This window comes from Streptomyces hygroscopicus subsp. hygroscopicus, assembly GCF_001553455.1.
In the GTDB taxonomy this organism is placed as follows: domain Bacteria; phylum Actinomycetota; class Actinomycetes; order Streptomycetales; family Streptomycetaceae; genus Streptomyces; species Streptomyces hygroscopicus.
Map to the genome: position 1 here is coordinate 1 of NZ_BBOX01000156.1, position 57,671 is coordinate 57,671.

Here is a 57,671-nt window from a genome sequence, read left to right on the forward strand (position 1 = left end):
CCCGCCGATCCGACCGTAATGGCGCTGCGGCCCGGCGAAAGCCGCACATAAACAACTCGGAAGTGGGACCCGGGCCGCTTCCCGGAACCGCCCGCCGGCGGCCCCGGTACGCGGCCCCGGCCGCTACGCCTGCCAGTCGTCCAGTTCGCTCGCGAGCTGGTCCAGCTCGTCCTGGCTGACGTCGATCAGATCCATGTCGGACGGGGTGTGGCGGACGCCCTGCGGGGTGTCGGCGTGGCGGGCCAGCGCCTCCAGGGCCCGGATCCACGCCTCCGCGAGATCCCGCACCACGGCCTCCTCCAGCAGCGCCGAGGGCCACTGCCAGAGCACCGACAGCGCGGGGCCGTCCCCGCGGTCCTGGGTGGTCGCGGTGACCTCCAGGGCGTGGGCGACCGGCATGTCCGGGTCCTCGCCGCCGACGGCGCCCGCTTCGGGGGCGAGCGCCCAGTCGGCGGCCCCGGGCCCGCCCGAGGAGTCGAACCGGCCCAGGTAGTTGAACCCGATCTGCGGTTCGGCCAGGCCCCGCAGCGAGGGCGCGGTGTCCGGGTTGAGATGGCGCAGCAGTCCGTAGCCGACGCCGTTGTCGGGCACCTGGCGCACCTGCTCCTTGACCCGGGCCAGGACATCGCCGACGGCCGCCCCGCCGGTCCACACCTCGCCCCAGTCGATCCGCCCGGGGTCCAGGAACAGCGGGTACACGCTGGTGAACCAGCCGACCGTACGGGACAGTTCGGTGTGCTCGGCGATCTCCTCGCGGCCGTGTCCCTCCAGGGCCACCAGCAGCCCGCCGCCCGCCCCGCCGAAGCGCCGACGGCGCCAGTCGGCCACCGCCAGGGTCAGCCCGGTGAGCAGCACGTCGTTGACCGACGCGCGGTACAGCTCGGGCAGCCGGGTGAGCAGGGTGCGGGTGGTGTCCGCGGGCAGCGCCATGGTGATCGCGCGCTGGGTGCGGGTGAGGTCCCTGGCCGGGTCGGGGGTCAGTTCGGCCAGTGGCTCCGGGGCCCGGGAGAGGCGGCCCCGCCAGGCCGGGAGTTCGGCGATCCGCTCCGGCCGCCGGGCCTCCTCGGCCAGCGTCCGCGACCAGCGGCGCAGCGAGGTGCCGACCGGGTCGAGCGCGGGGGCGCGCCCGTCCCGTACCGCCTCCCAGGCCCGGACCAGGTCCGGCAGCAGGATCCGCCAGGAGACCGCGTCGACGACGAGGTGGTGCACCGAGAACCACAGCCTGCCGCGCTCCCCGGGCCCGGCGTCGAACCACACCAGCTGGACCATCGTGCCGTCCTCGGGGGAGAGCCGGCCGATCGCCGCCTCGCTGTGCTCGGCGAGGCGGGCGCGGCGCCCGGCGTCGTCCAGGCCGGTGAGGTCGACCCGCCGGATCAGGTCCGCCGCGCGGACCGCGCCGCGCGGCGCCACCTCCAGCGACCAGCCGCGGCCGTCCACGGCCGGCGCGGACGGTACGGCCGGGGCGGCCGGGGCGTCCGGGGCGTCCGGGGCGTCCGGGGCGTCCGGGGCGGCCGGGGCGGCCGGGTCCGCGCCCTCCCGGGCCGGGGACCCTCCGGCCACCTCCGACGACCACCCACCACCCTCCGCCGACGGCGCGGACGAGGCGGCCGAGGCGGACAGTGCGACCGGATCCGCGCCCTCCCGGGCCGGGGACCCTCCGGCCACCTCCGACGACCACCCACCACCCTCCGCGGACGGCGCGGACAAGGCCGACGGCGCGGACGAGGCGGACGAGGCAGCCGCAGCCGAGGCAGCCGGGGCCGCGCCCTCCCGGGCCAGGGGCTCTCCGGTCCGCTTCAGCCGGGCCCGCAGTGCGTCGTGGTGGTCCAGCAGCGTCTGCACGGCGGTGACCAGCCGGTCCAGGTCCAGCTCCGCGGGCGTCTGCACCAGCATCGACTGGTGGAACCGGTCGATGGGCCCGTTCCGCTCGGCGAGCCAGCGGAGGATCGGGGTCGCGGGGATCTCGCCGATCCCGGCGTCCGGGTCCTCCGCCTCGGCCTCGGGGACGGTGCCCGCGGCGGCCGCGAGGGCCGCGACCGTCTGGTGGCGGAAGACGTCCTTCGGGGTGAAGACCAGACCGGCGGCGCGCGCCCTGGCCACCAGCTGGATGGAGACGATGCTGTCGCCGCCCAGGGAGAAGAAGCTGTCGTCGACGCCGACCTCGTCGGCCCCGATCCCCAGCACCTCCGCGACCAGCCGGCGCAGGGTCTCCTCCCGGGCGCCGCTCGGCGCCCGGGAGGCGCCGCGCTGCTCCGGCGCGGGCAGCGCCGTGCGGTCGATCTTCCCGCTGGTGGTCAGCGGAAGCGTCGCGAGGGTGACGAACGCCGCCGGGACCATGTAGTCGGGCAGGCGCCGCGCCAGCCCGGCCCGCAGCTCGTCGATGTCGAGGTCCGCCCCCAGGGCGGGCACCACATAGGACGTCAGCAGCCGCACCCCGGGCCGGTCCTCGCGCACCACCGTGGTGGCGCGGTGCACACCGGGGTGGTCCGAGACGGCGGCGGTGATCTCGCCCAGCTCGATCCGCAGCCCCCGCAGCTTCACCTGGTCGTCGGTGCGCCCGACGAACTCCAGCTCGCCGTCGGCGCGCCGGCGCACCAGGTCGCCGGAGCGGTACATCCGCGATCCGGGCGGCCCGAACGGGTCGGCCACATAGGCCGCGGCGGTCAGCCCGGGGCGCCCCAGGTAGCCGCGGGCCAGCGAGGCGCCCGCGATGTGCAGCTCGCCCACGCAGCCCAGCGGTACCGGGCGCAGCCTCGCGTCCAGCACGTGCAGCCGCGAGTCGGCGACGGGCGCGCCGAGCGCCGGTACGGCGTCGTCGGTCAGCAGCCCGCTCATCGCCGCCACACAGGTGGTCTCGGTCGGGCCGTACACGTTGTGCAGCCGCACCGTGTGCCGCCACCGGCCGATCAGCTCGGGTCCGAAGGACTCACCGCCGACGACGATCTCCATGCCCTCGGGCAGCCCGCCCTCCGGCAGCGCCGCCAGCGAGGCGGGGGTGAGGAAGGCGTGGGTGACGCCGTACTCGGCGCACAGGTCGAGGTACGCCTGGCCGGACGCCGGCCGGTCGGCCGGGACCACCACTAGCGCGCCGCCCGTCAGCAGGCTCATGGCCAGCTCCAGGAACGCCGCGTCGAAGCTGACCGAGGCCAGCTGCGGCACCCGGGCCCCCGGGCCGACGCCCGCCCGCTCCACCAGCGTCGCGCACAGCCGCGCCACCCCGGCGTGGGTCACCGTCACGCCCTTGGGCCGGCCGGTCGAGCCGGAGGTGTAGATGACGTAGGCGGGGTGCTGGGGCGACAGGTTGCGCGGGAGCGCGGCCGCGTCCGCGGGTCCCGCCGCCTCCAGCGCGTCGTACAGCGCCGTGGGCACGGTGGTGCGCGGCAGCCGCCCGGCGACGGGGCCGGAGGTCAGCAGCAGGGCGGGCCCGGCGTCGTCCAGCATGTACCCGATGCGGTCGCCCGGCAGCTCCGGGTTGACCGGCAGGTACGCCGCCCCCGCCCGCACCACCGCGAGCAGCGAGACGATCAGCTCGGGGGAGCGCGGCAGCGCCACCGCCACCAGCTTCTCCGGTCCCGCTCCCCGCGCGGCCAGCGACCGGGCGATCCGCTCGACCCGCGCGTCCAGTTCGGCGAAGGTCCAGGTCCGGTCCCCGGCCAGCAGGGCCGGTGCGTCCGGGGTCCGGGCCGCCCACCCGGCGAACAGCTCCGCCATGGTGGCGGCGGGCACCTCGCGGACCGCCGCGGCGTTCCACTCCTCGACGATCCGGTGGCGCTCCCCGGGCAGCAGCACGTCCAGCCGGTCCACCGGCGTGGACGGATCGGCGACGGCGGCGGCCAGCAGCCGCGCCAGCCGGTCCACCAGCATCCGGACGGTGTCCCGTGCGAAGAGGTCGGTGCTGTAGGTGAGCGCCCCCTCGATGCCCGCGGGCGCGCCGTCGTCGGTGTGGGTCTCGGACAGGGTGAAGGACAGGTCGAACTTGGCCACGTCGTGGCCCATCGGCTGCGGTCCCGTGGTCACCCCGGGGAGTTCGACCCTGCCCTCGGCGGTGTTCTGGAACGCCAGCATCACCTGGAACAGCGGGTGCCGGGAGGCCGAGCGCTCGGGGTTGATCAGCTCGACCAGCCGCTCGAACGGCAGGTCCTGGTGGGCGTACGCGGCCAGGTCGGTCTCCCGCACCCGCTCCAGCAGCTGGGCGAAGGTCGGGTCGCCGGAGACGTCGGTGCGCAGCACCAGGGTGTTGACGAAGAAGCCGACCAGGTCGTCCAGGGCGTCGTCGGTGCGGCCCGCGATCGCCGTGCCGAGCGGGATGTCGGTGCCCGCGCCGAGCCGGCTGAGAGTTGCGGCCAGACCGGCCTGGACGGCCATGAAGAGGCTGGCCCGGTGCTCCAGGGCCAGCTCCAGCAGCCCGCGGTGCACCTCGGCGTCGAAGCGGAAGGTGACCATATCGCCGCGGTAGCTGAGGGCGGGCGGGCGGCGGTGGTCGGCGGGCAGCGCCAGCTCCTCCGGGGCGCCGTCCAGCGCCGACCGCCAGAACGCGGCCTGCCGGGAGATCGTGCTGTCCGGGTCGTCCTCGCTGCCCAGCACCTCGTGCTGCCACAGCGTGTAGTCGGCGTAGCTCACCGGCAGCGGGGTGAACTCCGGGGCGCGGCCCGCGCTGCGGGCCGCGTAGGCGGTGGACAGGTCGCGGCCCAGCGGGGCCATGGACCAGCCGTCGCCCGCGATGTGATGGACCACCAGCGCCAGGACGTGCTCGGTCCGGCTCAGCGCGAACAGCCACCCGCGCACCGGGATCTCGGTGGCGATGTCGAACGCGTACCCGGCGGCCTCGGTGAGCGCCGCCGCCAGACCGTCCTCGGTGACCTCGGCCACCGTCAGCTCGGGCACCACGTCCAGCACCACCTGGCGGGGCCGGCCGTCCACTTCGGGGAAGACGGTGCGCAGGCTCTCGTGCCGGGTGACCACGTCGGCCAGCGCCGCGCGCATCGCCTCCCGGTCCAGCTCACCGGTCAGCCGCAGGGCCATCGGCAGGTTGTAGGTGGCGCTGGGCCCCTCGAACCGGCCCAGGAACCACAGCCGCCGCTGGGCGAAGGACAGCGGCACCTCCTCGGGCCGCTCCCGCGCGGTCACCGCGCGCCGGGCCCCGCCCGCCCCGCCGACCAGCCCGGCCAGCCCGGCGGGGGTCGGCGACTCGAACAGGTCGCGCACGCTCAGCTCCGCGCCCAGGGTGGTACGGATCCGGCTGGTCAGCCGGGTGGCGAGCAGCGAATGGCCGCCGAGGTCGAAGAAGTTGTCGTCCACCCCGGCCGCGGGCACCCCGAGCACCTCGGCGAACAGCGCGCACAGCGCGGCCTCCTGCGGGGTGGCCGGCTCCCGCCGCTCGGCGTCCTCCCGGACGGGCGCGGGCAGCGCGCGGCGGTCCAGCTTGCCGTTGGGCGTCAGCGGCAGCGCGTCCAGCGCGACGAAGGCGCTGGGCACCATGTAGTCGGGCAGGGTGGCGGCCAGGTGCTTGCGCAGTTCGGCCGGGGCCGGGGCGGTCCGGCCGGCCGCCGGGACCAGATAGCCGACCAGCTGCGGCGCCCCGGGCCGGTCCTGCCGGGCCAGGACGGCCACCGAGGCGAGGTCGGGGTGGGCGGCGAGCGCCGTCTCGATCTCGCCCAGCTCGATCCGGAAGCCGCGCACCTTGACCTGGTGGTCGGCCCGCCCGACGAAGTGCAGCTGTCCGTCCTTGCCCCAGCGCACCAGGTCACCGGTGCGGTACAGGCGGGAGCCGGCCGGGCCGAAGGGGTCGGCGACGAAGCGCTCCGCGGTGCGGTCCGGCCGCCTCAGATAGCCGCGGGCCAGCCCGGTGCCGGCCAGGTACAGCTCCCCGGTGACCCCCGGGGGCACCGGGCCGAGGGTGTCGTCCAGGACGTAGACCCGGTCGTTCCACACCGGGCGGCCGATGGGCGCGGTGGCGGGCCACTCCGCGGGGTCGGCGGGCAGGGTGGTGGCGGTGATCACATGGCTCTCGGTGGGGCCGTAGTGGTTGTGCAGCCGCAGCCCCGGCCGGCCGGCGCAGAAGGCGCGCAGCCGCGGGGTGAGCGCCAGCGCCTCGCCCGCCTGGGCGATCACCCGCAGCTCGGCGAGGGCGGCCCCGCTTTCGAGCGCGGCCTCCGCGACGGCGTCCACCACCAGGTTGGGGGCGTACAGCTCGTTGATCCGGTGCTCCTCCAGCCACCGGGTGAGGGCGGCGGCGTCGCGGCGCACCGCGTCGTCCGGCACCACCAGGGTCTTGCCGGTGAGCAGGGTGGCCAGGATCTCCTGGGCGGAGACGTCGAAGCTGATCGCGGTGAACTGCGCGACCCGCGTCCCGGCGCCGCCGCCGATCTCGCCGTGGTGCCAGGCGACCAGGTTGGCCATGGCGCCGGCGGGCATCACGACGCCCTTGGGGCGGCCGGTGGAGCCGGAGGTGTGGATGACGTAGACCGGGGCGGCCGGGTGGAGCGGGCGCGGCCGGTCGGCGTCGGTGGGGTCGGTGTCCCGCTGCGCGGCCAGCGCCTGGGCGGTCTCCGGCTCGTCGAGCGCCAGCACCGGGGCCCGGACGCCGTCCGGCAGCACACCGCCGCGGGTCAGCACCACCGCGGGGGCCGCGTCGGCGAGCATGAAGGAGACGCGCTCGGTCGGGTACGCGGGGTCGATGGGCAGGTACGCCGCCCCGGCCTTGACCACCGCGACCACCGCGACCAGCAGGTCCACCGAGCGCGGCAGCGCCACGCCGACGACGTCCTCGGGGCCGATGCCCCGGGCGAGCAGCAGCCGGGCCAGCCGGTTGGCGCGGGCGTTGAGTTCCGCGTACGACAGGGCGGTGTCCCCGTGCACCACGGCCGGGGTGTCCGGCAGCGCGTGGGCCTGCCGCTGGAACAGCTCCGGCAGGGCCGCGCCGTCGAGGGGGCGCGCGGTGTCGTTGTATTGGTTGAGCAGGCGGTGCCGCTCCATCAGGTCCAGCAGGTCCAGGGAGCCGATCGGGCGCCCCGGGTCCTCGGCCGCCGCGGCGAGCACCCGGACCAGCCGGTCGGCGAGGTCGCCCACCGTCTCCCGGTCGAACAGGTCGGTGCTGTACTCGATCCGTCCGTCGATCCCGTCCGGCGCGCCGTCGGCGGTGCGCCGCTCGACCAGCCCCACGAACAGGTCGAACTTGGCCATCTCGCCGAGGTGTTCGTAGGGCTCCACCCGCAGCCCGGGCAGGGCCAGTTCGGCCGGGCGGTTGTTCTGCACGGTGAACATCACCTGGAACAGCGGGTGCCGGGCCAGGGACCGCTCCGGGTTCAGCTCCTCCACCAGCCGTTCGAAGGGCACGTCCTGGTGGGCGTAGGCGGCCAGGTCCGTCTCGCGCACGCGCTGGACCAGCTCGCGGAAGCTGGGATCGCCGGAGGTGTCGGTGCGCAGCACCAGCGTGTTGAGGAAGAAGCCGACCAGCCCGTCCAGGGCGTCGTCGGCGCGGCCCGCGATGGGCGTGCCGATGGGGATGTCCGTACCGGCCCCGGACCGCGACAGCAGCACCGCCAGCCCCGCCTGGCCCACCATGAACAGGCTGGCCTGGGAGGTGCGCGCCACGGTCAGCAGCCGCTTGTGCAGCTCCTGGCCCAGCTCGAAGGTCACCGTGCCGCCCGCGTAGCCGGCCACCGCCGGGCGCGGCCGGTCCACCGGCAGGTTCAGCTCCTCCGGCATCCCCTCCAGCGTCTCCCGCCAGAAGGCCAGCTGCCGGGCGATCGGGCTGCCGGCGTCCGCCTCCTCGCCCAGCACCCGCTGCTGCCACAGCGCGTAGTCCGCGTAGCCCACCGGCAGCGGCTCGTACCGGGGCGCGGCGCCCTCCAGCCGGGCCGCGTAGGCGACCGAGAGGTCGTGGCCGAAGACGCCCAGCGACCAGCCGTCGCCGACGATGTGGTGCATCACCACCAGCAGCAGATGGCTGTGCGGGCCGGTGCGGAAGACCCGTACCCGCAGGGGGATCTCCTCGGCCAGCCGGAACCCGACCGCCGTCTCCTCGTTCAGCGCCTGCCGCAGCCGCTCGGGCGCGGCGTCGGGGAGGTCCACCACGGTCAGGTCGAGCCGGGCGTCGGCCGGGTCCAGCACCCGCTGGTAGGGGTCGCCGTCCAGGTCGGGGAAGACCGTGCGCAGGCTCTCGTGCCGGGCCACCACGTCGTGGAAGGCCAGGCGCAGCGCGGCCAGGTCCAGCTCCCCGGTCAGCCGTACGGTGAGCGGCACGTTGTAGACCGGCTGGGAGCCCTCGAAGCGGTCCAGGAACCACAGCCTGCGCTGGGCGAAGGACAGCGGTATCCGCTCGGGCCGCTCCCCCGCCTCCAGCGCGGGGCGGCCGGCGGCGGCCCGGTCCAGGCCGCGGGCGATGGCCGCCGGGGACGGGGTCTCGAACACCGCGCGCAGCGACAGCTCCACGCCGAAGATCGCCCGCGTCCTGGTGACCAGCCGGGTGGCCAGCAGCGAGTGGCCGCCCAGTTCGAAGAAGTCGTCGTCCACGCCGACCTCGGGCACCCCGAGCAGTTCGGCGAAGAGCGCGCACAGGATCTCCTCCTGCGGGGTGCGCGGGGCGCGCCCGCCGAGCCCGGCCGCGCTGTCGGGCTCCGGCAGCGCCTTGCGGTCCAGCTTGCCGTGCGGGGTGAGCGGCAGGGCGTCCAGGGCGACGAAGGCGCTGGGCACCATGTACTCGGGCAGCGAGGCGGCCACGTGCTCGCGCAGCGCGGCGGCGGGCGGCACCTGGGCCCCGGCCACCGGCACCAGATAGCCGACCAGCCGCTTGTCGCCCGGGGTGGGCTCGCGCACCACGACCACGGCGCGGTCGACGGTCTCGTGCGCGGCCAGGCGCGACGCGATCTCGCCGGGTTCGACCCGGAAGCCGCGGATCTTCACCTGGTCGTCGGCGCGGCCCGCGAACTCCAGTACGGCGCCCTCGCCGCCGTCCCGCCAGCGCACCAGGTCGCCCGTGCGGTACATCCGGCTCCCGCCCCGCGCGAACGGGTCGGCGACGAAGCGCTCGGCGGTGACCCCGGGCCGGCCCAGATAGCCGCGGGCCAGGCACGGTCCGGAGATGTACAGCTCACCGGTGACCCCGGGCGGCACGGGCCGCAGCGCGCCGTCGAGCACCCGCAGCCGCGCGGTGCCGATGGCGGTGCCGATCGGCGGCGGACCGGCGCCCTCCAGGGGGTCGCTCATCGAGGCGCAGACCGTGGTCTCGGTGGGCCCGTAGGCGTTGAACATCCGGCGGCCGGTGGACCACGCCCGGACCAGTTCGGGCGCCGCCGCCTCACCGGCCACCACCAGCACCCGCACCGTGGGCAGGTCGCCGGGGTCCAGCACGGCCAGCGCGGCGGGCGGGATCGTGGCATGGGTGACCCGGTGCTCGGCGGCCAGGTCGGCCAGGGCGCGGCCGGGCCGCAGCCGCTCGGCCGGGGCCAGCACCAGCGCGGCCCCGGTCAGCAGCGCCATATACGTCTCCCAGACGGCGGCGTCGAAGCTGGGCGAGGCGAACTGCAGCACCCTGCTGCCGGGGCCGACCCCGAACCGTTCGACGTGCGTGGTGACGAGCCCGGCCAGACCGCGGTGCGTCACCACCACGCCCTTGGGGCGGCCGGTGGACCCGGAGGTGTAGATGACGTACGCGGCGCACTCCGGCGTCACCGCGCCGAGCGGCTCCCGCGGGCCGAGCGCGGAGTCCGGCCGGTCCTCGATCCACCGGGCGGTGTCCGGGTCGTCCAGCGCCAGCGGCGGCGCGGCGTAGGCGTCCGGGATCAGCCCCGCCGATCCGGCGGTGGTCAGCACCAGCGCCGGGGCGGCGTCGGTGAGCAGATAGGCGATGCGGTCGGCCGGATAGGAGGTGTCCACCGGGAGGTAGGCCGCGCCCGCCTTGAGCACCGCCAGCATGGCCACCACCAGCTCGGGCGAGCGGTCCAGGGCGAGCGCCACCACCTGCTCGGGGCCCACGCCGCGCTCGATCAGGGCGCGGGCCAGGCGGTTGGCGCGGCGGTCCAGCTCGGCGTACGACAGCGTCCGGTTCTCGTGGACGAGGGCGACGGCCTCCGGGTGGCGGCGCACCCGCTCGGCGAAGAGTTCGGGGATGACCGGGCCCGCGGGCAGCGGCCGGGCGGGCTCCCCCAGCGCCAGCAGGTGGTCGCGCTCGGCGCCGGACAGCAGCGGGAGCCCGCCCACCCGCTGCCCGGGGTCGGCGGCGAACGCCTCGAACAGGCGGCGGAACCGCTCGCCGAGCGCCTCGATGTCCGCGGGGCGGAACACCTCCGGCCGGTAGCGGAAGTGCAGCCGCAGTTCCTCGCCGGGCAGCGCGGCGACGCTCAGCGGATAGTGGTTGGCGTCGGTGCCGCGGGCGCCCGTCAGCGTCAGGTCGCCCGGCAGCTCGGGCAGGTCCTCCCCGCCCATCGGGTAGTTCTCGGTGACGGTGAGGGTGTCGAAGAGGGTGCCGTGCCCGGCCGCCCGCTGGATGTCGGGCAGGCTGAGGTGGTGGTGGGCCATCATCCCGGCGGACTGGCTCTGCACCCCGCTCAGCAGCGAGAGCAGGGTGTCCCGGGGGCTGATGCGCACCCGGACCGGCACCGAGTTGATGAACAGCCCGACCATGTGCTCCGCGTCCGGCAGTTCGGCGGGGCGGATGGCCACCGTGGAGCCGAACACCACGTCGTCCCGCCCGGTGAGCTGCCCCAGCAGCAGCGCCCAGCAGCCCTGGAACACGCTGTTCACCGTGAGGTCGTTGCGGCGCGCGGCCTCCCGGACCCGGGCGCCCAGCTCCGGCTCCACGGTGAGCACCAGTTCGGCGGGCGGGGCCGCGGCCCCGGCGTCGCCCGGCGCGACCAGCGTGGGCTCCTCGACGCCCGCGAGCACCTCGCGCCAGGCGGCCTCCGCCGCGGGCCGGTCCTGCCGGCCCAGCCAGCGCAGACAGTCGCGGTACGGGGTCACCCGCGGCAGCCCGGACGCGTCACCGCGCCGGTGGTAGATCTCGAACAGCTCGTACAGCAGCCGTGCGGTGGACCATCCGTCCAGCAGGATGTGGTGGGCGTTGAACATCAGCCGGTGGCTGCGCTCCCCCAGCCGCACCAGGGTGAAGCGCAGCAGCGGCCCGGTGGACAGATCGAAGCGGTGGGCCGCCTCCTCGGCGGCGAGCCGCTCGGCCTCGCGCTCCCTGGCCGGCCCGTCCAGCCCGGACAGGTCGAACTCCCGCCAGGGCACCTCCACCTCCCGGGGGATGACCTGGACCGGGCGGCTCAGCTTCGCGTACCGGAAACCGGCGCGCAGATTGGCGTGCCGGCGCAGCAGGGCGGCCACCGACTCGCGCATCACCCCGGCGTCCAGGGCGCCGTCGAGGTCGATCAGGATCTGTGCGACATAGACATCGTGCTGCTGCTCCCCGTACAGGGTGTGGAACAGCAGACCCTCCTGAAGCGGCCACAGCGGAAGGACGTCATCGATGGCTGCTCGCGTCATTATGGAAATCTCCACTCGTCATTCCGGGATCGCCGACAAGGGGCTCGGCCGCCCGCCACCAGCCGTGATCGTCGAGTGTTGTGCGCGGCCGGTCCACCGGCAACGGCGCTGCAAAAACTTCGTTTTACGCGGAAGCGCGGCCGGGCCGCCGCCACGAAGAGCCCCGGAATTCCCGCTTCGAAGAACTCACACTTCGAAGAATTCACACTGCCGCTGACCGGTCCCCTCCGGCCGTGCTGTCATCGGTGCGGCCGCGTGCCGTCAAGCGCCCGCGGGCCCGCTACCCGCACCGCGACCCCAGGGAGTACTGGTGACGCACACCGGCACGCTGTCCCGCTATTGGATGTTCAGCGACGAGTACACACAGGACCCCTATCCCTTCCTCGCCCAGCTGCGCGAGGAACAGCCGGTGTGCCGGGTGGAGACCCCGGACGGGGTGCGGGCCTGGGTGGTGAGCCGCTACGACGACGTCCGCGACGCGCTCTCCGACCCCCGGCTCGGCCGGGACATCGGCAAGCTCTACGCGGCGCTGGGCAGGCAGCTCGGCCAGGACATCAAGCCCGCCGACGAGATCAGCAACCATCTGGCCAACTCCGATCCGCCGCGCCACACCCCGCTGCGCAAGGCGCTCACCTTCGCCTTCACCCCCAAGCGGGTCAGGGGGCTGCGCGACGGCTGGGGGAAGGTGGTCGACGATCTGCTCGACGAGATGGTGCGGACCGGCAACCGGGACCTGGTCTCCGGGCTCAACGAACCGCTGCCGATCATCACCATCGCGCAGCTGATGGGCGTGCCCGACACCGACTGGCCGCGATTCCTGGTGTGGACCAACACGCTGCGCCGGGTGGACGCCAGCGATCCGACGGGCCTCATCGCCGAGCACACCCGGCAGCTGTCGGACTACCTCAAGGCGCTGATCGCCACCAAGCAGCGGGACCCCCAGGACGATCTGATCTCCGCGCTGGTCCATGCCGACGAGGACAAGCGGCTGACCGCCGCGGAGGCGCTGTCCACCGCGTTCGCCCTGATGACCGGCGGCAACGACACCACGACCAGCCTGCTCAACGGCTCCTTCGCGGCGCTGCTCACCCACACCGGGGAGGCCGACAAGATCCGGGCCGACTGGAGCCTGCTGCCGAACGCGGTCGAGGAGCTGCTGCGGTACACCAGCCCGCTGATCAACTCGTTGCAGCGGGTCACGCTGGAACCGGTCGAGCTGTGCGGGGTGAAGATCCCCAAGGACGAGATCATCATCATTTCGCTGGCCGGGGCCAACCACGATCCGCACGCCTTCCCCGACCGTCCGGCGGAACTGGACATCACCCGTCCCCGGCCCGCGCATATGAGCTTCGGCCACGGAATCCACTACTGCCTGGGCTCCCATATGTCCAAGGCGCTGACCGAACTGGCGATTCGGCGGGTCTTTGAACGCTTTCCCGATATCCGGCTGGCCGTGCACCCGTCGGAGGTGCGTTATCGGCCCGGACTGATGGTCCGTCCGATGATCGACCTGCCGGTGCGTTTCTGAACCGCGCACAGCGCGGACGTTTCCGAACCGCACAGCGCAGACGATTCCGAACCGCACAGGGCAGACGATTCCGAACCGCGCACAGGGCAGACGTTTCCGAACCGCACAGCGCAGACGATTCCGAACCGCGCAGCGCAGACGATTCCGAACCGCGCACAGCGCAGACGTTTCCGAACCGCGCACAGGGCAGACGTTTCCGAACCGCGCACAGCGCGGACACCGCCCGGGACCCGCCGTCAGCGCGCCCCGGGCTGTTTTCTTTCGCTTTCCGGAGGACCCATGGATTTCAGTCTGTTCTACTTCGCCAACAACGACACCGAGGAGTGCGACCGCTACCGGCTGCTGCTGGACGGCGCCCGGTTCGCCGACGAGAACGGTTTCGCCGCGGTGTGGACCCCCGAGCGCCACTTCCATCCGTTCGGCGGGCTCTACCCCAACCCCGCGGTGACGGGCGCCGCGGTGGCGGCGGTCACCCAGCGGGTCGCGGTGCGCGCCGGAAGCGTCGTGGCGCCGCTGCACCACCCGATGCGGATCGCGGAGGAGTGGTCGGTCGTCGACAACCTGTCGGGCGGCCGGGCCGGGGTGGCGTTCGCCTCCGGCTGGCACGCCGCGGACTTCGCGCTCCGCCCGGAGAACTACGAGAACCGCAAGGCCGAGCTGATGGCGACGGTCGAGACGGTCCGCCGGCTGTGGCGGCGGGAGAGCGTGTCGCTGACCGACGGGGCGGGCGAGACGGTGGAGCTGACCATGTTCCCGCCGCCCGTCCAGCCCGCGCTGCCGATGTGGCTGACCAGCGGCGGCACCCCGGCGACGTTCACCCTCGCCGGTGAACACGGGCTGGGGATGCTCACCCATCTGCTCGGCCAGGAGGTCGAGGTCCTCGCGCGGCGCATCGACGACTACCGCCGGGCGTACCGCGAGCACCAGCCCGCCTCGGCCGGGCGGGGGCATGTGGCCGTGATGGTGCACACCTTCGTCGGCACCGACCGCGACGCCGTGCGGGAGACCGTGCGCGAGCCGTTCTCCCGCTATCTCGCCAGCTCCTTCGACCTGCTGATCAAGGCCGCGGAGGCAGCCGGCGCCCAGGGCGCGGACATGTCCCGGGAGCTGAAGAGCATGGGCGAGGAGGACCGCCGCTTCCTCGTCGCCCAGGCGTTCGACCGGTACTTCGAGACCAGCGGGATGTTCGGCACCGTCGAGGACTGCGTGGCGATGCTCAAGCAGCTGAAGGACGCGGGGGTGGACGAGGTCGCCTGTCTGGTGGACTTCGGCGTGCCGACCGACGCGGTGACCGGCGCCTTCGAACACCTGGCCCGCCTCCACGACACCTGGCGGGCACACCTGGGGCACTGACCCCTGGGGGGCCGCCCCGGAGGGGGCCGCATACCGGGGGTGTGACCCAGATACGCGTCAAGGGCAATGAGATGATCTCGAGCCCTGAACGGTAACCGGGGTGCCCCCCGGGTTACCCGGTCTTCTCGGCGGTGAGGACGCGGGCCGGGCGCGAGCTGGGAGTTCCCCGGCCTTCAGGGGGCGAAGTCTGCGTGCGCGGCCTCGACGATGCTGCACACCGTGCTGCGGCGGAGAGGCGTCGGCGGCGGGGGGCCGGGCCGCCACGGTCGGCCCGGGCCGCGGTCGGACGGGGTCGGCACCCACAGCGTCACGGGCGCCTCACGCGCGAGCGGCGATGCGCTCGCCGAGCTCGGCGGCGGCCGGGCTGTCGGGGATCGAGGGCAGGCGGGCGGCGATGTTGGTCAGGCCGTCGTTGATCCGTACGGACTGCACGCCGTCGGCGCAGTCGAGGAACGCGCTCCAGGTGGCCAGCGCGGTCTCGGTGTTGCCGCGCTTGAGCTGGACGTGGCCGAGGTCGGCCAGCACGATCGCCCGCGTCCTCTTCCGGTCGAGCCCGTGGATGTCGAGAGCGAGGTGAAGGTGTTCCTCGGCGGCGGCGAGGTCGCCGAGCTTGGCGTGGATCATGCCGGACTCATGCGCCCACCGGCCATGGCTGTAGTGGCTCGCCCAGGACTGCCCCGGCAGGGCCGGCGCGTGCTCGATCGCGGCCTGGGCGGAGGTGAGGAGCTTTGCGGCGGTGGTGTGGTCGCCATCGGCGGCTGCCGCCCGGGCGTAGGTGTTGCGGTAGTACGCGAGCACCTTGGGGTTGGTCAGCTTCCTACCGCGCTGCTCGCACGCCTCGGCGAGCCGTACGGCGGTGGGGATGTGTCCGAGGTCGATGGCCTGGTCCGCCAGGCCGCGCAGGGCGGTGGCGGCGAGTTCGTTCTCGCCGGCCTCGGCGGCGAGCCGGTAGCTGTGCAGGTGGTACTTCTGGCTCAGGCCCTGGTTGCCCTCGTCGCGGGCCATCCAGCCGATCAGGTGCACCAGCTCGCTGGTCGCTGCGAACAGCTCCCGGCCGACTCGCTCGGTGTAGTGGCCATCCAGCCACCGGTTCACGTCCACGGTCAGGTACCGCACGGCAAGGTGGCGGGCGTGGCCGCCGCCGAGCTCGGAGGCGGCGTCTCCGAGGGTGGCGGTCATCGTGCGGACCGCGGCGACCTCCCCCATACCAACGTTGATGGGGCCGGGCCGGTTCGCGCGGCGGGTGACCGCTTCGGCGTCGGGGAGGTCGAGCGCGTCCAGGCCGACAGCGGCGGATGCCGCGAGGAACTGCCGTCGGTCCACGTCGGTGCCTCCCAGGAGCATGACCGAGGTCACGGTATCGGCGAACTGGCCCCCATTGTCCTCGGACAGATCGATGTTGAGGACCTGTTCGATGAACGGCAGCCACACCCGGGGGACCCGTAAGCCTTTCTCCCACCGGTAGACCTGCTGCCGGTCGAGGAACCCCGCCTTCCCCCAGCGGGCCACCGACAGCTCGTTCGCGAGCTTCTCCTGGCTGCACCTGGGCCGCCGTGCTCCGCGTGCGGCGCGGATGCGTTCCCCGATGGTCATGTCGGGCCCGATCGTCCGTCGTACTGGTTCACAACTGGCCTACAGCTGGCAGACATTCTGGCAGCTCCCCACCGGCCGTGTCTGCGCGTTGACTGATGGTCACCAGTCCGGCGACACAGACAGCCGGGCAACGAGCGGAAGGAAGTCCGCCATGGGCGAGAACACCACCCCGGTCTACCAGGCCCCCGTCGTCCTCGACGCCGGCGCCGTCGTCGTGGTGACGCTGGGCACCAACAACTTCGACACCGCCGACGACACCGAGTACAAGAACGCCTGACCCGCGAACGGCCGGGGCCCGGTGGGGAATCGAGTGCCACGCCCCGGCTCCGGCGAAGGAGGCGTTGGGCCTGCCACACCCCGTGCTCATGCTCGGGACGGGCGGGCCCGGCGCCTCCGTCCCTTTTTCGACCAGCACGGTTGCGGACGGAAGCGAGGCAGCGATGAGGTGGAGCGCGGGGTGGTACGGGACCGCCGGGAGCGACCGGCGGCCCGCAGGAGGCCGGGCGGTGCCCGGCCTGGACAGCACGTGGACGTGCCGGTGGCCCGCCGCCCGGATCAGTGCGGTGGGCGACGAGCGGGCGGCGCTGGCGGTGATCGGCGAGTGCGGCGCCGATGAGGCCCAGCTCCGGGATGCTCTGCCGGTCGTACGGGCGAAGGGCTGGCGGGCGCTGACGCGCTGGCCCGGCTCGTACCTCGCCGTGGCCCGCAGTGGCGAGACGCTGGCGGTGATCGGGGACCTGGCCGGGCAGTACTCGGTGTACTACCGCACCGACGCGGCTGGCACGTGGTGGTCGACCGCAGCGTCCGCGCTCGCCGGGCTGGACGGGGCCCCGATCGACGTGACCGCGTTCGCCGCCCATCTCGCCTTCGGGCAGCCCGACGTGCTCGCCGGCCGGAGTCTCTTCCGCGACGTTAAGCGGGTACCCGGCGGGCATCTGCTGCTGCTCGGCCCCGACGGAGCAGCGGTGGAGCGGTACGAGCCGGTCTCCTACCCGCGGGTGGACCTGCGCGAGCAGGCGTCGGTGGCGCGGGCCGCGCTCGCCGAGGCGGTCGCCGTACGGATCGACGGCCGGCCGGTGAGCGCGGACCTGGCGGGGCTGGACTCCACCACGCTCGCGTGCCTGGCCGCCCAGCGAGGGCCGGTGGCCGCGGTGACGTTCGCTGACGAACGCCTGCGTGACGACGACCTCGCGTTCGCGGTTCGCACTGCGGCCACCGTGCCGGGGCTCACCCACCATACGGTCCCCGGCGCGGCGGGAACGGTGTACTACGCCGGGCTTGACGACCTGTTCGCCCTGCCGGTGACCGACGCCCCGAACGCGTACGTGGTGACCGCGTCCATCAAACGGGCCGTCCTGGACACGGTCGCCGAGAACACCCCGGGCCCGGGGGTGCACTTCACCGGCGCGGCCGGGGACGCCGTGCTGTCCGCTCCCTCCTCCTACCTCGCGGATCTGCTGCGCGAACGGAGGCACCGGCGGGCCTTGCAGCACGCGCTCGCCCACGCCCGGCTGCGGCACACTTCCGCCTTCCACGTGCTCGCCCGTACCCGCCCGGCCTCCAAGGTCGACCTGGCCGGGGCCTGGTGGCAGATGGCCGCCGAACTGCGCGGGCCCGCGCGGGACTGGATTCCCCAGGCCCAGCGCCCACTCGCCTGGACGCCCCTGCTGGCCTCGGCGGACTGGATGACCCACGGCGCCCGGCTGATGCTGGCCTCCGCCGTGGACGAGGCCGCGGGCGCGCTCACCGACGCGCCGACCCGGCTGGCCGAGTGGTCCGACCGGCAGGACCTCGCGCGGGTCGGCGCGAACACCGCTGGGTGGCGGGCGCTCGCGCTCGCCGGGCACGGCATCGAGCTGGCCGCCCCGTTCCTGGACAACGAAGTCATCCGTGCCTGCTTCGCCGTGCCCGCGGACGAGCGCGGCGCCCCCGGCGCCTACAAGCCGCTGCTGAACGCGGCGTTCACCGGCAGCCGGGTGCTGCCCGGTTTCGTGCTGGCCCGTACGACGAAGGGCGGGTTCAACGCCCTCGCGTACGCGGGCTTGCGCGACAACGCCCCCGTCCTCAAAGACCTGCTGGGTCCGTCGTCGCAGGTGGCCGCGCTCGGACTGGTCAGCGAGCAGCCGGTCGCCGACGCGCTGGCCCGGGCCGCGGCCGGGCAACCGACCGCCCAGGGCGCCTTGCACCTGGTGGTGGCCGCCGAGGTGTGGCTGCGGCAGCACGCCGCCGCCCCGGCGGTGTGGTGGGAGGAGGTGGGCGGCCGTGTGGCGGCTGTGTGAGAGTGCCCATACGGTGCTCACCGACGAGGGCGGTGTGATCCTCAGCGAGCGGACCGGACGCTGGGCCTACCTGACGCCGACCGCGTCGGCCGCGGTGATGCTGTTGCTCGCCTCCACGAGCCAGGAGGAGGCCGCCGACCAGTACGCCGAGCGGTACGGCATCGGCGTGGGGTCGGCTGCCGCCGACGTCCGCACGGTCGCCGAGGCGCTGGCCGCGCAGGGCCTCGCCCACGACGGCCAGGCGCCGGCCCGGATGCGCCGCCGCTGGTGGGGATGGCGGTCGTGACCAGCATGGAGGCGTACTGCACCGTCCGGACCGGCACCCTCGGCGAGCGGCTGGCCGCCGCGGCCGGGCTCGCGCTCGCCCTGGTCCTGCTGCGGCTGCCGTTCCGGCACACGGTCCGCGCCGCCCGTCTCGCCCGCTGTCTGGGCCGGCGCGAGCTGGACGCGGCCCGGGCCGAGGCCCTCGTCGGCGCCGTCCGGCACACCGCCCGCTGGTGGCCGGGCCGGGCCGCCTGCATGGAGACTTCGCTGGGCGCCGTGCTCGCCGCCGCCCTGCTCGGCCGCCGTCTCGACTGGTGTCTCGGGGCCCGGTTCGCCCCGCCGCCGGTCGAGTACCACGCCTGGGCCGAACTGCCCGGGCACGGACCCGTCGGCGAGTACACCGCCGCCGGATGGCACCACCACACCGCCCTGACGATCTGACCCCCGAAGCCGCAGCCGGGCGCGTGTCCCTCACTCGCCCGGAGCAGTTGCCCGTATACGAGCGCCCGTAGCCCCTCGAAGGAGTGAACCTGTGACCGCCGTCGCCGACGCCGCCGATTCCGTTCCCGAACGCCACTACACCCACCATGACGGCCGCGGCGCCACCCCGCACCGCTCCAACCCGGTCGTGGTCCACCGCGAGCTCACCACCCTCGACGTACACGGCGGCATGAACGTCGTCGAGTTCGGCACCGGCTCCGGCTACTCCGGTGCCCTGCTCGCCGAGCTCGTCGGCCCCACCGGCGCGGTGGCCAGCCTCGACATCGACGCCTACCTCGTGCGCTGGGCGAACCTCATCCACCACGAGCGCGGCCTCTACCACATCCGCTGCCACGTCGCCGACGGCACCGCCGGGTTCGCCGAGCGGGCGCCGTACGACCGGATGGTGGCTTGGTGCACCCCGCCGCTGCTGCCGAAGGCGTGGGTGGACCAGGTCGCCGACGGCGGTCTGATCGTCGCCCCGCTGCCGATCGCGGCCGTCCCCAACATGACCGTGGTCGCGAAGGTCCGCGTGAGCGGCGGCGAGCCGGTCGTGGAGGCGGTGTTCACCGGCGGGTACATCGAGGCGACCGGCTCACCGAAGGACAACCTCGACCTGCCGGGCCGGTGGGTGGACTGGGATAACCGCACCCCCGCCCCGTCGTGGATCTCCATCGCCTGGCGCGAGCGCGACGACCGCCTCCACACCGGCGCCCGCACCGTGCTCGCCCGCCTGCTCAAGGACGCCCACACCGAGCCGTACGACGGCGGCGAACTCGACTGGCCGTCCTGGCGGACCTTCGCCGCCGCCCAGGCCGACCCGCAGCTCACCATGGCCGGCCTCACCCCCGACCTGTGGGCCCTCGGCCACTCCACCCAGGCCACGGCCGCCGTCCTCCAACAGGACGGCACGATCCTCGCCGACCGCCCCGACTCCCCGTCCCTCGCCGTCCTGCGCGACTGGCTGACTGCCTGGGAGGCCGCCGGCCGCCCCGCGCCCGAGACCTACACTCCCGCCCTCACCCGAGGCGCGGACGGCTGGCACCTGCGCCTGACCCGGTAGAGCCCGGAAGGCTCTGCGGACTCAGGGGCCTGGGCGGGGAGCGTGACGGCCCCCGCCCGGGCCCCTGGCAATCTCCGGCCCGCCCCGGGGCCCGGGCGTGCGGTGGAGACATGGCCGGGCGGGTACGCCGCTGCGCGTACATCTTCTGCACCGAGCCGCTGCCGGTGACGTCCCGCAGCGAAAAGCGGTTCTGCTCTCCGGCCTGCAAGCAGGCGAATCGCCGGTGGCGCCGCCACCGGGCCGAGGCCGTCGCCATCGGCCTCTGGTACCACCTGGGCGTCGAGACCGAACACGTCGTGCTTCGTGGCGACGCAAGTAAGAATTCGAACGGCCCGGCGTTGGTCTTCCCCGCCCCGTCCTGGTCATCGTTCATATCGGCCGTCAGGGACGGGCAGTTGCGCCGCGCCTGACCTGCACTGACGCCTCTTCGGACAGCGGCCCCTGACCACTCGGCAGGGGCCGCTGCGCTGCCCCGGTACGGCGCTGCCCCGGTACGGCGCCGCCCCGGACAGGGACGGGCCGGACAGGGACGGGCCGGACGGGGCCGGGCCGGAGCCCGGACGGCCGCTCACGGCCGTCCGGGCTCCGGCGCGGGCGGGGCCGCGCGGCCCGGGGTCAGCGCGCGGCGGCCCGCTCGTAGGCCCGGTTGGCCAGCGGGACCACGACGACCAGCAGGGCCACCACCATGATCAGGGAGGACAGCACCGGATGCCGCAGCGGGAACGCCGGATCGGGGGCGTTGCCCGTGGGGTTCCCCCACAGCTCCCGCATCCCGGTGGTCAGGGTCGACACCGGGTTCCACTCGGCCACCGGGCGCAGCCAGCCCGGCAGGTTCTCGGCCGGGTAGAAGGTCGCCGACAGGAAGGTGAGCGGCATGGTGATCACCATGGCCACCGAGTTGACCGCCTGGGGGTGGCGCAGCAGCAGCCCGATGAGCGAGCCGAGCCACGCCGTGGCGTAGCCGAGCAGCAGCAACAGCCCGAAGCCCGCGAGGGCCTTGAGCGGTCCGCCGTGGATGCGCCAGCCGATGAGCAGGCCGACGGAGAGCATCGCGACACAGGAGATGGCGTTGAGCACCAGGTCGGAGAGGGTCCGGCCGAGCAGCACCGAGCCCTTGCCCATCGGCAGTGAACGGAACCGGTCCACCAGGCCGTTGGAGAGGTCCTCGGCCACCCCGACACCGGTGTTGATCACCCCGGCCAGCATCATCTGGGTGAAGATGCCCGCCATGATGTACTCGTGGTAGTCGCCCTCGGGCACGTTCATCGAACTGCCGAAGAGGTAGCCGAAGAGGAACACGAACATGATCGGCATCAGGGTGATGCTGAGGATCCGCTGCGGTGCCCGCTTCAGATGCCGCATATGGCGGCCGGCCAGGGCGAGCGCGTCGCTCAGGACGTAGGTGGTCATCGGCTCGTCGCCTCCAGCTCGGCCTCGGGTCCGGCTCCGGTCAGCTCCAGGAACACGTCGTCCAGCGAGGGGCGCCGGACGAGGAAGTCGACCACCTCTACCGAGGCCCCCTGGAGTTCCGACGCGGCCGCGGAGACACCGGCGATACCGGTCTCCAGGGCGACCGACACCCGCATCCCGCTGTCGTCGACGGCCGGCGGCGCGGAGCCCGGTGAGGAGATCCGGGCCAGCGCGGCCCGGGCGGCCTCCACCATCCCGGCGGTCCGCACGGTGATCTCCAGCCGCTCGCCGCCGACCTTCTTCTTCAGCTCGTCGGGGGTGCCCTCCGCCGCCACCCGCCCCTTGTCGATCAGCGCGACGCGGTGGGCGAGCTGATCGGCCTCCTCCAGGTACTGGGTGGTCAGCAGCACGGTGACCCCCTCGGCGACCTGTTTGCGCACCATGTCCCACAGCGCGTTCCTGCTGACCGGGTCCAGCCCGGTGGACGGCTCGTCCAGGAAGATCACCGGCGGGTTCCCGATCAGACTGGCGCCCAGGTCGAGCCTGCGCCGCATACCGCCCGAGTAGGTCTTGACGACCCGGTCGGCGGCGTCGACGAGGTCGAACATCTCCAGCACCTCGTCCGCGCGGGCCCGCGCCCGCTTGCGGCCCATGTGCAGCAGCGTGCCCATCAGCACCAGGTTCTCCCGGCCGGTCAACTCGCCGTCCAGCGCGGCGTACTGCCCGGTCAGCCCGATGCTGCGGCGCACCTGGTGGGCCTGGCTCAGCACGTCGTAGCCCGCGACGGTCGCGGTGCCCTCATCCGGTGTGACCAGTGTCGACAGCGTCCGCACCGTGGTCGTCTTGCCGGCGCCGTTGGGGCCCAGGAGCCCGTAGACCGTGCCCGCCTCGACGGACAGGTCGATGCCCCCGAGCACCTCATGGTCCCCGTAGCGCTTCCGCAGCCCCGCCGCGGAGATTGCGATATCCATCAGACTCCTCATCGTCGGCCGGTACACCGGTCCGGTCCGGCTCGCTCAGCCGAGCCGGACCGGCAGTGACTCCAGCCCCCGGGTCAGGTTCATCTCGCGGCGCAACTCCGCTGGCGCCACGGCCAGTTCGATCCGCGGGAAGCGGTCGAGCAGCGCGCCGACGGCGATCTCGGTCTGCAGCCGTGCCAGGGGGGCGCCCATGCAGTGGTGGATTCCGTGGCCGAAGGCCAGGTGGCCGCCGGCCTCCCGGCGGATGTCGAACCGCTCGGGGTCCTCGAAGCGCTCGGGGTCGTGGTTGGCCGCACCGAGCGAGACGATGACGAACGCGTCGGCCGGGATGCGGACGCCGCCGATCCGAACCGGTTCCGAGGTCACCGAGAGGGTGTTCAGGTGCAGCGAGTTGTCGTAGCGGCTGATCTCCTCGACCGCGCCCCGCAGCAGCGAACGGTCCGCGCGCAGGGCGGCCAGCTGGTCCGGGTGGCGCAGCAGGGCGAGCATGCCGTTGCCGATCAGGTGCGCGGTCGTCTCGTAGCCGGCCACCAGGAGCTGGAAGACCATCGACACCAGCTCGTTCTCGCTCAGCCGGTCCTCGTGGTCCCGCGCCTGGATCAGCCCGCTGATCAGGTCGTCGTCCGGGGCGGCCCGCTTGGCGGCGATCAGCCCGGTGAGGTACTCCGCCATCCGGTCGGCGATGCCGTGCATCTCCTGCGGCTGGACGGCCACGGTCAGCGCGTTGGACCACGCCCCGAAGGCGGCCTGGTCGGCCTGGGGAACGCCGATCATCTCGGAGATCACGGTGAGCGGCAGCGGGAAGGCGAACGCCTTCAGCAGATCCACCTCGCCCTGCCCGGCGATGCCGTCGAGCAGCGCGCCGACCGTGTGCTCGATCCGCGGGCGGAGCGCCTGGATCTGCCGCGCGGTGAACGCCTTGGCCACCAGCTTGCGCAGCCGGGTGTGGTGGGGCGGGTCCATGCCCAGCATGTGCTCCACCAGCATCCGCTGTCCGGGCGACTTCTCGGCGGGCTGCTCCACGGGGTCCACGCCCGCGTGCCTGGCGGCCAGCCTGGCGCAGCGCTCCGGGTCCTTGTGCAGTCCCGGATCGGTCAGCGCGGCGCGCGCCGCCTCATGGCGCAGCACCAGCCACATCGGCGCCCCGCCGAGCACGACATGGGCGACCGCGGCCCGCTCGCGCAGCCGGGCGTACACCGGGTACGGGTCGCGGATGAAGTCCTCGCCCAGCACCTCCGGCGTCCGGCTGGTCTCCTCGGCCATGTGTCGGGTCCTCTCGGTCGGCCCGTGCCGCGTCGCACGGACGCAGGGGGTGGGTGAAGGTTCGTCTCCGATCCCGTTGATAGCAGGCTTTTCAGCCGGTCCCCGGCGCACTTCGAGGATTTCTATCGAGCTCCCGCGGAACGTGTTCGAAAAGCCGTTCCTCCCCTTCCCGGCGGTCATCCGGACGGAGGAGGGAACGCGGCGGGGCTCCCCCCGACGGCTTGTGGGTTTGCCTCCGCGGGAGGAGTCGCGCGTGGGATGCGGCATGCCATGCTCCTGGCAGCGTTCCAGCAGCGGACGCATGTTTCCCGGTGTTTCCTGGAGGGCCCCGTGTCCGGAATCCTGACCGCCGTTTCCCGTGGCTACCGAAAGCTGCACGGCACTCCCGCCGAAGGGGTGCCACTGTGGGCCCGGCGTGCGGCTTTTCTGATCCCGTTGACCGTGCTGCCCTCGGGGCTGTGGCGCATCGCCCAGGTCACCTTCGGGGTTCCGCTCACCAAGGACGTGGATCTCGGCCAGGGCCAGTTGCCCGACTGGCTGCCGATGGAGATCTACGTCGTCATCCTGTCCATCGTCGCCGAGGGGCTGGCCTTCCTCGCCGTCGGACTGGTCTCCACCTGGGGCGAGGTGTGGCCGCGCTGGGTCCCCTTCGTGGCCGGGAAGCCGATACGCCCGCTGTCGGCGATCATCCCCGCCGCGCTGGGGGCGGTGGCCCTCACCGTCACCTGGACCATGGCCCTGATCCTCTCGCTGCGGGGGCGCGCGCTGGACGGCCGCCAGTTCGGGGACGGCGGCTGGCGCGGATCGCTCACCCATGACGTCGGCGAACTCGGCTGGCGGGCCTGGGTGTTCGTCACCGCCTATCTGCCGCTGCTCGCCTGGGGACCGCTGCTGGCCGCCGTCACCTACGCCTACGCGGTGCGCCGCAAAGCGTTCAAATGAAGAGAATCGAATAAGCCGTTGCCAGCGTCCGCCGGCCGCCTTCACGATCATCGCCGACCGCCCGAAAAGAGATGATTGACGCGGTCGGCGGGCCCTCTCCGCGGAAAACCGTCCGCCCTCTTCTCCGAAATCTCCGCGACCGCTCCCTGTGTGAATATCGAAGAATTCTTGGCGGCCCATGGCACCGCTCTCCCGCGCCGGTAACGTGCGATTCCACGAGTTGCACACACGTGTGGCGAGGCAATCGTCGGATGGGGAGCATCGTGAGCGCGCATGACGTCGAGTACATCGAGATCTACACCAGCGACCAGCGGAAAACCACGGACTATTTCGTCTCCGGCATGGGTTTTCAGGAAAAGGCCCGGTGCCGGACCGGCGCGCTGGATTCGGTCCTGCTCCGCCAGAAGGGCGTTCAGCTCGTCATCACCTCGGGACCGGGCACGGCCGGCTTCCTGGCCGAGCACGGCGACGGCATCGCCGACATCGCCTTCGCCTGCGAGGACCCCCTGGCGGCCCGCGAGGGCGCCCTGGCCGCCGGCGCCCGCGATCTGACCTCCGGCAACCCGGCCGGCCCCGCCGTCTCCGGCTTCGGCGCCGTCCGCCACACCCTCCTCAAGCGCTCCGCGTCCCAGCCGCACGGACTGCCCCCGGGCCGGGACTGGGTCAGGTCGCCGGAGGGCGCCGCACCGGCCGGCACCGCGACCGAGCTGCGGCTGCTGGACCACATAGCGGTCTGTCTCGAGGCCGGCACCCTGCACGCCGCGGTCCAGTACTACATCGACGCATTCGGCTTCGAGCAGTACTCCAGCGAATACGTCGCCGTCGGCGAACAGGCCATGGACTCCATCGTGGTGCGCAGCCCCTCCGCCGGGATCACCTTCACCATCATCGAGCCCGACAGCACCAAGAAGCCGGGCCAGATCGACGAATTCCTGGAGCGGAACGCCGGTCCGGGAGTGCAGCACCTGGCGTTCCTCGTGGACGAGATCGTCCCGGCGGTATCCGAGTTCGAGGCCCGGGGCGTCGAGTTCCTCCAGACCCCCGGCACCTACTACGACGTCCTGGCCGAGCGGATCGACAACCTCGACGAGACGATCGCCGATCTGCGCAAGACCAATGTGCTCGCCGACCGCGACGAGTGGGGATACCTGCTGCAGCTCTTCACCCGCTCGCCCTTCGAGCGGCGCACGCTGTTCTTCGAACTGATCCAGCGCCACGGGGCCCAGGGCTTCGGAAGCTCCAACATCCGCGCGCTGTACGAGGCCGTCGAGCGCGCCCGGGCGGCCACCTCGTGACCGGCCGCACGGCCCCCTCCGGCGCCTGGCGGCCACCGCTGTCCCTCGACGAGTACGCCGAGCGGGCGCGCACCCGGCTGGACCCGGCCGTCTGGGACTTCATCGAGGGCGGGGCCGGGGACGAGCGGACGCTCGCCGCCAACCGGGCGGCGTTCGACCGCGTCCGGCTGCGCCCCCGAGTGCTGACCGGCGCGGGCGAGGGCGACCCGTCCACCACCGTCCTGGGACGGCGGTGGGCGGCGCCCGTGGCCGTGGCGCCCATGGCCTACCACACGCTGATGCACCCCGACGGGGAGACGGCCACCGCACGGGCCGCGGGCGCGGCCGGCCTCCCGCTCGTGGTGAGCACCTTCGCCGGGCGGCCCTTCGCGGAGATCGCCGCGGTCGCCGGCTCGCCCCTGTGGCTCCAGGTCTACTGCTTCCGCGACCGCGCCACGACCCGGCGGCTCGTCGAGCGGGCGGCGGACGCGGGCTTCGAGGCCCTGGTGCTGACCGCCGACACCCCGCGGCTCGGCCGCCGGCTGCGCGACCTGCGCAACGACTTCCGGCTGCCGCCGCACATCACGCCCGCCAACCTGCCCGCGGACGAAGCCGACTACTCGTCCCCGTCCGAGCACGGCCGCACCGGTCTCGACCCCTCGCTCGACTGGTCGGTCATCGCCTGGCTGCGCTCGGTCAGCCCGCTGCCCGTCCTGGTCAAGGGGGTCATGACCGCCGAGGACACCCGGTGCGCGATCGCCGCCGGGGCGGACGGCATCGTGGTCTCCAACCACGGCGGACGGCAACTGGACGGGACAGCGGCCACCCTGGAGGTGCTCCCCCGGATCGCCGCCGCCGTGAACGGCCGCTGCGCCCTGCTCCTGGACGGCGGCGTGCGCCGCGGCCGGGACGTCCTGGCCGCCCTCGCCCTGGGGGCGGACGCCGTGCTGCTGGGCCGCCCGGTGCTGCACGGACTGGCGGTGGCGGGCGCGGACGGCGCGGCGGGCGTCCTGGACCTGGTCCTCGACGAGCTGTCGGAGGCCATGGCACTGACCGGCACCGCCACCGCCGCCGGCGCGGACGCCGCGCTGCTGGCCGGACCGGAGGACACCACCGCGGTGCGGCACCGCCGGTCCGGCGCCGCTACCACCGGCCCGGAAGCCCCGGCCGCCGGGCCGGAAGCCTCACCGGCGGCCGGGCCGGAGAACACCGCCGCAGTGCGGCACCACCCGCCGGGCGCCACCACCACCGACCCGGAAGCCCCACCGGCGGCCGGACCCGAGAACACCGTCCCGGCCCGGCACCACCCGCCCGAGTCGGCGGCGGGGCACGACCGGCCGCGCCCGCCCGAACCGGCGGCGGAGGCCACGGAGACCGCAGAGGCCACGGAGGCGGCGGGGCCGCGCGAGGAGGATCTGCACCACGGCGTGGCAGCCACCCCGCCACCGACCACACCCCACGCCACCGCCACCGCCACCCTGCTCAAAGAGAATCTGCACCGCAGCGTGTCCGACCCGGTGCTGGACACCATGAACTTCCTCAACGAGATCACCGGCCGCTTCCCGGACGTGGTCTCCTTCGCCCCCGGGCGGCCGTACGAGGAGTTCTTCGACAAGGACGAGATCCTCGACCACGTCCGCCGCTACCTGGACCACCTGGCCGCGGGCGGCGCCTCGGACGAGGCCATCCGCACCGCCCTGTACCAGTACGGTCCGACCGCGGGCCAGATCCGCGGGCTGATCTCCGACTCGCTCCGCGCCGACGAGGGCATCGACGTCCCGCCCGGCGCGATCGTGGTGACCGTCGGCGCCCAGGAGGGCATGCTGCTGGCCCTGCGCGCGCTCTTCGCCGGCCCTGGGGACGTCCTGCTGGTCGCCAGCCCTTGCTACGTGGGCATCACCGGGGCCGCCAGTCTGCTGGGGGTGCCCGTGCGCCCCGTCGAGGAGCGGGCCGACGGGCTGGACGTGGCCGATGTGGAGGCCGCCGTCCTCGCCGAACGGGCCAGGGGCCGCCGCCCGCGCGCCTTCTACGTGGTGCCGGACCATTCGAACCCGTCGGGCAACACCCTGTCCCGGCGCGCCCGCGAGGAGCTGCTGGAGCTGGCGGCGCGGCACGATCTGCTCATCCTGGAGGACAGCCCCTACCGGCTGGTCAGCCCCGGCGCCCAGCTGCCCACCCTGAAGGCGATGGACCGCATGCGGCGGGTGGTCCACCTCGGGTCGTACGCCAAGTCGGTCTTCCCCGGCGCCCGCGTCGGATTCGTCGTCGCCGACCAGCCCGTACGGGACCCGTCGGGGGCGGAGAGCCTGCTCGCCGACGAACTCGCCAAGATCAAGAGCATGGTGACGGTGAACACCCCGGCGCTGAGCCAGGCGGCCGTCGCCGGTGCCCTGCTGGCCTGCGGCGGCCGGCTCACCGAACGCAACGCGGTGCCCGCCAAGCACTACGGCGAAGCGCTCCGCGTCACCCTGGAACAGCTGGACCGCCACTTCCCCGAGGACGTCCGGGACCGGCTCGGCATCGGCTGGAACCGGCCCAGCGGCGGCTTCTTCCTCACCGTCCGGGTGCCGTTCCCCGCCGACAACGCCGCGCTGCTGCGCTCGGCCGAGGACCACGGCGTCATCTGGACGCCGATGGCCTACTTCTACCCGGGCCCCGGCGGCGAACGGTCGATCCGGCTCTCCTTCAGCTATCTGAGCACCGCGCGGATCGAGGACGGCATCGCCCGGTTCGCCGCCTTCCTGCGGGCCGAGACCGAGCGCTCCGGCGCCACCGGCCCCACCCCGGGACGTGACGCATGAGGACCGCCGTCGTCGTCGGAACCGGGCTGATCGGAACGTCCATCGGCCTCGCCCTGAGCCGCCGGGGCGTCCTGGTGTACCTGGACGACGCCGACACCACGGCCGCCAGGACCGCCGAGGCCCTGGGCGCGGGCTCGCTCCGGGCGCCCGCCGGGCAGGTGGACCTCGCCGTGCTCGCAGTGCCGCCCGCGAGCATCGGCACCGTGCTCGCCCGCTGCCAGCGGGACGGGCTCGCGCACACCTACACCGATGTGGCCAGCGTCAAGGCGCGGCCGCACGAGGAGGTCCGCGCGGCCGGCGGCGATCCGTCCCGCTACATCGGCGGACATCCGCTGGCCGGTGCCGAGCGCTCCGGTCCGCTCGCCGCCCGTGCCGACCTTTTCGAGGGCCGCCCCTGGGTGCTGACCCCCTCGCCGCGCACCGACCGCTCGGCGCTCAACCGGGGGCTGGAGCTGGTCTCGCTGTGCGGTGGCGTCCCCGTCCTGATGGACACCGACGCCCACGACCGCGCCGTCGCCCTCACCTCGCACGCCCCGCACCTGGTCGCCGCCATGATGGCGGCCCGGCTGGAGCACGCCGAGGCCGAGCACATCCGGGTGTCGGGCCAGGGGCTACGGGACGTCACCCGCATCGCGGCGGGCGAACCCGCCCTGTGGAGCGACATCCTGACCGCGAACGCCGGCGCGGTGGCCGACGTCCTCGACGACTTCGCCAAGGACCTGGAGCGGCTGGTCTCCGCCCTGCGGGCGCTGCCCGGCCCGGAGTCCGAGGCGCGCCGGCAGGCCGCCGCCGACCTGGCGGAGATGCTGCGGCGCGGCAACCGGGGCCACGCCCGCGTACCGCACAAACAGCGGTCGCGGCCCGCCGAGTACGTGGCGATCCCGGTGGCCGTCCCGGACCAGCCCGGAGCGCTGGCCCGGCTGTTCTCCACCGTCGGCGAGGCCGGGGTCAACATCGAGGACGTGCGCATCGAGCACTCCCTCGACCAGCCGAGCGGCCTGGCCGAACTGCTCGTGGAATCGGCCTCCGTCGCGGCCGTGCGGCGGGTGCTGGACGCCAACGGCTGGACCATGCGGGAGAAGCCGCTGCTGGTCGGCGACGCCTGAGCGACCCGGACCGGCTCCGCCCGGGGGCCGGTCCGCCGCGCGCAGACCCGGCCCCGGGGCAACGCGCGGCCTTGGCCCCGGAACAGCCGCGCCCCGACCCGGACCCCAGGACAGCCGCGCCCCGGCCCCGGGACAGCGGCGCGCCGACCCGGCGCCGGGGCGCCGTACTTCCGGTACCGCGTCGGTCGGGGTTCGCCCGGCAGCGAGGCGTCGCCTGGTGCGTGCGATCGCAAGCGGCCGGAAGCCCTCGTCGTAGGGCCTGCCCGGGTTCCCGGCCAACGCGGCGAGGTGCCGTGCCAGGCGCCCGGCCGCGAGCGGCGTACGGTGCGGGGGACACCTCCCAGCGGTAGCTGGGGGAAACGTCGCAGGCGGAGCATCGCCCCCGTCCTGGGCGTACGCGGGCGACGCGGCGAGGTGCCGCACCAGGCGCCCGGCCGCGAGCGGCGTACGGTGCCGGGGCACCTCCCAGCGGTAGCTGGGGAAACATCGCGGGCGTACCCGGGCGACGCGACGACGTGGCGAGGTGCCGTGCCAGACGCCGGGAGCGGGGCGCCCCTGTGACGACAGGCCCTGGCCCTAGGACGGGCCGGGGGAGTTCGGCCGGCGTATCGCCGTGTAGAGGGCGCGCAGCATGAGGATCGCGCTGACCGCGAGCACCTGGTAGCCGAGCAGCGGGAACAGCTCCACCTCCGCCGTCACCCGGGGGCCGCGCCCGGTGCCGAACACCACCAGGACCACCCCCATCAGCCCCGTACAGGCCGCCAGCAACGTGACCGTCAACTGGTGGATCAGCCCGGAGACGAAGCGCCGCTCCCGCTCGTCGGCGAGCACCCGCACCCGGACAGTGAACCGCCCCTCCTCCAGCGACGCGCCGATCCGCTCCGCCCTCCGCGGCAGCCGCCGCAGCATCGGCAGCGCGGACAGGAACTCATGGGCCGCGCTCCGCGCCAGGGACGACAGACCGGGCCCGAACCCGCTCTCCTCCTCGCTCCCCGCACCCGTGGCGCGGAACCGCAGCCGGTCGGTGAGGAGGTCCACGGCGACCGCCCGCGCCTCGTCGATCATGTTGAAGTCGGGGGCGACCCGGCTCAGGGTGCCCTCGATGGTGGCCAGGGCCCGGAAGACGGCGGCGACCTCCGGCGGCACGGCGAGCCCGAACCGGGCGAGCAGCTGGAACAGCGCGGTGAACATCTCGGTGTCCGGCCGCGCCCCCGCCCCCAGGTGCTGGGCCATGAACTGCCCCAGCTCGCGCTCCAGCAGCAGCGAGTTGAGCATGAGGTCCTCACTCCTGGTGGCCCGCGTGCCCAGCAGGGCCATCAGCGCGTCGTGCAGCCCGGCCCGGTCGCCGCGGTCCACGGCCACCAGCATCTCCTGCAGGGCGTGGCGTACGGAGGGGTCGATACGGCCCACCGAGCCGAAGTCGAGCAGACCGATCCGCCCGTCCTCCAGCAGCAGCACATTGCCCGGATGCGGATCGGCGTGGAACACCCCCGCCCTCAGAATCTGGTGCAGCATGGCGGCGAAGGCGGTCCGGGCGATCCGGCGGCGGTCCAGCCCCCTGCCGTCCGCGACGGCGGCCGCCCGGTCGAAGGTGACCCCCTCCAGCCACTCCTGGACCAGCACCCTGGCCGTGGTGAACTCCTCGTACACCCGGGGCACGCGCACCGCCGCGTCCGTCTCGTAGCCACCGCAGGACGCCGCCACCACCGCGGCGTTGTTGGCCTCGATCCGGAAGTCCAGCTCCTCCCGCACGGACGTGGCGAAGCCGTCGCCCAGATCCCGCAGCCCCATCGCGTGGGAGGACCGGGACCGCCGCTGGAGACCGCGGGTGACCGCCAGGACGATGTCCAGATCGCGCTCGACCATCTCGCGGATCCCCGGCCGCTGGACCTTGACCACGACGACCGGGCCGCCCCTCAGCTTGGCGCGGTGCACCTGCGCGATGGAGGCGGCGGCGAGCGGGATCTGCTCGATCCACTCGAAGGCGTCGTCCACCGGCCTGCCCAGCTCCTCGCGCAGCAGCGCCGCCACCTCCCCCCAGGGCGCGGGCGCCACATCGCTCTGCAGACGGCTGAGTTCGCCGATGAAGTGCGGGGGCAGCAGATCGCGCCGCGTGGACAGCAACTGGCCCAGTTTGATGAAGGCCCCGCCGCACTCCTCCAGCGCCAGCCGCAGCCCCCTGGCCGTCCGGTCGCCGAACTCGCCCGGCCGCAGGGCCCGTTCCAGACTGTGCCGGCTGCGCAGCGGACGGCTCAGCCCGTTGCGCATGAAGATCCGGCTGATCTGCGAATAGCGGCGGGTGCGGCGCAGCCGGCTGCGCACCGCGCGCCACAGCCGCAGGGGCAGCGCCCAGCTGCCGCGCGGCAGGAAGACCTCGGCCAGCACCAGAGTGGCCATCGCGGCGAGGACGGACACTCCGACCTGCACCCCGTACAGCACGCCCATGCTCTGCTGGTCGTGCATGGTCGGCTTGAAGGCGAGCATCGCGCCCAGCCCGACCAGCCCGGCGCCGAGGGCGCGCAACGGGCCCACCCGGATGCCGAGCAGCCGGCCGGAGATCGCCGAGACGCCGAAGACGAAGACGCCCAGCGACGACACCGCGATCAGCACGATCAGCAGCCCGAAGGACAGGTCGTCGATGCTGGTGGCAGCCAGCCAGGTCATGGCACGTTCCCCCGTGTGCGCTGAAGAGTGCGTCAACAGTAGTCCGGATCGTCCCTCTCGGACCGTGCTGTCCGCCTGTTACGCAGCAACCTGCCAGACACGCCACCGGGCCCGACGTCAGGGCGTCGGGCCCGGTGGCACGGGAGGGGGCGGCGCCGCGTCAGCCCATCGCGTCGATCAGGCTCTTGGGCCGCATGTCGGTCCAGTTCTCGTTGATGTAGTCCAGGCACGCCTGGCGGCTGTCCTGGCCGTGGACGACGGTCCAGCCCGCGGGCACCTCGGCGAAGGCCGGCCACAGCGAGTGCTGCAACTCGTCGTTGACCAGCACGTAGTAGCTGCCGTTCTCGTCCTCGAAGGGGTTGCTCATGGCGTGGTCGCCTTTCTGACGGGTGTGAACAGGTCTGATAGGTCTGAGGTCTGATACGTCTGACAGGTCTTGCATGCCTGACAGTTCGTCTGACAGGTCTGTCGGGTGTGACGGGTCCATCGGTGTCACTGGTTCATCGGTGTCACTGGTTCATCGGTGTCACTGGTTCAGCGGGTCGTTTCGCGTCAGTCCGGTCAGCCGCAGCCACCGGCGTGGCCGGCGTCACCGGCCGGGACGAGCAGGGCGGGCTCGCCCCCACGGCCGGTTTCCCGCTGTTCGGTGGTGGCGGCGACGGTGGCGGCGGCGGTGGCGGTGGTCCGGGTCCTGGCGCGGACGCTCGCCACGAAGCCCGCGAGCCGGTCCAGCCCCCAGAACTTGTCGTGCCGGTGGATGAAGAACGGCACTCCGAACACTCCGTCGCGGTCCACCGCCCGCAGCGCCTCGATGCCCCGCCGGCGGATCTCCGGATCGTCGACCGCACCGGCCAGCGCGTCGGGGTCGAGCCCGAGTTCATCGCCGATCGCGGCCATGGTGGCCCGTTCGGAGATGTCGATGCCGTTCTCCCAGCGGGCCCGGTAGACGGCGTCGATGAAGTCCCGCCCGCGGCCGGCGTCCTCGGCGACCAGATAGGCGAGATGGGAGACGTCCCAGTTGGGAGCGGTGTCGATCGGCCAGACCACGGACAGACCGCGTTCGATGGTCGCCCGCTTGACGTCCTGGAGGATGTAGAAGTGCTTCTCTTTCGACATCGCGACATAGGGGAGGTGGATCCCGGCGTCGGCCAGCATACGCTCGCTCACCTCGTCCGGCTCCCAGTACGGACGCCATTCGATCGCGTCCGCCACATCGGGGGCGTTCTCGGTCAGTTCGCGGTAGGCGAGCCAGGAATAGGGGCTGCGGAGTGAGAAGTACCAGCGCGGTGGCTTGACGGCCAACGGGAACCTCCTGGGTTCGGGGCGTTGCTAGATGGTGATGCCGCCGTCGATCTGGACGACGGAGCCCGTGACATAGGCCGCACGGTCCGAGACCAGGTACGAGACGAGGTCGGCGACCTCCTCGGCCCGCCCCAGCCGCCCGAGCGGCACCGACTCCAGCGCCTTGTCCTTCACCTGGCCGGTGAGCACGGAGGTCATATCGGTGTCGATGAACCCCGGGGCGACGACATTGGCGCGGATCCCGTACCGTCCGACCTCCTTGGCCAGGGCCCGGGAGAACCCGATGATCCCGGCCTTGGAGGCGGAGTAGTTGGACTGGGTGGCGTTGCCGTACACACCGGCGACCGAGGAGATGTTGACGATCACCCCGCTCTTCCGCTTCATCATGCCGAACACCACGGAGCGGCAGACGTGGTAGACCCCGTCGAGGTTGACGTCCAGCACGTCGTGCCATTCGTCGTCCTTCATCAGCAGCAGGGGGTTGTCACGGGTGATACCGGCGGCGGTCACCGCCACGCCGATGGGGCCGAGCGTCTGCTCGGTCTCCGCGACCAGCGCGCGCACCGCGTCGGCGTCGCGGACGTCGGTCCTGCGGCTGAGCACCCGGACCCCGGTCTCCGTGACCGCCTTCTCCAGTTCCAGGGCGGCCGCCTCGTTCGACTGGTAGCAGAAGGCGACGTCGAAGCCGTCCCGCGCCAGACGTTCCACCGTGGCCCGGCCGATTCCCCGTGAACCGCCGGTGACCAGCGCCACCCGGGATGCGTTCTTAGCCATTGGTTCTCCAAAGCGATTCGGCCGGCCGCGCGGACCGGACGTGTGGTGCCGGGGTCGGATCAGATCAGCAGGTCAGGGCAGATCAGCAGGTCAGGGCAGCAGGTCAGGGCAGGGCGGGGGCCGGGTCCCCGGGCCGCAGCTCCCCGGCCGGGCGGAAGGCCAGCACCGCGAGGCCGACCGTCAGCGCGGGCTCACCGGCCACCGTGGCACCGCCCTCGATGATCACGGTGTCGTCCACCACCCGGGTGATGGCCGCCCGGTGTTCCAGTACGTCACCCGGCAGCACCGGCCGGTGGTACTCGACCCCGGACACGCTTCCGAAGAGCATGACCCGGCCCTCGAGCGCATCGGGCTCCGGCGACTCCCAGGTGGCCAGCAGCCCGGCCGACTGGCACCAGGACTCCAGCAGCAGCACCCGCGGGTAGGCGTAGTCGGCGGCCACCGCGTCCGGCCCGAGCCCCTGGTACCAGGGCTCGTTGCAGGTCACCGCCTTCACGGCGGTCACCCGCCGGCCCGGGACCAGTTCGGTCACCCGGTCCAGCAGCAGCATCGGGAACCGGTGCGGCAGCACCCTTCTGATCTCCAACTGGCCGATCATCATGCCTCCTCACGCCTCCTCGGCCGTGAACCGCAGCCTGACCTGGGCGGCGGCACCGCGCTCGGTGGCCACCTTGGCGGCGCACTTCCACACCCCGGTCCCACCGGTCCACACCAGGTCCACCGCCAGCCGGTCGCCCGGGAAGACCGGGCTGAGGAACCGCGTGCTCTCCACCGCCACCAGCTCCAGCCCGGCCGAGCCCGGCGGAGCGGTCCGCAGACCGCTGAGGTGTACGCACTCGATCACGCAGACCCCGGGGAAGATGGGGAAGCCCGGGTAGTGCCCGGGGAAGACCGTCTCGTCCTCGCCCACCGTGACGGCCGTCGCCGCCCGCACCGTGCCCCGGTCGCCGGCGGCGGCCGGACGGACCACCTCCACCCGCGCGGCGACAGGACTGCACGGCCGGGTGCTTGACGCCCCGGCGGAGCCGAGGGTCCCGGCAGAGCCGATGGACCCGACATCCCCCACAGCCCCGGCAGACCCCACAGCCCCGGCAGCCCCAGCGGCCCCGATCGTCCCGGTCATCGCGGCCCCGCCAGACGCAGCAGGGCGCAGCCGACCGCACCGTCGCGGTCGACGGAGGTCACCAGCGCCACCCGGCCGGCGGCCCCGGGGGTGGTCTCGGCGTGCACCAGCACCCCGGCGATCTGGAACGCCGCCGCCGCGGCCCCGGTGTCCCCGATGAGCGCGGCCTGGGTGAGGTGGACGGGGTCCGCTCCCCCGGCGGCCTCCGCCACGGCGGCCCGCTCCTGCTCCCCGGACGGACCGGGCGCCTCACTCGTGGACACCGCCCAGATCTCCTCCGGGCGCACCTGCGCGCGGTCCAGGGCCCGGCGCAGACAGGCCGCCAGCGCGGGGCGGACCCCGCCGTCCAGGGCGATGCCCATCTCCACCGCGAGGATCTCCGCCAGCACCGGCTGCTCGGCGCCGTCCCGCGCGTCAGGGCTGTCCGGCGCGTCGGCGCCGTCCCGCGCGTCGGGGCCGCGCTGCTCCACCAGCAGCAGTCCGCAGCCCTCACCGGGCAGTTGCGCGGGCCCCTCGGTGTCCGGCTGGTGGGCGTGGCTCTCCAGCCAGGAGCGGGCGTGCGAGAACTCCTCGACCGCGCCGCACAGCACCGTCCTGGCCCGGCCGAAGGTGAGCAGCCGGCGCGCGTAGTTCAGGGCGTACAGCCCCGCCGCGTGGCCCCCGGCGATCGTGGTGTTCGGGCCCTTGAGCTGGTGCCAGATCGCGCTCTGCCCCGCGGCGCAGTTCATCACGGCGTTGGGGAAACGCGCCGGGTCCACCAGATACGGCTTCTCCCCGGTGAGCGAGTCCCGGGTGAAGTCCATCTGGCTCTGCACACTGCCGGTGGTGGTGCCCAGGACCAGGGCGGCGTCCTCGCCGGTGGCCACCCACCGGTTGCGCGGCGCGTCGTCGAGCAGCCGGGCGACCGTGGTGACCGCGAGGCCGGTCACCCGGTCCATCGAGCGGACCCCCTTCTTCCCGAGCACCGTGCGCAGGTCGAAGTCGGGCACCAGACAGGCGCGGTCCCCGGCCGCCCGCCACCGCTCCTCCTCGAGCGGGGCCGCCGCGGGCCGGCGTTCCCTGATCCCCTCGGTGAAGGCCGCGCGGCCGATCCCGAAGGGCGATACCGCGGACCAGGCCGTGATGACCGGTCGATTCACAAGAGCTGTGCCGCCACTCATGTCTGCTCCGTCGCTTACGTCGCCGTCGTCGGTCAGGACTCGCCGCGCAGCGCCTTGGAGACGCGCTCGTCGAAGGTGATCAGGTTCCAGTCCCGCCGGTTCTCGATCAGGGCGTAGCCGTGGGTGACCTTGCCGGTCGCGGTCGGCACCAGACGGCCGTCGCGCACCACGTAGCAGTCCATGCGGGAGGTGTAGGTGAAGTCCTTGAAGACGTTCTCGACGGTGTAGACCGTGTAGAGGTCCTCCTCCATCAGCGCCTCGTCCAGGATCTGGATCCGGGAGTGCGGGCAGGCGGGGATCCACCGGCGCTCGTCCAGCAGGGTCTTCACCGAGATGCCGCGGTCGGCGAGGAAGAGGTCCACGACCTCCTCCATCTGCCGCAGGTAGCTGGACATCTGGAGCCGCTCGGAGAAGTGGCAGTACGGGTAGGGGATCCGCCACTTCCAGCCGAACGCGTTCTTCCCCGCGGTCAGCAGGTCGAGCACCGGATCGGGGCCGGTGGTGCCGCGGCCGGCCGACAGCGAGGTGGTGACGGCCGTGAGGTCGGCACCGGTCAGCTCCGGCGGCTCGGGGGCGACGGCGCCCGGGGTGCTCAGCCGGTCGGTGACGAACCGGGCGAGCCCGGCGGGCGGTTCCCCGGCCGCCTCGACATAGCTGTCCGAGCGCAGCACCACCTTGGCGTTGGCGGCCACCACCTTGGTGTCCGCGCCGTCCCGCTCGGCGTGCAGGGCCACCGTGAAGGAGATGCAGGAGTCGTCGTCCCCGGCCGCCGGCACGACCCGCGCCTGGACCGTCTCGTCCATGTAGAGGGCGTGCAGGATCCGGGTGTCGAGGTCGACGATGTCCACGCCGAGGCCGGCTTCCGCGTACAGCGCCCGCGCCGGGAGGTCCGCCTCGGCGAAGTGGTAGAGGATGGCCTCCTCGACCAGGTAGTTGATGTGCTTGAACCCGATCCAGGTGCAGATGTTGGAGCCCTCGTACCGGGTGCGCAGCGACGCGGTCGTCTCGCTGGTGAGCAGCCTCTTGACGGCGCTTTCGGCCACTGTGGTCATCGATCGTGCTCCCATGGGAATCCGGGGCCGGGACCGCCGTTGGGACGGGCGGCCGAACAGATGCTGACGAAGCGGTCGAGCAGGGCGGCGAACTGCCGCGCCCGCTCGATCATCAGGAAGTGCCCGCAGCCGGGCAGCAGACGGAACTCCGCGTCGGGGAGGGCGTCCGCGAGCGCGCGGCCCTCGGCCGGCGGCGCGGCGAAGTCGTCCGCACCGGCGAGGACGAGGCACGGCACGGTGAACCGTCCCAGGCGCAGGGCGGGGGTACGCAGGTAGATCTCGAAGAACCGCATCCAGCCGTAGGGGCCGACCCAGTCCCGGATGCGCTCGGCGAGGTGGCGGCGGGTGGCCGCGGGGACCCGGTCCCCGGCGTGCACCCGGATGCCCTCGGCGATCAGCGGGGCCATGGTGTCCACGGAGTGCGCCAGGCTCGCCCAGTCGAACTCCTCGGCGGTGCGCCGGTAGAACGGGGCCACCAGCACCATGCCGCGGACGCCGAACTCGGTGAACGGGTCCCGGCCCGCCTCGATCCGCCGGCCCAGGAACTCCATCAGGACGTTCGCGCCCATCGAGTGGGCGACCACCACCCCGGCGCCGCCCGGCACCGCGCGCAGCGCGTCGCCCAGGTACGGCACGAGATCGCCCCGGGCGCTCCACCCGGCGACGCTCCGGCCCCGCCAGGGCAGGTCGGCGGCCCACAGCTCGGGCCCGCCGGACCGGCGACCCTGCTCGACGCAGGCGTCCCACACGGTGCTGCTGTTGGACAGCCCGTGCAGGAAGAGCACCCGGCCCCGCCCGGGGTCGCCCGGGGCGCGCCGGGTCACGACCACGGGGCTCTCCTTGCCGCCCCGCGCGGACACCGCGGCGCCCCGCCCCTGCTGAGGGCGTTCCGGGGCAGGCCCCCGGGCGGACCCCGGCCCCTGGGCAAGTCCCTGCCCCTGGGCGGGCTCCGGAACGACTCCCGGAGCGGACCCCTCCACGGGCCCCCGTACGACTCCCCCAGCGGGCCCTTCGGCGGGCTCCTGAGCGGGTGCCTGGACGAGGCGGTCGCCGGTGGACATCAGGCCGCTGCCCGCCCACGCAGCGCGATGCCCGCGCTGGCGTCGTCGGCGTCGGTGCCCGCGGTGGCGTACACCGGACCGGCGCCGCCCCGGGCGAACCAGCCGACGGCCGCGGCGCACTGGAGCACCCCCAGCGCGCCCGAGCCCAGGCCGAAGACCTCGCCGAGATCGTGCCGGGCCACGCCCGCCAGCAGGGTGTCCGGCACGGCGGCCGTCCGCTGTTCGGGCAGCTGCCACTGTTCGGGCAGCTGCCACAGGGCGGGCCGGTCACCGGTCGCCGCCGCCAGCCGTTCCAGACAGCGGCCCAGCCCGGCGCCCCGGACGTAGTCGCCGAGAACGGCCGGCGCGCTCGCGCCCCGCTCGGCGGCCGACTCCTCGCTCTCCACCACCAGCGCCGCCGCCCCGTCGATGGTCCGCGCTCCGCCGGTGAAGGCGCGCACGGACGCGTTGTCGGGTTCGACGCCCAGGACCAGCGCCCGGGGGACCCTGCCGCCGCGGATCAGCGTGGCCGCCCAGTGGACGGCGTCCAGCCCGGAGGTGGCGCCGTTGCACAGCATCAGGTTGGGGCCGCGCAGCCCGAAGCGGATGGCGACGGAGGAGGCGATGACATTGCTCGAGGCGTTCGGCAGGTCCATCGCGCTGCCCGCCGCCGCCGTGTGCTCGGCGATGGTGTCGATGGCCCGGCAGATGGTGTCCAGGTTGCCGTAGTTGGAGCTCGCCACCACCGCGACGCTTCGGCCGGGGACGCGCAGGCCGCCCCCGTCGTCCAGCAGACCGGCGTGGCGCAGGGCCGCGTCGGCCGCGCAGTAGGCGAGCTGAGTGGCCCGGTCCTTGTACCGCAGGCCCTTCCGGCCGACCAGGTCCTTCGGCTCGACCGGCGGGGCGTCCGGCGCCGCCGGTGCCATCAGCTCCGGTGCCGACCTCGCGCGGGGCAGCACCACGCCGACCCCGCTCACCACCACGGTCATCGGGCCGCCTCCAGGATCGCGACGGCGTTGATGCCGCCGAAGCCGAACGCGTTCAACTGCGCCACGGTCAGCGGCCGGTGGGCCGCCTCGCCGGTGACGAAACGGAACCCGGCCGCCTCGTCCACCGGGTGGTCCAGGCCCACCGTCGGCGGCACCCGCCCCTCGGCGAGGCAGCGCAGGGTGACCACCAGGTTGAGCAGCCCGGAGGCACCCGAGGTGTGCCCGGTCATCGACTTGGTTGCGGTCACCAGGGGCTTGTCCCGGTCCGGGCCGAAGACGTCCGCGAGCGCGGTCGCCTCCGCCTCGTCGTTGAGCAGCGTCCCGGTGCCGTGCACCATCAGCAGGTCGATGTCCGCGGGCTTCACCCCGCCCCGGGTGTGCGCCTCCCTGATCGCCTCGGCGATACCGGCCGGGTCCGGCGCCGTCACGTGGAAGGCGTCGCAGTTGACCGCGACGTCCCGGACCAGACCGTGCACCGGGCGTCCGCCGGGCGCCCGGCTGAGCACCACCGCCGCCGCGCCCTCGCCCATCAGGACGCCGTCCCGGTCGCGGTCGAACGGCCGCACCCGGGTCGGGGGCACCGGCTGCACCCGCTCCAGCAGGCCGTACATGGTCTCGGTGAGCACATCGACCCCGGCCACGACCACCGTGTCCGTCCCCTGCGCCAGCAGGTCCACGCCCAGCGCCAGCGCGTACAGCCCGGCCGAGCAGGCGTTGGACAGGGTGTGGGTGTCATCGGCCCGGAACGCCTCGCGCAGCGCGGTGCCGAAGTGGAGCCGGGCGGCGGGGAAGCCGGCGCCCTCGGTGCGCCACAGCTCCACCGACCGCAGCTCGCGCAGACCGGTGCCGACCAGGACCGGCACCCCGCTCAGATCGCTCCCGTCGAGGCCCGCGTCACGGACCGCCTGGCCGACCGCGTCCAGCAGCAGCCCGGTCGCCCGCCCAGGGACGTCCACCCCGGGGGCGGGACGGTTGTCCACCTCGTACGCGTGCCGGGCCGTGTGCCGGGCGTGGTCGAAGCCGCGCAGCTCGGCCACTCCGGAGCGGCCCGCGCACAGATTGCCGAAGAGTTCGCCGACATCGCCGCCCAGCGCGGCCACGGCCCCCATGCCGGTCACCGCCCAGCTCATACCGGCACCCCGTCGTACCGGCCGAGCAGCACCACCGCGTTGTTGCCGCCGAAGGCCAGGCCGTTGTTCTGCACGACCTTCAGCTCCGCCTCGATCGCCACATTGGGCACGCAGTCCACGTCGCACTCGGGATCGGTGGTGGTGTGGTTGATGGTCGGCGGGATGAACTTCTCGGTGATCGCCAGGGCGCAGCCGATGGCCGACAGCGCGCTGGCGGCGCCCATGGTGTGACCGATCATCGACTTCATCGAGATGGTCCTGGGGGGACGGCTGCCGAAGACCTCGCGGATGGCGCGCGCCTCGGTGACGTCGTTGGCCTTGGTACCGGTGCCGTGGGCGGAGATGAGGTCCACCTGGTCGGCCTTGACCCCGGCGTTCTCCAGGGCCAGCCGCATGCACCGGCCGACGCTGTCCTGGTTCGGCGCCACCTGGTGGTACGCGTCGCAGGTCAGGCCGTACCCGAGCACCTCGGCATAGATCCGGGCGCCCCGGGCCAGCGCGGACTCAAGGCTCTCCAGGACCAGCACCCCGGCGCCCTCACCGGTGAGGATGCCCTTGCGGTCGACGTCGAACGGCCGGCACCGGTCCGGCGCGATGGTGCCCAGCCGGTAGAAACCGGCGAACGTCTTGCGGCACATCGCGTCGGCGCCGCCGCACAGCGCGTACTCCGCGTCCCCGGAGCGGACCGCGTCATAGCCGTAGCCCAGGGCGTAGTTGCCGGCCGCGCAGGCGGTCGGAATCGTCACCGCCTCCACATCGGACAGCTGGAGCTCCTGCGCGATGGCCGCCGACAGACGGCCGGCCGGAACGCGGCGGGCGAGTTCGGGCGGCATGTGCTCGGGACCGTGCGCGATCTCGGCCTCGACCAGGTGGTCCAGGTCCCTCGATTCGCCGTCGGTGGTCCCGATGGAGATCAGACCCGGCTGCGACCGCCAGTCCGCGATGGACACCCCCGCGTCCTCGATCGCCATCCGGGCCGCGGCGACCGAGTACTGCGTCGCCCGGCCGAGGCGCTCGGCCGCGAGGTGGCGTATCCACCGCCCGGGGTCGAAATCCTCCACCTCACAGCCGTTCGCGTGGTCGAACCCCGCGACGTCGAACACCGTGATCGGCTTGGCCCCGCTGCTTCCGGCGCGCAGTCCCCGCCGGAACTCCTCGACGCCCATACCGATGCTGGAGACCACACCGAGTCCGGTGATCACCACTCTGCGCGGGCCCGCATGCCCCGACTCCGCCATCCCGCCCCCTCAAATCCGCTGTTCCGGCCGTGTCCGCGAATACGAGAACGCCGCTCTACCAGCCGGCGGACTCGGCGACGACCTCGTAGACGCCCTTGAGGTGCACCATCCGGGGGAGTTCCGACTGGTCGATGGTGACGTGGAATTCCTTCTCGAGGTTCGCGAGAATTTCGATGGAACGCAGCGAGTCGGCCGAGTGGTCCTCCTTGAAGAGGCTGGTCTCGGTCACCTCGTCCTCTTCGATTTCCAGAACGTCGCAGACGATCTCCTTGATCTTCTGCACCCGCTCCTCGTGCACCGAACTCATGATGGATCCCCCACTTTCGAACAAGGCCGACCCGCAGGCCGTTTCCATTTCGGACTCGGATCTTTCTATGGCACCCCGCGATACCGCGCAATGCCCACTGCATAAAGCTGCCACAACCCGGTCGGCAGACCCGCTCGCTACCCGGATTCCCGCTCCACGGCGGTTATTTATCGGCGCTTCCCACCAGAACTATCCGCGCGGCCGGTACCGCGCAACAGCCGGTACAGGAAGCTGCCAGCGAAGCCTTCCCGGCCGCCGCCGTCCCCTGCTTCCCGGCCGCCGCCCCCCTGATCAGGGGCTCGGTCCCGTGGCCGGTCCACCCGGGCCGTCCGGGCCCCTGATCTCCTCCCCGCGGCAGCCCCGGGCGGGTGCGCGGAGCACCGCGGGCACGCCGCGGGGAGGCAACCGGCGGTGGTTCGGGGGATGACCACCGCCGGAGTCGGATCTCCCGCCGTCCACGTCCCGGACCCGGGGCGTTCCGCCGACCGACCGGATTTCTATCCGAGTCCGTTGATCTTCCACAATGGCGCTAACAGGAAGGTGCCAGCGCGGGACCGGCCCCCGCCGCGCACCGGCCGGGCGTCATGACACCATCGGTCGGTGATCGAGCTCGGCTACTCCCTCTCCCACCGCTTCCCGGACCCGCCGCAGACGGACTACCGGGGCGCACCGGTCCAGGCCCTGCGCCACGACCTGTTCTGCGGCGATGTCCACCTCACGGACACCGCGACCGGCCGTGAACTGTCCACCGCCTGGGGATGGGTCCCGGTGCTGGACTTCGCCTGGGCGCTGTGCGACATCGTGGAACTGCTCGACCGGGATCCGCGCGGCAGCCGCTCCGCCACCCCCGTCCACGCGGAACTGGACTTCACCGAATCCACCGACCGGATGCGCTTCGAGCGGCGCTTCGGATGGGTGGACATCACCGCCGACTGGACACCGGCCACGGATCCGCCGCTGAATTTCTCCCACGCCGCGCTGCGCCGCGAGGCCCGGGACTTCCTGCACGATCTGATCGCGGATCTGGCTGATCTGCACGACGGACTCGCGGACAACCCCGCGATCTGGAATCTGCAGTCCCGTTTCCCCCGCGTCTAGCCGGACGCGGCAACCACCCGCCGCCCGTCTATCACCGGCCTATCGCCACGGGCCTCCGCCGCAATAGAACGGCCATAGACGGGCATTACATGCTGGTCGTCGCGGACAGGGATACCGGTCCGCACAAACCAGGGAGGTGCGGTGGACAACATATCGGCCACTGAGATTCCGGCGACCGGAACGGAACTCGATTTCACGACCTGGCTGGAGCACCTGGAACGCCGGGACCTGAACGATCCGGCGGAGTTCGCCGCGGTCGTCAGGGAACTGGCGCTCGACCCGCACCGCACGGAGTACGCCGAGTACATCGGGCCCCGGCAGTCGCTGATGAGCGACGCCGGCGCCCGCTGGGCCAGCCTGGTGGCGATGCTCATCAACGCCGTCCACAGCACCGCGACGAACACGCCCTGAAGGCCCCCTCGCCGCACCGGCCACACCCCCCGGCACCCCGGCCCACACGCCCCGGCCGGGGCCCCGCGTTCCGCCCGCCCACCCGGGACGGGCCCGAGGCGGCGCCGGGTGCCGAGCCCCGGATCAGCCCGTGCCGTCCGGCCGTGACCGTGGCCCCGGCCGCGGGCCGTGGCCGGGGCCGGGGCCGGAGCCGGGCAGATCGCCGCGCAGCACGCCGTGGTGGACGTGGCGCAGCCCCGCGCCGGGGTCCATGCCCAGCTCCTCGCGCAGCACTCGCCGGCCGCGCTCGTAGACCGCCAGCGCGTCCGCCCGCCGGTCGCACCGGTACAGGGCGGTCATCAACTGGCCGCGCAAGCCCTCCCGGAGCGGATGCTCGGCCACCAGCCGGGTCAGTTCCGGCACCGACCCGGCGTGCCGGCCCAGCGCCAGCTCCGCCTCGACGCGGTGCTCCACCGCGCTGATCCGGGCCTCCTCCAGCCGCGGCAGCTCCGTCTCCGCCAGGAAGCCGGTCACATCCGACAGGGCGGGCCCCCGCCACAGCGCCAGGGCGGTGTGCAGCCGTTCGGCGGCGTCCGCGTACCGGCCCTCGGCGAGTTCACCGCGCCCCTGCTCGGCCAGGCGCTGGAACTCCTCCCAGTCCAGCCGGGCCCCGCTGTGGTCCATGGCGTATCCCGGGCCGCGGCGGACCAGCCGGAGCCAGGGGGCGCAGCGCTTGCGCAGCCGCGAGATGTGGGTGTAGAGCTGCGCGGTCATCGTGACCGGCGGATGGCGCCCCCACAGCAGCTCGCTGAGCCGGTCGTCCGAGACCACCCGGCCCCCGGACAGCAGCAGGGCGGCCAGCACGGTCCGCTGTTTGGCGCCGTCCACGGGCAGCAGCCGCCCGTCCACGCGCACCTCCACCGGCCCGAGGATGCCGAACTCCACGTGCCGCACAGCTGCCTCCCCACGGCCTCGGTGTCGTCCGGCCCGACCACCCCCGCCCTCGTCCCGCCCTCGTCCCGCCCCGCCGTCCGCGAGGCGTCAGCAACCTGACAACTCGGCGATCCGCACCGCCGCGTCGATCGCCTCACAGCCGAGCTGATGCCCCGGATGGCGGCTCACCCGGCTGATCGGACCGGAGAGCGACAGCGCCGCGACCACCCGCCCGTCCGGGGAGCGCACCGGCGCCGACACGGTCGCCACGTCCGGTTCCCAGCCCCCGACGCTCTGCGCCCAGCCCCGCCGCCGTACGCCGGAGAGCATGGCCGCGGTGAACCGGGCGCCGCGCAGCGCCTCGTACAGCGCCTCGGGCTCCTCCCACGCGAGCAGCACCTGGGCCACCGCCCCGGACGTCAGCGGGAACGCCGTGCCCACCGGCACCGGCTCACCGCCCAGCGCCTCGGAGGAGGCCACGCAGATCCGCATCCGGCCGCGGCGCCGGTGGAGCCGGGCGCTCGTCCCGGTCCGGGCGCTCACCTGCTCCAGCACCGGGCCCGCCTGGGCCTTCAGCCGGTCCTGGCGCGCCTCGACGACCATGTCGCCCAGCCGGGGGCCGAGGGCGAAGCGCCCCTGCCCGTCGCGGGCGACCAGTCTCAGCCGCTCCAGGGCCAGCACCAGCCGGTGCACGGTGGGCCGTTTCAGACCGGTGTCGGAGACCAGCCGGGCCAGCGTGGCGGGACCGCCCTCCAACACGCCCAGCAGCAGCGACGCCTTGTCGAGCACGCCCACTCCGCTGATCAGCGGCGGCGGGGTCATCGTCGAGTGGGCCATGGGCTCAGCCCAGATGCGCGGCGAGCGCGCGGACGACGGCGTCACGCTGCTCCACCAGGTAGAAGTGGTTGCCCGGCAGCACCCGCAGCGCGAAGCCCGCCGGTGCCACCTCGCCCCAGGCGGCCATGTCCTCGGCGGTGATGTGCGGGTCGGCGTCCCCGACCTGGGCCACGACCGGGCAGCCGACCGGCGCCGCGGTACGGGGTCCGTACGTCCCCACCGCCGTGAAGTCCGCCCGGAGCGCGGGCAGCACCACCTCGCGCAGATCCGGGTCGTCCAGCAGCTCCCCGTCGGTGCCGCCGAGCCCCCGCACCTCCTCCAGCAGCGCCTCGTCGCCGTCCAGGTAGGTGGTGTGGGGCGTCAGCTTGTGCGGGGCCTTCCGGCTGGAGACGAAGAGCCCCTGGAGGCGGATGCCGTGCCGGCTCTCCAGCCGCAGCGCGACCTCGTACCCCACGGACGCGCCCATGCTGTGGCCGAAGAGGGTCAACGGCACGTCCGCGAAGGGCAGCAGGGCCGCGGTGACCTCGTCCGCGAGGTCCTCGATGCGGTCGATGCCCGGCTCGGCGAGCCGCTCCTGCCGGCCGGGGTAGCGGGTGGCGAGCACTTCCACGCCGTAGTCGAAGGCGGTCCCCCAGCCGTGGAAGAACCCGGCGGATCCCCCCGCGTGCGGCAGGCAGACCAGCCGCCTGCGCGGCGCCGCCCCGGTCCCGTATCTGCGGAACCACTTGCTGTCGATGCCGACGGCCATCGTCTCCACGCACCTCCTCGTCATCGTCGGCCGATCCCCCGTCGCCCCGGTGACCCGCCCGCGTGCTGTGCGGCCAGTTCTAGCCGCGCCCCGACACACCGGGCAACGACCGGTCATGAAGCTGCCAGGGGACGGCCGAAAAGAATGCGATGGCGTGTCACCGCCGCTCGCCGGGGGATTGCGAGAGGAGCAGACCGAGTTCCGCGGCGCGCACCCCGGCCTGAAACCGTGAATTCGCCCCGAGTAATGCCATGATCTCCGCGACATATCTCCGGTAGGTGCGTACGGACATCGCCAGTTCCCGCGCCGCGACCTCGTCGGTGACCCCGGCCCGCAGCCGCTCGAGTATCTGCTGTGCGATATCCGCCCGCGTCTTGTCGCCGAATTCGATGCGGTCGGAGACCTCCACCGCGTTGCGCCACACCCCGTCGAACAGCGCGACCAGCGGCCGGATGACACCGGGGGCGCGGACCACCGAGGCCCGGCGGCCGGCCACCGACGCGGCGCACACCAGCGCGTGCTCGTTGTCGGCGATCACGGCGACCAGCGCGGGGATCCGCGCCACCCGCGTCCGGACCCGCTCATCGGCGGCATGGGCCGAGACGAACCGCCAGTCGAGCGTCGAGGGCGTGCACAGCAGCCGCGCCCGGGGGGTCTTCCGCGCCGTACCGGACAGCAGCGCGGTCAGCGCGCCGTGGACCGCCGCGGCGTACGCGGGCTCCGCGGCGAGCACCACATCGACGCGCGTAGTGGCACCCGTGACCAGCCGCGCCGCCGTCTCCACGGCGTCCTCGTGGGCGTCGATGACGTCCACCATCGCGTCGCGGTGCAGCTGATTGCGGCGTCTGTCCACCGTGGACGCCAGGAGCGCGCTGACCTCCAGCAGCTCCCGTTCGAATTCATCGGCGGCCTCGGCCGGAACGAGGTCGACCTCTCGACGGCTGCTGCCCGAAGCGCTCTCGGGCATCCCGGATGGCACACCACTCACCCCCCGCGTGAGTTCCTACGTCGCCTGTCAACCGCGGAACACCCCCTCGTGTCCGCGCATCGGCACGGCCCGCCCCGCAACCGCGCCGCTCCACGGGTTCAGTCGGCCGTCGACAGCAGGCCCAGCTCGACCGCCCGCACCCCCGCCTGGAACCGCGAACTGGCCCCCAACGCCCGCATGATCTCCGCGACATGGCGCCGGTAGGTGCGCAACGACACCTCGACCTCACGTGCCGCCACGTCGTCGGTGTAGCCCTTGCAGAGCCGCTCCAGGATGCGCCGGGCGGACTCGGTCCGCAGCCGCTCGCTGATCCAGCGGTGCTCCGCCAGACGCACCGCGCCCGACCACGCACCGGCGAACAGCAGGTCCAGGGCCCGGACGGACGCCGTGTCCTCGATGACCGACACCACATCGCCTCCGCCGCGCTCCACGGAGGACCGGACCATGGCCACGCTGCCGTCCACGATCAGCGTCTCCATCACCGCGTCGACCACCTTGACCTGCGCGTTCACCCCGCCTTCCACGGCGGCCCGGGTCGCCGGATCGGCGAGCGCGCCGGGGGTGCACAGCAGCCGCACCGGAATGCGCTCATGGCCCGGCCCGTTCAGCCGGCGCAGCGCCGACACCATGACCTCGGCCCGGTCGCCGCCGGCCGGGAGCGCGATGCTGATGCCGTGCCGGGCCCGGTCGACGAGCGCCGCCACGGCGTTCGCGACGGCCGCGTCATTCCCCTTCATCGTCACCACGGCGTGCCGGGCCACGGTGCGGCGGTGCAGATTCACCGTCGATTCGATCAATTTACGAGCCTGGAGCAGTGCCTGCACCACACCGTCAGGGCCCGGTTCGGGGCCACCGGCTCCCGAAGCCGCGCTTACCGCCGCCGGTTCCCCCGCCCGCAAGGAAACAGGCGCCATCGCCAAACCTGCCACGCTTTACCCCCGTTATGACACAACGATCACCAGCGGATCTCGGACCGGTGGGCCCGGGATGCGGCTGGGAGGTTGAAGTGAATGGCCATCCCCCTGAATGGCCAGGTATGCCCCGCCGTAATGGTTGAAAGGCGGAACACTTCAATCGTCGATGCGCGGCCGACCATAGTTCCCCCTCCTACGCCAGTCAACGCGCCCGAGTCGGCAGGTAAAGAGCGGGCCCGCCTCCCCCTTATCGCCCCCCTTGGCCCCGCCGCGCGCACCCGGCGAAGTTGTCAGCTAGCTGTAGTACAACCCCGGGGCTCACCCTCCCCCGCCGCCGCGATCATCACTGTACGCATCGGCCCGGAGGCTTTCAGCGAGCGTCCCGGGTTGTTTCTGTCCTGTTACTGCCAGCCAACATAAGGAATCGGAGAATGACCCCGCCGAGCCACGAACCAGCGGGTCATACCACTCCATATCCACGCGACGGCCATTCACATGAGGAGTTCCTCATTCCTGGGTGACCGCCGCCACAGGCCGGACCGAAGTGGCGATTGCGGCACACGTCAGGCCGCCGCGCAGACGCCCTTCATGCTGTCGATCAGCGCGAGCACCGCGCGTGCGGACGGAAGAATCATGCGGCCTTCCCTGGTGAGCTGGGCACCGGTGGAGTCGCGGGTGAAAAGTTTGGTGCCCAGCATCTGCTCCAGGCACTTGATCTGGTAACTGATGGCCGGTTGTGAATAGCCGAGCGCCTTGGCCGCTTGGTCCATACGCCCTATCTCGGCGATGGAAACGAAAGCGCGGAACTCCCGCTCATGCATTTTGCCCCCTGTCCGGCGGCCACCATCCGATGGCCGTCGAGAACCCGCCGCCAAGAAGGCACGGGTTATCCGATCCGTCGAGACCATATCAACGTACTCAATCTCGGAAGGCAACATCCGGTGCAGGAAGCTGCAATGCGACGCGCCGCGAACACTTCACAAGAGCGGAACATGCTGCAACACCGGAGGTGAAGAACCCGGCCCCGGTGAAAGTTCATCCGGCGTTCACCGCACACCCCGCGAGCCGCCCGGACCGCCCGCACGGAACCCTCCTGGGAGGGGACGCCGGGAACGACGGAACCATCCCGGGAGGGGACACCGGGAACGACGGACCTTCCCGGGAGGGACGCCAGGAACGGGGACGCCGGGAACGACGGGAACGAGAAGGGGAGCGGCGCCGGCGGCGGGCAGCCCTCAGGGGCGGTCCAGGCGGAGCCGCTCGGCCCGCGGCAGACCCGCGACCACCAGGTCGTAGGAGTCCTCGACCAGCTCCCGCACCAGCCGGTCCGGAAGGCCGCCGTCCACCGCCACCGTGTTCCAGTGCCGCTTGTTCATGTGCCACCCCGGCACGATCAGCCCCGCGTACGCGCTCCGGAGGCGGACCGCGTGCTCCGGGGCGCACTTCAGATTCACCGTGAGCGGACGCGCGTCCAGGGTCGTCAAGGCGAAGATCTTGCCGACCACCTTGAAGGCCGAGATCTCCGGATGCCGGGAGAACGGGAACTCCTCCACGGTCGAGTTGAAGGAGAGGCAGAAGGACCGCAGCCGCTCGGGGGTCACTGGCGGATTCTCCTCGCGCCGATGTCGGGCCGGTGTCGGGCCGATGCCGGATCAAAGTGCGGTCGGTCCGCGCCCCGCCCGGTCCGGCCGCGCCGGGTGTCGTGCGGCGCCGCCCTCCGGGGCCCTCCGGGCCCTCCCGCGCGCCGCCCCGGACGGCAAACTGCCCCGGACGGCAGACCGCCCGGGGCGCTTCCCGTCTTCCACGTCAGAGCCGACTGTCGGGTTCGAACCGACGGCCTTCGCTTGACAAGTTCGTCACGCCCGCGGGGTGATCAAGCCATTGCTGCCTCGCCCTGGCCTGCATCGTGCGCGGGCAGGTCTCACGATACAGCGAAGTCCACACCTGTTGCCGTCAACGACCGCCGTCGCAGCAGGCGTCAACGGTGTCGAGTGACGCACTTTTGCCCATCTGGTCGGCGTCGCCCTTGACAACATAGACCTCCCAGGGCTCCTTACCGGGGCCGTGCACCCAGACCTTGTCCTGGAGGGCGTAGCAGCAAGAGGTGTCGTTCTCCTCGAACGTGGCGAGCCCTGCGTCCTTCAGGCGGTCGGTGGCCGCGCCGACCTGGTCGCTGGAGTCGACCTCGACGCCGAGGTGATCCAGCCGGGTCTCCCGCCCCGCCTCGCCCTCGACCAGGACGAGCTTCAGCGGCGGCTCGTTGATCGCGAAGTTGGCGTATCCAGGGCGGCGCTTGGCGGGCTCGACCCCGAAGAGCTTGGAGTAAAACGCCACCGAAGCGTCGAGGTCGGGCACGTTCAAAGCGAGCTGCACACGCGACATAACAGTCTCCCATCTGCTTGCATCGACACTCTTCGATGCAAGATTGCGCCTTGGATCGAAAAACGTCAACATAGAAGCATGCCGAAACAAGAGCTTGCGGTGCTCGGCCAGGACGGCGTTGACGGCTGCTGTCCGGGACTGCTGACCGCTCCCCTGGACGAGGCACAGTCCGTCGAGCTGGCGAAGGTGTTCAAGGCGCTGGGTGATCCTGTTCGGCTGCGGCTGCTGTCGATGATCGCTTCCCGGGCCGGGGGCGAGGTGTGCGTATGCGACCTGACCCCCGCCTTCGACCTGTCCCAGCCGACGATCTCCCATCACCTGAAACTCTTGCGGCAGGCCGGTCTGATCGACTGCGAGCGTCGTGGGACCTGGGTCTACTACTGGCTGCTGCCGGAGATGACCGACCGGCTTGCCGGAATCCTCACCCGCCCCGCCGGAAAGCCTCTGCCCGAGCCTGCCGGGACGGCGGGGAACGCTTGATGGCCGCCGAGACCACGACGGCCCCGGCCGCCCCGGTTGCCGCGCGCCTGTCGTTCGTGGACCGCTACCTCGCGGTGTGGATCCTGCTGGCGATGGCCGCCGGCCTCGGCTTGGGGCGGCTCGTTCCGGGCCTGGGTGGCGCCCTGGCGAAGGTGACCGTCACCGGCGTCTCCCTGCCCATCGCGCTGGGCCTGCTGGTGATGATGTATCCGGTGCTGGCCAAGGTGCGCTATGACCGCCTCGACACGGTCACCCGGGACCGGCGTCTGCTGGTCCCCTCGCTGGTGCTGAACTGGGTCCTGGGCCCGGCGGTCATGTTCGCGCTCGCCTGGCTGCTCCTGCCGGACCTGCCGGACTACCGAACGGGCCTGATCATCGTCGGGCTGGCCCGATGTATCGCCATGGTCATCATCTGGAACGACCTGGCCTGCGGCGACCGCGAAGCCGCCGCCGTCCTCGTCGCGCTGAACTCCGTCTTCCAGGTGATCGCCTTCTCCGCGCTCGGCTGGTTCTACCTCAGCGCGCTGCCCGGCTGGCTCGGCCTGGAACAGACCGGTCTCGACATCAGCGTGTGGGAGATCGCCCGCAGTGTGCTGATCTTCCTCGGCATCCCCCTGGTGGCCGGGTTCCTCACCCGGCGCCTCGGCGAGAAGGCCAAGGGCCGGGACTGGTACGAGACGAGGCTCATCCCGCGTATCGGCCCGTTCGCGCTGTACGGGTTGCTGTTCACGATCGTTGTCCTGTTCGCCCTCCAGGGCGAGGCGATCACCTCACAGCCGATGGACGTGGCGCGGATCGCGGTGCCGCTGCTGGTGTACTTCGGTGTGATGTGGGCCGGGTCCATGGCACTGGGCAGGACCATGGGCCTGGACTATCCGCGCTCCACGACGCTGGCGTTCACCGCTGCGGGCAACAACTTCGAACTCGCCATCGCGGTCGCCATCGCCACGTTCGGCGCCTCGTCCGGGCAGGCCCTGGCCGGAGTCGTCGGCCCACTCATCGAGGTCCCGGTCCTGATCGGTCTCGTCTACGTGGCCTTGGCCGCCCGTCGCTACTTCCCTCAGCCCACCGCCATGGCCGCCGAGCACTCGCCCGCCCAGGAAGGTTCCGCAGGTGTCTGACTCCCGGAAGCCATCCGTGCTGTTCGTCTGCGTCCACAACGCGGGGCGCTCCCAGATGGCCGCCGCCTTCCTCACCGACCTCGCGGGCGACCGTGTCGAAGTCCGCTCCGCCGGTTCGACACCGGCCGAGCACGTCAACCCCGCCGTGGTGGAAGCGATGGCGGAAGTCGGCATCGACATCGCGGCGGAGATGCCAAAGGTGCTGACCGCTGAAGCCGTGCAAGCGTCGGACGTGGTCATCACCATGGGCTGCGGCGACACCTGCCCGTACTTCTCCGGCAAGACCTACTTGGACTGGCAGCTCGACGATCCGGCCGGGCAGGGCGTCGCGGCGGTACGCCCGATCCGCGACGAGATCCGGGCCCGCGTACACAACCTCGTCGAGGAACTCGTACTCAGAGGCCGCGGGTGACCCTTCGCACCGAGACGAACCGCATCACCGGCCTGAGACGGTTGAGCACGCCGAATCCACCAGGGCCCGGCCAGCTGGTGCCTGGGACGTCTCGTCGCTCCACAGCGCCTCAGAAACGGCGGCTCAGCACCGGTGGTTCCGCCTCAGCTGTACCGGTCGCATGGGGACGCGCGTTCTGCTCGGCCTGCCCTGCTCCTCATGATCCGAGCTGTGGCTTTCGATGTCGGTGCCAGCACGCCGCGGCTCGGCGCCAGCCACTGCGCCACCTGCTTGGGATCGACGCAGTACAGGGCGGCGAACTCCTGGTGCCCGACCAGGTACGGCTTACGGCGAGCCATGCCCCATCCTTCGCTCGGCGCTCACGCGTGACGACGGAAGAGTCGCCGTGGCGTCGCACGCCGCGCTTGGTCACCCGTCTGAGTTGTCTCAGCACGTTGGTTTACGCAGTCCCACTTTCCTGCCGCATGCTCGATCGCGGTTCCCTGGCACCAATCTCATGAGATGGCACACCAAACCCTTGGTACCAACGCCTCGGTCTTCCAAGAGGCCCGAAGGCCCTGTCGCGAGACGGGGCCTTCTCTCATTTCTGCTGGGCAATCTCTCGACCGCGATACCAGGACAGTCAGTTGCGCACAGCTTCGAAGATGGCGAGCCCCACGGCGGTGACGCCGGCGAGAACGGCCAGGGCCGGAAGCGGACCACGCATCGATCACGAACTGGCGCAGGCCCATATCCACTCCAAGGTCGACCCGCGCCCTGAGCAACCTTGGAGGACATCTCATCTGGCGAGTCTGCGGTAGCAGATGAGGGTGCAGGTGGCGATGTTGGTCGCACCCGCTCAGCCGGCCGAAGTGTTCTGTGTCGCCTCGCGTACTTCGGTGAGGGCTCGCTGCCTGAGGTTGCCGCCGAACAACTGCATCGTGGTGGCGGCGAGGATGTCATCCCTGCCGATGGTCCGCCGGTCCCCCCTGCGGGTGGACGGGGCCCGGAGGGAATCCTTGAGGAACGGGGATGGGGTCGGTTCGCCCGGCATCACTGGGGTGACCGTACCGAAACGTTTGACCCCGCCCTCGCGGACGACCATGGCCGCGTCCCGGGCGAGGTCCGTCAGGAACACGCTCGCGATTCCGTCCAGGTCGCGGACCATTGCTGGGACGGCCGTCGCCCCCTGGTTCCGCAGCAACTTCTTGACCCCGGCCTCGAACCTGTGGGCGCCGACCACAGCACTCGGTTTGCGCGACCCGCTGCGCTTACGAGAAGGCACGATGACACCCTCGGCGTCGTACAGGACACCGGTCAGGCCTTGAAACGTCGGGCTGTGGTCGTACCACTTCGTCCCCACCTCGAGTTCGACGTTCCGGTCGATCGCCGAGAGAAGGTCCCCGGGAATCAGCTTCTTCCGGGCCTCCGCCGCTGCCGCTCTCCTCGCGCCGTTGATGATCTCCGTCAGCACTGTCCGCGTCACCGACGCGGCGGCCCACGCGGCCGACCGAGAGACGTGCATCGAGGTCACGTCCCTGAACACCGCTTTGACGAGAGAAGGCTTGAACGGCGAGACATCCATGACCGAGACGGTCTCGGGACCGCTGCGCTCAGAACGTGCGGGCTGTGTGGCCATCGGAAGAAACGCTCCCTGCTGTCGGAGTTATCAGAGGCCCACACTTCACCACGCAGACCCGCTCTCTTCCCCCATCCTCCGTCGAAGCGGCACCCGGTCCAGGGCCTGACGGGCACATCCCGACGGCCGGGTCGATGATGAGCCACCCAACAGCGAGAGCGGAGCACGCACCGTGGAGCCGGACTGGAGGCAGGTTCAGCTTCTTGATCAGCCGGTCGAATGCCTGCGGCAGGTGCTCGGGGTGGTGGGCACGTCCGTCCTGCCAGGTGAAGACCAGGCCGGTGTCCTTCAGGGCTCTTTCGGCGCCTTGCGGCTCGGCTCGTCGGGCTGGGTTTTGCGGTGCTGCTGCCATAGTTCGTAGGCGTTGTTCCATTCCCCTGGCTTGCTGGCGCTGCTGCCACAGCTGGCACTGCGCTGCCACGCTCTCCCTGGCCGCAGGCATCCACATGAAGAAGATCCAAGCTCTCCTCGGCCACAGCAGCTACTCCCTCACCGCCGCCATCTACACCTCGGTGTTGCCACAGTTCGAGAAGGCCGAGGCCGAAGCTCCGGTCGCCCTGGTACCGCGAGCCGCAAAACCGCGGCAGCCACCTTCTGCCCCCGAGACCGCCAGCGATGGCCCCGAAGAACCCGAGGTTCCCAGCGATGAGGCCGGGCAGACGGCTGACTGACAGCCTGTTCCCACCGCGTTCCCATCCGACGCGAGAAGGCCCTCCGTGATCTTCACGGAGGGCCTTCGTTACGCCAGCGCAGGGCCTGACCTGGTGTTTCGCAGAGCCGACTGTCGGGTTCGAACCGACGACCTTCGCTTTACAAGAGCGGCGCTCTACCAGCTGAGCTAAGTCGGCGTCCCTTGCAGTGTACCCATCCCCGGGACGTGCTCCGTTCGAAAATTCAGGGGTCCCACCTAGAGACACGGCGGCCTTGGCCGGTATAGCGTCACGCCAATCCACCTCCGGTGGACTAGACCCCTGCCTTTACTCGGATCGTCCGGCACGTTCCTGCCGGTGAAGGGACAGATCACCATGGCCACGGTCACGTACGACAAGGCGACCCGGTTGTACCCGGGCACCGAGAAGCCCGCTGTCGACCAGCTCGACATCGCCATCGAGGACGGCGAGTTCCTCGTCCTCGTCGGCCCCTCCGGCTGCGGGAAGTCGACCTCCCTGCGGATGCTCGCGGGGCTCGAGGACGTCAACGGCGGAGCGATCCGGATCGGGGACCGGGACGTCACCCACCTGCCCCCGAAGGACCGGGACATCGCCATGGTGTTCCAGAACTACGCGCTGTACCCGCATATGACCGTCGCCCAGAACATGGGCTTCGCGCTCAAGATCGCCGGTGTGAACAAGACCGAGATCCGGCAGAAGGTCGAGGACGCGGCGAAGATCCTGGACCTCACCGAGTACCTGGAGCGCAAGCCGAAGGCGCTGTCCGGTGGCCAGCGGCAGCGTGTGGCGATGGGGCGCGCGATCGTCCGGGAGCCGCAGGTGTTCCTCATGGACGAGCCGCTGTCCAACCTGGACGCCAAGCTGCGGGTGCAGACCCGTACGCAGATCGCCAGCCTCCAGCGCCGGCTCGGCATCACCACGGTGTACGTCACCCACGACCAGGTCGAGGCCATGACCATGGGCGACCGGGTGGCGGTGCTCAAGGACGGGCTGCTGCAGCAGGTCGACTCGCCGCGCAACATGTACGACCGCCCCGCCAACCTCTTCGTCGCGGGCTTCATCGGCTCGCCCGCGATGAACCTCGTCGAGGTGCCGATCACCGACGGCGGTGTGAAGTTCGGCAACAGCGTCGTCCCGGTCTCGCGTGAGGCGCTGAGCGCCGCGGCGGACAAGGGCGACCGCACGGTCACCGTGGGCGTCCGGCCCGAGCACTTCGAGGTGGTCGAGGCGAACGGCGGAGCGACGAAGACGCTGTCCAAGGCGGCCGACGACGCCCCGGCGGGTCTCGCGATCACCGTCAACGTCGTCGAGGAGACGGGCGCGGACGGCTACATCTTCGGTTCGGCCGACGTCGGCGGCGAGACCAAGGACCTGGTGATCCGGGTCGACAGCCGCCAGGTGCCGGAGAAGGGCGCCCAGCTGCACGTGGTGCCGCGGCCGGGTGAGACCCACGTCTTCTCCACCTCCAGCGGGGAGCGGCTCAGCGACTGAGCCGACCGCCCTGTCGGGCAGTCGTTCCGACGGCGCCGTCCGCCCGCTTCCCGCGGCCGGACGGCGCCGTCGCGTGGGGCGGGTGCGGGGGGTGCAGGGTGCGAGGGTACGCGGTGCGGGGGTACGCAATGCGGGGCACGGATGCGGGCCGGAGGGCTCGCGCGGGCGCGGGCGGGAGCATCCGCCCGGGTGCGGACGCGAGAGCCTGCGCGGGCACGGGCGCGAGGGCCTGGTACGGGGTGCGGGGCACGGATGCGGACTGGAGGGCTCGCGCGGGCCCGGGCGGGAGGACCCGCCCGGGTACGGGCGCGAGGGCCTGCCCCGGGTACCGGCGCGAGGACCTGCCCTAGGCACGGAAGCCTGCCCAGGCGTGCGCGGGCGCGAGAGCCTGCCCCAGGACACGGGCGCGAGGCCTGCCCCAGGCGCGGGCTGCACGGGCACGGGCGCCTCCCGGACGCGGGCTCAAGAGCCAGCCCAGACGCGGGCTGCGCAGACTCGGGCGCAAGGACCTGCCCAGGCAAAGGCCTGCGCGGGCACGGCGTGCACGGGTACGGGCGCGAGGGGCTGCGTGGGTGCGGGCGTGAGGGCACGGGTGCGGCCTGGAGGGCCTGCCCAGGCGGAGCCTGCGCGAGCACGGGCTCAAGGGCCTGCCCAGGCGCGGCGAGCGCGGGCACGAGACCTGCCCCAGGCGCGGGCGTGACTCGCGGTGCGCGGAGCGCGCCCTGCGGCGATGCTGCGTTGTCGATAAATTCCCCGACATTTCGAGCATTTCACCTCGAGGCGTCAACCCACCGATCGCCAAGAGCGGTTTTCCGTCACCTACCTTGGTGACTGAATGTCGCCAAATCGTCGCTCCTCGCTACGATCACCGCGTACCGCAGTCCCGTACCACCCACCCGCGAGGAACTACCCCGTGAACACCGCAGCCCGCCGCATCGGCAGAACGCTCGCCCTCGTCCTCCCCGTCGTGCTCGTCCTCTCCGGCACCC

At 72.6% G+C, this 57,671-nt stretch carries 47 protein-coding genes and 1 tRNA gene (1 of these 48 running past the window's edge); 20 read left to right on the top strand and 28 right to left on the bottom strand.

Going from position 1 to position 57,671, the window contains the following annotated elements; all coding sequences use genetic code 11:
- Positions 1-123 precede the first annotated feature (123 nt).
- Positions 124-11,484 carry a non-ribosomal peptide synthetase gene (locus AXW62_RS17585; RefSeq protein WP_060945363.1) on the bottom strand — a complete coding sequence of 3,787 codons (11,361 nt, stop codon included), beginning with the start codon at positions 11,482-11,484 and terminating at the stop codon, positions 124-126.
- 310 nt (positions 11,485-11,794) lie between these two features.
- Here AXW62_RS17585 and AXW62_RS17590 point away from each other — a divergent pair, with 310 nt between their 5' ends.
- Entirely contained in the window at positions 11,795-13,012 is a 1,218-nt protein-coding gene (locus AXW62_RS17590; protein WP_060945364.1) for a cytochrome P450 family protein, read from the top strand.
- 279 nt (positions 13,013-13,291) lie between these two features.
- On the top strand, positions 13,292-14,365 hold the full coding sequence (locus tag AXW62_RS17595) for a MupA/Atu3671 family FMN-dependent luciferase-like monooxygenase (protein ID WP_060945365.1): 1,074 nt from the start codon (positions 13,292-13,294) through the stop codon (positions 14,363-14,365).
- Positions 14,366-14,683: 318 nt separating this feature from the next.
- Here AXW62_RS17595 and AXW62_RS17600 read toward each other — a convergent pair whose 3' ends face one another.
- Positions 14,684-15,958 carry an NsdA family TPR-like regulatory protein gene (locus AXW62_RS17600; protein ID WP_252368638.1) on the bottom strand — a complete coding sequence of 425 codons (1,275 nt, stop codon included), beginning with the start codon at positions 15,956-15,958 and terminating at the stop codon, positions 14,684-14,686.
- Positions 15,959-16,109: 151 nt separating this feature from the next.
- Here AXW62_RS17600 and AXW62_RS46670 point away from each other — a divergent pair, with 151 nt between their 5' ends.
- The 6 genes from AXW62_RS46670 to AXW62_RS17625 all read left to right on the top strand — a co-directional run bounded on the left by AXW62_RS46670 (position 16,110) and on the right by AXW62_RS17625 (position 20,454).
- Positions 16,110-16,235 carry a hypothetical protein gene (locus AXW62_RS46670; protein ID WP_284709075.1) on the top strand — a complete coding sequence of 42 codons (126 nt, stop codon included), beginning with the start codon at positions 16,110-16,112 and terminating at the stop codon, positions 16,233-16,235.
- A gap of 163 nt (positions 16,236-16,398) precedes the next feature.
- Entirely contained in the window at positions 16,399-18,237 is a 1,839-nt protein-coding gene (locus tag AXW62_RS17605) for an albusnodin/ikarugamycin family macrolactam cyclase (RefSeq protein WP_159060908.1), read from the top strand.
- Positions 18,221-18,523, top strand: a complete 303-nt coding sequence (locus AXW62_RS17610; RefSeq protein WP_060945367.1) for a PqqD family protein — start codon at positions 18,221-18,223, stop codon at positions 18,521-18,523. The genes AXW62_RS17605 and AXW62_RS17610 overlap by 17 nt, the downstream gene beginning before the upstream one ends.
- 5 nt (positions 18,524-18,528) lie before the next feature.
- Positions 18,529-18,942, top strand: a complete 414-nt coding sequence (locus tag AXW62_RS17615; protein ID WP_078961881.1) for a lasso peptide biosynthesis B2 protein — start codon at positions 18,529-18,531, stop codon at positions 18,940-18,942.
- A gap of 91 nt (positions 18,943-19,033) precedes the next feature.
- Complete coding sequence (locus AXW62_RS17620) at positions 19,034-20,044, top strand: protein-L-isoaspartate O-methyltransferase family protein (RefSeq protein ID WP_060945369.1); 1,011 nt, start codon at positions 19,034-19,036, stop codon at positions 20,042-20,044.
- 110 nt (positions 20,045-20,154) lie between these two features.
- Positions 20,155-20,454: a DUF397 domain-containing protein gene (locus tag AXW62_RS17625; RefSeq protein WP_060945370.1), complete on the top strand. Its 300-nt coding sequence runs from the start codon at positions 20,155-20,157 to the stop codon at positions 20,452-20,454.
- A 205-nt stretch (positions 20,455-20,659) separates the two neighbouring features.
- On the opposite strand, the gene AXW62_RS17630 is transcribed toward AXW62_RS17625, so the two are convergent.
- Genes AXW62_RS17630 through AXW62_RS17640 form a run of 3 tightly spaced genes read right to left on the bottom strand, consistent with a single transcriptional unit; the run spans position 20,660 to position 23,697 of the window.
- The gene (locus tag AXW62_RS17630; protein ID WP_060945371.1) at positions 20,660-21,454 is read right to left on the bottom strand and encodes an ABC transporter permease; all 795 of its coding nucleotides are present in this window, start codon (positions 21,452-21,454) and stop codon (positions 20,660-20,662) included.
- Positions 21,451-22,425: an ATP-binding cassette domain-containing protein gene (locus AXW62_RS17635; protein ID WP_030828178.1), complete on the bottom strand. Its 975-nt coding sequence runs from the start codon at positions 22,423-22,425 to the stop codon at positions 21,451-21,453. The genes AXW62_RS17630 and AXW62_RS17635 overlap by 4 nt, the downstream gene beginning before the upstream one ends.
- A 45-nt stretch (positions 22,426-22,470) precedes the next feature.
- Complete coding sequence (locus AXW62_RS17640; RefSeq protein WP_060945372.1) at positions 22,471-23,697, bottom strand: cytochrome P450 family protein; 1,227 nt, start codon at positions 23,695-23,697, stop codon at positions 22,471-22,473.
- 258 nt (positions 23,698-23,955) lie between these two features.
- Between AXW62_RS17640 and AXW62_RS17645 the strand changes: the two genes are divergently transcribed.
- The 4 genes from AXW62_RS17645 to AXW62_RS17665 all read left to right on the top strand — a co-directional run bounded on the left by AXW62_RS17645 (position 23,956) and on the right by AXW62_RS17665 (position 29,820).
- Complete coding sequence (locus tag AXW62_RS17645) at positions 23,956-24,639, top strand: hypothetical protein (protein ID WP_060945373.1); 684 nt, start codon at positions 23,956-23,958, stop codon at positions 24,637-24,639.
- Positions 24,640-24,902: 263 nt separating this feature from the next.
- Entirely contained in the window at positions 24,903-25,934 is a 1,032-nt protein-coding gene (gene hppD / locus AXW62_RS17650) for a 4-hydroxyphenylpyruvate dioxygenase (RefSeq protein WP_169808143.1), read from the top strand.
- Positions 25,931-28,714 (top strand): aminotransferase class I/II-fold pyridoxal phosphate-dependent enzyme, encoded by a 2,784-nt coding sequence (locus tag AXW62_RS45870; protein WP_252368639.1) that lies wholly within the window; start codon positions 25,931-25,933, stop codon positions 28,712-28,714. Before hppD ends, AXW62_RS45870 begins: the two co-directional genes overlap by 4 nt.
- Complete coding sequence (locus AXW62_RS17665; RefSeq protein ID WP_060945375.1) at positions 28,711-29,820, top strand: prephenate dehydrogenase; 1,110 nt, start codon at positions 28,711-28,713, stop codon at positions 29,818-29,820. Before AXW62_RS45870 ends, AXW62_RS17665 begins: the two co-directional genes overlap by 4 nt.
- 576 nt (positions 29,821-30,396) lie before the next feature.
- Here AXW62_RS17665 and AXW62_RS17670 read toward each other — a convergent pair.
- The 13 genes from AXW62_RS17670 to AXW62_RS17730 all read right to left on the bottom strand — a co-directional run bounded on the left by AXW62_RS17670 (position 30,397) and on the right by AXW62_RS17730 (position 42,599).
- Entirely contained in the window at positions 30,397-32,484 is a 2,088-nt protein-coding gene (locus AXW62_RS17670) for an ABC1 kinase family protein (RefSeq protein WP_060945376.1), read from the bottom strand.
- A gap of 160 nt (positions 32,485-32,644) precedes the next feature.
- A complete protein-coding gene (locus AXW62_RS17675) occupies positions 32,645-32,851 on the bottom strand; it encodes an MbtH family protein (RefSeq protein ID WP_060945377.1) in 207 nt (68 codons plus the stop codon).
- A 194-nt stretch (positions 32,852-33,045) separates the two neighbouring features.
- Entirely contained in the window at positions 33,046-33,786 is a 741-nt protein-coding gene (locus AXW62_RS17680) for a 2-hydroxychromene-2-carboxylate isomerase (protein WP_060945378.1), read from the bottom strand.
- Between the two features lie 27 nt (positions 33,787-33,813).
- Positions 33,814-34,560, bottom strand: coding sequence for a 3-oxoacyl-[acyl-carrier-protein] reductase (gene fabG, locus AXW62_RS17685; RefSeq protein ID WP_060945379.1), 747 nt, complete (start codon positions 34,558-34,560; stop codon positions 33,814-33,816).
- 103 nt (positions 34,561-34,663) lie between these two features.
- Positions 34,664-35,158 (bottom strand): 3-hydroxyacyl-ACP dehydratase FabZ family protein, encoded by a 495-nt coding sequence (locus tag AXW62_RS17690; RefSeq protein ID WP_060945398.1) that lies wholly within the window; start codon positions 35,156-35,158, stop codon positions 34,664-34,666.
- 9 nt (positions 35,159-35,167) lie between these two features.
- Complete coding sequence (locus tag AXW62_RS17695; protein ID WP_252368640.1) at positions 35,168-35,536, bottom strand: 3-hydroxyacyl-ACP dehydratase FabZ family protein; 369 nt, start codon at positions 35,534-35,536, stop codon at positions 35,168-35,170.
- A gap of 143 nt (positions 35,537-35,679) precedes the next feature.
- Positions 35,680-36,843 (bottom strand): beta-ketoacyl synthase N-terminal-like domain-containing protein, encoded by a 1,164-nt coding sequence (locus AXW62_RS17700; RefSeq protein WP_060945380.1) that lies wholly within the window; start codon positions 36,841-36,843, stop codon positions 35,680-35,682.
- Positions 36,844-36,875: 32 nt separating this feature from the next.
- Positions 36,876-37,895 carry a hypothetical protein gene (locus tag AXW62_RS17705; RefSeq protein WP_060945381.1) on the bottom strand — a complete coding sequence of 340 codons (1,020 nt, stop codon included), beginning with the start codon at positions 37,893-37,895 and terminating at the stop codon, positions 36,876-36,878.
- Entirely contained in the window at positions 37,892-38,725 is an 834-nt protein-coding gene (locus AXW62_RS17710) for an alpha/beta fold hydrolase (RefSeq protein ID WP_252368641.1), read from the bottom strand. The genes AXW62_RS17705 and AXW62_RS17710 overlap by 4 nt, the downstream gene beginning before the upstream one ends.
- Before the next feature lie 230 nt (positions 38,726-38,955).
- A complete protein-coding gene (locus AXW62_RS17715) occupies positions 38,956-39,924 on the bottom strand; it encodes a beta-ketoacyl synthase N-terminal-like domain-containing protein (RefSeq protein ID WP_060945383.1) in 969 nt (322 codons plus the stop codon).
- The gene (locus tag AXW62_RS17720; RefSeq protein WP_060945384.1) at positions 39,921-41,054 is read right to left on the bottom strand and encodes a beta-ketoacyl-[acyl-carrier-protein] synthase family protein; all 1,134 of its coding nucleotides are present in this window, start codon (positions 41,052-41,054) and stop codon (positions 39,921-39,923) included. The genes AXW62_RS17715 and AXW62_RS17720 overlap by 4 nt, the downstream gene beginning before the upstream one ends.
- Entirely contained in the window at positions 41,051-42,292 is a 1,242-nt protein-coding gene (locus AXW62_RS17725) for a beta-ketoacyl-[acyl-carrier-protein] synthase family protein (protein ID WP_060945385.1), read from the bottom strand. The genes AXW62_RS17720 and AXW62_RS17725 overlap by 4 nt, the downstream gene beginning before the upstream one ends.
- Before the next feature lie 55 nt (positions 42,293-42,347).
- Positions 42,348-42,599, bottom strand: a complete 252-nt coding sequence (locus tag AXW62_RS17730; RefSeq protein ID WP_014061562.1) for an acyl carrier protein — start codon at positions 42,597-42,599, stop codon at positions 42,348-42,350.
- 600 nt (positions 42,600-43,199) lie between these two features.
- Between AXW62_RS17730 and AXW62_RS17735 the strand changes: the two genes are divergently transcribed.
- Both AXW62_RS17735 and AXW62_RS17740 read left to right on the top strand, forming a co-directional pair.
- The gene (locus AXW62_RS17735) at positions 43,200-43,697 is read left to right on the top strand and encodes a hypothetical protein (RefSeq protein WP_060945386.1); all 498 of its coding nucleotides are present in this window, start codon (positions 43,200-43,202) and stop codon (positions 43,695-43,697) included.
- A 141-nt stretch (positions 43,698-43,838) separates the two neighbouring features.
- Positions 43,839-44,108 (top strand): hypothetical protein, encoded by a 270-nt coding sequence (locus tag AXW62_RS17740; RefSeq protein WP_060945387.1) that lies wholly within the window; start codon positions 43,839-43,841, stop codon positions 44,106-44,108.
- Positions 44,109-44,231: 123 nt separating this feature from the next.
- Here AXW62_RS17740 and AXW62_RS17745 read toward each other — a convergent pair whose 3' ends face one another.
- From AXW62_RS17745 to AXW62_RS17780, 8 genes are all read right to left on the bottom strand, one after another.
- Positions 44,232-45,041 carry an AfsR/SARP family transcriptional regulator gene (locus AXW62_RS17745; protein ID WP_063817603.1) on the bottom strand — a complete coding sequence of 270 codons (810 nt, stop codon included), beginning with the start codon at positions 45,039-45,041 and terminating at the stop codon, positions 44,232-44,234.
- A gap of 87 nt (positions 45,042-45,128) precedes the next feature.
- Entirely contained in the window at positions 45,129-45,857 is a 729-nt protein-coding gene (locus tag AXW62_RS17750; protein ID WP_102885032.1) for an IclR family transcriptional regulator, read from the bottom strand.
- Between the two features lie 4 nt (positions 45,858-45,861).
- Positions 45,862-46,605 (bottom strand): thioesterase II family protein, encoded by a 744-nt coding sequence (locus AXW62_RS17755; protein ID WP_060945401.1) that lies wholly within the window; start codon positions 46,603-46,605, stop codon positions 45,862-45,864.
- A 157-nt stretch (positions 46,606-46,762) separates the two neighbouring features.
- Complete coding sequence (locus AXW62_RS17760) at positions 46,763-47,572, bottom strand: helix-turn-helix domain-containing protein (RefSeq protein WP_030828100.1); 810 nt, start codon at positions 47,570-47,572, stop codon at positions 46,763-46,765.
- A 119-nt stretch (positions 47,573-47,691) separates the two neighbouring features.
- Positions 47,692-48,420, bottom strand: coding sequence for a helix-turn-helix domain-containing protein (locus tag AXW62_RS17765; RefSeq protein ID WP_169808144.1), 729 nt, complete (start codon positions 48,418-48,420; stop codon positions 47,692-47,694).
- A 650-nt stretch (positions 48,421-49,070) separates the two neighbouring features.
- Entirely contained in the window at positions 49,071-49,328 is a 258-nt protein-coding gene (locus AXW62_RS17770; protein WP_014061570.1) for a LysR family transcriptional regulator, read from the bottom strand.
- A 414-nt stretch (positions 49,329-49,742) separates the two neighbouring features.
- Positions 49,743-50,108, bottom strand: coding sequence for an MmcQ/YjbR family DNA-binding protein (locus AXW62_RS17775; RefSeq protein ID WP_060945389.1), 366 nt, complete (start codon positions 50,106-50,108; stop codon positions 49,743-49,745).
- 352 nt (positions 50,109-50,460) lie between these two features.
- Positions 50,461-50,889: an ArsI/CadI family heavy metal resistance metalloenzyme gene (locus tag AXW62_RS17780; RefSeq protein ID WP_060945390.1), complete on the bottom strand. Its 429-nt coding sequence runs from the start codon at positions 50,887-50,889 to the stop codon at positions 50,461-50,463.
- A 78-nt stretch (positions 50,890-50,967) separates the two neighbouring features.
- On the opposite strand from AXW62_RS17780, the gene AXW62_RS17785 reads away from it, so the two are divergent.
- Genes AXW62_RS17785 through AXW62_RS17795 form a run of 3 tightly spaced genes read left to right on the top strand, consistent with a single transcriptional unit; the run spans position 50,968 to position 52,902 of the window.
- Positions 50,968-51,369 (top strand): ArsR/SmtB family transcription factor, encoded by a 402-nt coding sequence (locus AXW62_RS17785; RefSeq protein WP_060945391.1) that lies wholly within the window; start codon positions 50,968-50,970, stop codon positions 51,367-51,369.
- Positions 51,369-52,490 (top strand): ACR3 family arsenite efflux transporter, encoded by a 1,122-nt coding sequence (gene arsB, locus AXW62_RS17790; protein WP_060945392.1) that lies wholly within the window; start codon positions 51,369-51,371, stop codon positions 52,488-52,490. Before AXW62_RS17785 ends, arsB begins: the two co-directional genes overlap by 1 nt.
- Complete coding sequence (locus tag AXW62_RS17795) at positions 52,483-52,902, top strand: arsenate reductase ArsC (RefSeq protein WP_060945393.1); 420 nt, start codon at positions 52,483-52,485, stop codon at positions 52,900-52,902. The genes arsB and AXW62_RS17795 overlap by 8 nt, the downstream gene beginning before the upstream one ends.
- An 838-nt stretch (positions 52,903-53,740) precedes the next feature.
- Here the strand turns inward: AXW62_RS17795 and AXW62_RS17800 are convergent.
- Positions 53,741-54,520, bottom strand: coding sequence for a hypothetical protein (locus AXW62_RS17800; RefSeq protein ID WP_060945394.1), 780 nt, complete (start codon positions 54,518-54,520; stop codon positions 53,741-53,743).
- A 446-nt stretch (positions 54,521-54,966) separates the two neighbouring features.
- Here AXW62_RS17800 and AXW62_RS43985 point away from each other — a divergent pair, with 446 nt between their 5' ends.
- Positions 54,967-55,191, top strand: coding sequence for a hypothetical protein (locus AXW62_RS43985; protein ID WP_143712806.1), 225 nt, complete (start codon positions 54,967-54,969; stop codon positions 55,189-55,191).
- Positions 55,192-55,295: 104 nt separating this feature from the next.
- Here AXW62_RS43985 and AXW62_RS17805 read toward each other — a convergent pair.
- Positions 55,296-55,368 (bottom strand) — tRNA-Thr (locus AXW62_RS17805).
- Positions 55,369-55,545: 177 nt separating this feature from the next.
- Between AXW62_RS17805 and AXW62_RS17810 the strand changes: the two genes are divergently transcribed.
- Positions 55,546-56,682: an ABC transporter ATP-binding protein gene (locus tag AXW62_RS17810; RefSeq protein ID WP_060945402.1), complete on the top strand. Its 1,137-nt coding sequence runs from the start codon at positions 55,546-55,548 to the stop codon at positions 56,680-56,682.
- A gap of 913 nt (positions 56,683-57,595) precedes the next feature.
- Positions 57,596-57,671, top strand: the start of a protein-coding gene (locus tag AXW62_RS17815) for a hypothetical protein (protein ID WP_060945395.1). The gene runs 344 nt beyond the window's last position; the window shows 76 of its 420 coding nt (coding positions 1-76); the start codon lies at positions 57,596-57,598; its stop codon lies off the right edge, out of view.

What these genes read in the sequence shown, in the direction of transcription:
- AXW62_RS46670 (WP_284709075.1), top strand. Translation starts at nt 16,110, where the DNA reads ATGGGCGAGAACACCACCCCGGTCTACCAGGCCCCCGTCGTCCTCGAC.
- AXW62_RS17665 (WP_060945375.1), top strand. Translation starts at nt 28,711, where the DNA reads ATGAGGACCGCCGTCGTCGTCGGAACCGGGCTGATCGGAACGTCCATC.
- AXW62_RS17780 (WP_060945390.1), bottom strand. Translation starts at nt 50,889, where the DNA reads ATGTCGCGTGTGCAGCTCGCTTTGAACGTGCCCGACCTCGACGCTTCG.
- AXW62_RS17785 (WP_060945391.1), top strand. Translation starts at nt 50,968, where the DNA reads ATGCCGAAACAAGAGCTTGCGGTGCTCGGCCAGGACGGCGTTGACGGC.
- AXW62_RS17725 (WP_060945385.1), bottom strand. Translation starts at nt 42,292, where the DNA reads ATGGCGGAGTCGGGGCATGCGGGCCCGCGCAGAGTGGTGATCACCGGA.
- AXW62_RS17800 (WP_060945394.1), bottom strand. Translation starts at nt 54,520, where the DNA reads ATGGCCACACAGCCCGCACGTTCTGAGCGCAGCGGTCCCGAGACCGTC.
- AXW62_RS17760 (WP_030828100.1), bottom strand. Translation starts at nt 47,572, where the DNA reads ATGCCCGAGAGCGCTTCGGGCAGCAGCCGTCGAGAGGTCGACCTCGTT.
- AXW62_RS17600 (WP_252368638.1), bottom strand. Translation starts at nt 15,958, where the DNA reads ATGACCATCGGGGAACGCATCCGCGCCGCACGCGGAGCACGGCGGCCC.
- AXW62_RS17640 (WP_060945372.1), bottom strand. Translation starts at nt 23,697, where the DNA reads ATGGCCGAGGAGACCAGCCGGACGCCGGAGGTGCTGGGCGAGGACTTC.
- AXW62_RS17730 (WP_014061562.1), bottom strand. Translation starts at nt 42,599, where the DNA reads ATGAGTTCGGTGCACGAGGAGCGGGTGCAGAAGATCAAGGAGATCGTC.
- AXW62_RS17635 (WP_030828178.1), bottom strand. Translation starts at nt 22,425, where the DNA reads ATGGATATCGCAATCTCCGCGGCGGGGCTGCGGAAGCGCTACGGGGAC.
- AXW62_RS17755 (WP_060945401.1), bottom strand. Translation starts at nt 46,605, where the DNA reads ATGGCCGTCGGCATCGACAGCAAGTGGTTCCGCAGATACGGGACCGGG.
- AXW62_RS17720 (WP_060945384.1), bottom strand. Translation starts at nt 41,054, where the DNA reads ATGAGCTGGGCGGTGACCGGCATGGGGGCCGTGGCCGCGCTGGGCGGC.
- AXW62_RS17595 (WP_060945365.1), top strand. Translation starts at nt 13,292, where the DNA reads ATGGATTTCAGTCTGTTCTACTTCGCCAACAACGACACCGAGGAGTGC.
- AXW62_RS17700 (WP_060945380.1), bottom strand. Translation starts at nt 36,843, where the DNA reads ATGAGTGGCGGCACAGCTCTTGTGAATCGACCGGTCATCACGGCCTGG.
- AXW62_RS17770 (WP_014061570.1), bottom strand. Translation starts at nt 49,328, where the DNA reads ATGCATGAGCGGGAGTTCCGCGCTTTCGTTTCCATCGCCGAGATAGGG.
- AXW62_RS43985 (WP_143712806.1), top strand. Translation starts at nt 54,967, where the DNA reads ATGAAGAAGATCCAAGCTCTCCTCGGCCACAGCAGCTACTCCCTCACC.
- AXW62_RS17750 (WP_102885032.1), bottom strand. Translation starts at nt 45,857, where the DNA reads ATGGCCCACTCGACGATGACCCCGCCGCCGCTGATCAGCGGAGTGGGC.
- fabG (WP_060945379.1), bottom strand. Translation starts at nt 34,560, where the DNA reads ATGGCTAAGAACGCATCCCGGGTGGCGCTGGTCACCGGCGGTTCACGG.
- AXW62_RS17715 (WP_060945383.1), bottom strand. Translation starts at nt 39,924, where the DNA reads ATGACCGTGGTGGTGAGCGGGGTCGGCGTGGTGCTGCCCCGCGCGAGG.
- AXW62_RS17615 (WP_078961881.1), top strand. Translation starts at nt 18,529, where the DNA reads ATGGAGGCGTACTGCACCGTCCGGACCGGCACCCTCGGCGAGCGGCTG.
- AXW62_RS17690 (WP_060945398.1), bottom strand. Translation starts at nt 35,158, where the DNA reads ATGATCGGCCAGTTGGAGATCAGAAGGGTGCTGCCGCACCGGTTCCCG.
- AXW62_RS17585 (WP_060945363.1), bottom strand. Translation starts at nt 11,484, where the DNA reads ATGACGCGAGCAGCCATCGATGACGTCCTTCCGCTGTGGCCGCTTCAG.
- AXW62_RS17630 (WP_060945371.1), bottom strand. Translation starts at nt 21,454, where the DNA reads ATGACCACCTACGTCCTGAGCGACGCGCTCGCCCTGGCCGGCCGCCAT.
- AXW62_RS17625 (WP_060945370.1), top strand. Translation starts at nt 20,155, where the DNA reads ATGGCCGGGCGGGTACGCCGCTGCGCGTACATCTTCTGCACCGAGCCG.
- arsB (WP_060945392.1), top strand. Translation starts at nt 51,369, where the DNA reads ATGGCCGCCGAGACCACGACGGCCCCGGCCGCCCCGGTTGCCGCGCGC.
- AXW62_RS17645 (WP_060945373.1), top strand. Translation starts at nt 23,956, where the DNA reads ATGCGGCATGCCATGCTCCTGGCAGCGTTCCAGCAGCGGACGCATGTT.
- AXW62_RS17705 (WP_060945381.1), bottom strand. Translation starts at nt 37,895, where the DNA reads ATGACCACAGTGGCCGAAAGCGCCGTCAAGAGGCTGCTCACCAGCGAG.
- AXW62_RS17675 (WP_060945377.1), bottom strand. Translation starts at nt 32,851, where the DNA reads ATGAGCAACCCCTTCGAGGACGAGAACGGCAGCTACTACGTGCTGGTC.
- AXW62_RS17810 (WP_060945402.1), top strand. Translation starts at nt 55,546, where the DNA reads ATGGCCACGGTCACGTACGACAAGGCGACCCGGTTGTACCCGGGCACC.
- AXW62_RS17605 (WP_159060908.1), top strand. Translation starts at nt 16,399, where the DNA reads ATGAGGTGGAGCGCGGGGTGGTACGGGACCGCCGGGAGCGACCGGCGG.
- AXW62_RS17670 (WP_060945376.1), bottom strand. Translation starts at nt 32,484, where the DNA reads ATGACCTGGCTGGCTGCCACCAGCATCGACGACCTGTCCTTCGGGCTG.